Origin of the sequence: Amphibacillus sp. MSJ-3, from assembly GCF_018919165.1 — a bacterium.
In the GTDB taxonomy this organism is placed as follows: Bacteria; Bacillota; Bacilli; order Bacillales; family Amphibacillaceae; genus Amphibacillus.
Genome location: NZ_JAHLQM010000012.1, coordinates 1 through 57,671, shown reverse-complemented (window position 1 = coordinate 57,671; position 57,671 = coordinate 1). Strand labels below are relative to the sequence as shown.

Sequence of the window (57,671 nt, the reverse complement as noted above, 5' to 3'; positions counted from 1 at the left end):
AGAAACTTATTACTAACATTAAATAAGTCTGTTGCAGAAATTGTACGTTTAGTAGGGTTTAACAATAGTGCCACATTTACACGCCAATTCAAAGCAATGTATGATTACACACCTAAGCAATTTGTGAAGGTTTATAGGCAAAGACAGTCGTAATCATATAGATTACGACTTTGCTATTTTGCAGAAGAATATTATTAATAAATTCATTCTATTTATTAAATATAGATAAAAACTCAGGATCCTCATGAACATCTTCTAATTCGGGTTGTTCTAAAACATATGAATATATCTTGGACATAATCCACCATTACCCATAATTTCGTTTTCTACTATCTTCAAGTGATGGATCGTTTTACTCTATTCTTTTGTATAGCCCAAACACAAGTAACATAGAAAAAGTGATTTACTCCTACTCCTTGATATTCAAGCACAAATTCAAATAAAGCCACTGCCTGATCATATTTTCCCTCATTGTCTGTACCATCATGCACTTCCAACAAATAAGGAAATATCTAGAATTGCAACATGATTTTAATAACACACGTCCAAGCGAGCGGGAGAAAAGAAGTTAAATGCTAGGTAAATATTTACTAAGGTGGCGGGAAATTTTCCACATACAGTAACCCCTCTATGCAAATTGGGGAGGAAAAAATGTACACCTTGGCAATGATGTATACACTAATTTTAATTTAACGATCGTTGATGATTATGATAACTTTATCGGTAACAAAGTTATGTTCCGACCACATGTTACTCTTTCTTCTGGAACCTATCCAATACATCCAGAGTTAAGGGAGCAAAAATGCTTAAAACAACCTTCCAATTTGGATCGGAAACAATATCTGGATCGGGGTAGACTCAGTCGTTCTTCTAGGTATAACTATTGGGGATAATACAGTTATCGGTGCTGGGGATGTGGTCACGAAGGATATACTCGCCAATGTTGTCACAGTTGGTAACCTACGTAGAGTTATGAGAGAAATTAATGATAAGGATATCGAATATTACTATAAAGACTTGGAATTAGATATAGAATAAAAATGAATTGGCAAGATGGGCTTGAACAGATTCATGCTGTATTTTTTGGCTATTGTTATATTAGAAAGAAATCACACAGTTTAAATACATGCTTATCTGCCCTATTTATGCTAGACTTGAGATAAGAAATTATTGGGAGATGATATTATGAATCAAGTACTCGTTGAGATTTGCCTGCGTGTCAGAGATATTGATGCTACTTTAGATTTCTATACTAATCTATTTGATTTCGAGGTAGCCAGCCGTAGAGAATTTCCTGAAAAAAAGTTTGATTTAATTTATCTGAATTCTCCTGGTTCTTCTGTACAGATTGAACTCACCTACAATTACGATAACGAGCCTTATAATGTCGGGAATGGCTTCAGTCATTTAGGTGTGAGCGTCAATGACCTTGAGAAAATGCATGAAGTATGTAAAGCTTCTGTCTACGAGACAGGTGAGTTAAAAGGACTTACAGGTGATACACCAAGCTATTTCTTTGTGACCGACCCTGACGGTTATCGCATTGAAGTCAAGCGTGCAAAATAATACTTTGAATCATTAAAATGTAAGCATGTCGGATGTTTCCAATATGCTTACATTTTTTTATTTTTCGCTTATCATTATACAAAATACCTTGTAAATTCATTTCTTTCTAAAACCTCATCATTTATGATACGGTTCCCCCCTATTTATCCTAAAAGCTCGGTACACCTGTTCCAACAGTACGAGTCGCATCAGTTGGTGTGGTAGGGTCATTTTTGAAAAGGATAGGGCGAGGTTGCTCCGCTTCATCACCGCTTCACTGAGTCCTAGTGATCCACCGATTACAAAGGCGATTTTACTTTTCCCATGTGTTGCGAGTTGGTCAAGTTGCTTGGCTAGTTGTTCTGATGAAAGTTGCTTTCCTTTGATCTCGAGTGTGATAACAAATGTATCGGCTGGGATTTTTGCTAAAATTCGTTCGCCTTCTTTTCTTTTGATTAAATCCATTTCTGCCTGGGATAGGTTTTCTGGTGCTTTTTCATCTTGGACTTCGATTAGATTTAAGTTGGTGTATGTGCTTAGTCTTTTTTTGTATTCATCGATGCCCATTTTTAAATATTTTTCTTTTAGTTTTCCGACGCTGATGATTGTGATATTCATTCTTAACCTCATTATTTTATTTATTTGTTGACTTTTTTCCTAATGATATGTCTCTTTTCATTCGGATAATCGTGTCATCATATCGCTAGCCTAGCTGCTAGATCTAGTGTCAAATTATTTCAAGTGGTTTTAGTCTAAAGTATTCTTCTCCATTGCATCCTTTTTTATAGCTAGTGACGATATACTTTTTTTAACTTCTTAAAATCAAGTATCTACTTCAGATGGAAACACTATATTTTGTATTATTGTAACATTTCTAGTCAATTTGGTGTGATATCCTTTTATTAATTAGGCATGTTATAATAACTTGAGCACTTCCTATCAAAACGATCCGGGGGATTGAGATGAACATTGAGAAGATTAAATATTTTATCGATTTAGTTGAGTGTAGAAATTTCACAGAAACGGCTAAGAAGAATTTTGTCTCACAAACGACAATTAGTCAACAAATTGCTTCACTAGAAAAGGAGTTCAATACAGTATTGTTTGATCGCAAGCAGATTCCGATTGAGCTAACACAAGCGGGCTGGCTCTTTTATGGTGAGGCAACGATTCTTTGGAAACAATACAATCATATGAAAGCAAAGTTAGCGAACTATCAACAAAAAAGTAAACAAACATTGTCAATTGAATATTCGGCTATTACTGATTTACAGCGTTTAATCACACTCACCCCTAACTTTAAAGAACAGTATCCGAACATTGAATTGGAGATCGGTAAAGTTTTGTTGAAAAATATCCCTGAGTATTTGGAGAAGGGGATTTATGATCTTGCGATTGCCTTCGATTCAGCATTTGTTGGTAAAGAAAATATTCGAACAATTCCTATCTATCAAGGTCAGTACTGTGCCGTAGTCAGTCATCTTCACCCGCTTTTTGATCATCAATCGATTGCTAAACAGGATTTATATCAATATCCGCTTGTGATGTTAAATCCAAATGTGATTGGCAATTCTTATGATTTAATGATTGAGCATGCGATAAAGGATGGCTTTCAACCAAATATTTTACGAACGGTTGATGATGTTGAAACAGAGTTGTTTCATATCTTGACAGAAAATTTAATTGGTTTTTTCCCAGATAATTATCAACTCCTTTATCCTGAAGATAAGGTCCGACTCATTCCATTAGAAGATTCGCATCATTTATTTAAAATCGAAATAGGGTATTTAAAAGATAATCCGAACCCTGCCTTGCAATCTTTTCTCCACCACATCCATCATTGGATTTCCCAATAGGGAATTCGTTTTTTATATTGGATAATGTTCATCAATTCACATATAATAAAGTTGTAAGATAGATTGACTAAAGGAGTGTTGAAGATGGGAAAATTATTATTAACTGGTGTTGATGGACATTTAGGTAAACAGGCTGCTGAGCATTTGTTAACTTTAGTTGATAAAAGTCAAGTGATCTTTTGCGGTTATGATCCATCATCCTTAAAAGAATATCAAGAACAAGGGATAGAAACACATATCACGAATTTTAATCAGATCGATGGCCTCAGTGAAGCATTTGCTGGAGCGGATAAATTAGCATTGATCTCAATGCCTTTTGTTGGCGAAAAGCGTCAAAAGGCACATAAAAATGTAGTTGACGCAGCTAAAGAGGCTGGTGTTAAGCAAATTATTTATACATCATTAGTTAATGCGGCTGACGAAAGCAATCCTAGTATCGAGAAAATTGATCATGCCTATACAGAAGATTATATTAAAAGCGTTGGCCTAGATTATATCTTCTTGCGTAATTCCCAATATGCAGAAGCGATGATTACCAATTACTTCACTTTTGTTAAAGCTGATGGTATCTTAAAAAATAGTCAAGGCGATGGAAAAATGGCCTATATCTCACGGAAGGACTGTGCTAAGGCTGTTGCCCATGCCCTTGTCAGCAACGATTATCATGAAGCGATCTTAAATATTAATGGCCCTGAGCTTTTAACAATATCTGATTTTATTAAAATTGGTAACGAAGCCACTGGTAACCATGTGATTTATCAAGAAATTACTGACGAAGAAAATTACGCGATATTTGATGCGATGGGCGTACCAAGAACAACAGACGGTCAGTTTAAAAAAGGATCTGAAGCACCCTATTCTTCTGAAGGCATGGTAACCTTTGCCCAAGCGATTCGGTTAGGGAAAATGGACAGCTTTACAGATGATTTTAAAAAACTAACTGGACAAGCTCCCCTAACTGTCAAATATATGTTTGAGCATGCAGATGATTTCCAAGTTGGCGATCGTCATTCCAAAGATGACTAAAAAATAGATAATACAATCAATGATTATAAAAGATAAACCTCTACACTGTAGGGGTTTTTTCATCTCTTTTGAATGAGTCAGGCCTTTACCGACTCTTGAACACCCGCTGATTATCCGATCCTTTCCCTTCTGTGATTGAGTTGGGGGCCTACATTTAGTTAATCTTCGGTGAAAAAATAGCCTTGATGAGTTTTTTTCTCACCAAGGCTATTTATGGTCATATTTAAAAATGCCTGCGAACAATCTATCGTCTTGTCATCCTATGTTTACGCTTTTTGTTCAATTCTTTTGTTTAATTGAACGTAGATATAAGTCAAGGCAATACCGATAGCGGCTATGATAATCGCTACATAAAAGGCTCCAGAGAAGTCACCATTTCATGTTGCAGCCATACTCGCTGCTACCCGTGGAGCGAAAAAGGCAGCAATTGAATAACTAACAAAGACAATCCCATAGTTGATGCCTTGGTTGATTGGGCCGAAGTTCTCCATGACAATCGGTGGAAAGACACCCATTACTCCACCAAAGCAGATTCCTAAGGCAATAATACCTAATGCAAATCCAGCTTGTGAAGACATAACTAACATGACAACAAATGCTAAAATAACAACAGTCAAAATAATATATAAGGTCTGAATCCGGCCAATCTTATCTGATACTGCTCCCCATATCACTCGTCCAATACAGTTGCTGAGTGAATACAAACTAACGTAAAAAGCAGCTGTGGTTGCGGATAGGGCAAACATTTGTTGACCAATCACTGATGCATTTGATGCGATCATTAATCCTGAAAACGCACCGGTAAACATCATAAAGAAAATTAAATAAAAATGTGGTGTTTGTAACATCTCCAACCAATTTTTATTTGCTGGGGCTTCCTTACGATTTGTAAGTGAAGGTGTCCAGCCAGCTGGTTGATAATTTTTCGGTGCTGCCTTAATAAAGAAGCTGGCAAGTAAAACAACGATGGTATAGATAATCCCTAAAATCCGGAAGGCATAAAAAACATCTTGGTTTTGAATCAAGGCATTGGCAATAGGGGCCGCAATGATTGCAGCTCCCCCCATGCCGGCGGTAATAATCCCAGATGCTAAGCCTTTTTTGTCAGGGAAGAGCTTGATCGTGTTGCTTAAACATCCCGAATAAGCCAATCCTTGTCCCAAGCCACTTAGAAGTCCATAAGTGACGTAAAGCATTGCCGTACTTGTTACATAACCGGTTAAAAGAAACCCTAGTCCAAACATAATCCCACCAATGGTTATTGTCCATTTCGCTAATCCGCGATCAGCTAAAAAACCACCTAAAATCAGTGGAATCGGGGCAACTGCTGAATTAATAGTAAATGCTAACATTACAGCTGGCATTCCCCAATTCTTAGCTAAAGACAAGGGTTCTGCGAAAACACTAAAAGCATATATTGCTCCTGTACACAGTAAGATCAGTGTGGAAGCGATCAGAACTTGCCAACGATTAATTTTTGTATCCATTTTTACACTCCCCTTAAAGTAGGCTATTCGATGAATTATTTCAAATCTTTCAATGCGGTTTGACCAGCAATTCGACCAAAGGTAAATATATCAGTCAAGGAATTACCACCCAATCGATTTCCGGCATGAATCCCACCGGCAACTTCACCTGCGGCATAGAGGCCTGATATAATCTTGCCGTCTTGATCTAACACATGTGTTTCTGTGTCAATTTTCAGACCACCCATTGTGTGATGCACTGCTGGTTTTCTTGGTGTTGCATAAAATGGTGCGACTTCCACTTTCAAATCAAAAACATCTTTACCAAACTCAGGATCCTCACCTAAGTCAACATAGGAATTATATTTATTAATCGAATCAACTAGGACGGCTGGATCCATCTTTAATTGCTCTGCTAATTCCTCTAGTGTGTCTGCTCTATATAGAGTGCCTGCAGCTACTTGTTGATCAATTTTCTCCTGGCTTGTGTTATAGGCTGTCTTTTTAATTTCATCATCTGCAATCAGATAAAATAGACCGCCGTTATCAATGGCAGCTTGTGTTAAGGTATCCCGACTGCCGTATTCATTGACAAAGCGTTTTCCTTCTTGATTGACCATCACAAAGTTTTGCGGTGGTACTTGTAGTCCACTAAATAAAGCACCTGTTTCCGGATCAGAAACTGGCATCATTTGTGAGAAGCCCATGCCAACTAAATCAGCCCCAACACTTTGCCCAAGCACAATTCCATCTCCTGTAATGGCTGGTGAGTTGGACGTTTTAATATCGTCCTCAATTTCTGTCCAATAGGTGTTATATTCTTTTAACATTTTTGTATTGGCACCAAAACCACCAGATGCTAGAACCACTGCACCTGCATGAACAGTAATCTTTTGTCCATTCAATCCCTTTCCGATCACACCAACTACTTTGCCATCTTCAAAAATCAGTTCTTCAACTGCAGTATCAGTAATAATTTGTCCGCCATTTTCTACTACAAATGATTGAAGAGCAGAAACATATGCATATCCTTCGTTCTTCAAAGGTTTATGCCCCCGTCTCCATAGGGCACCGACTGGCATGGTTACATCTTCTTTATCAAATTCAACACCAATATCCTCTAGCCATTCGACCGATTCTAATGCTTTATCTGTTAAGATTTTTACCAAATCATATTGTCCGTAGATCACATTTCCTTGTAAGTCTTTTCGTTTTCCGCCTAGATATGTTTGCATGCGGTGGAAAATAGCTGAATCAAATAGATAGGCTTTTTGATTCTTAGTTGCTTCGATATAGTCTTTCACTTCCTGTTTGAAAGTTCGAAAGTCCTCTAGATATTCCGGATCAATTTCACTTTCATCAATCGCTGCCATTTCTTCTAGTGTGTGACTTTCACCTGCAATGGCTTCAAAGTTCTTTTGCCAATTCGGATCAGCGGCATTCATCGGGCCACCTGTTCGAACCGTATTCCCACCAACTGCCGGGAATTTCTCTAAGACGATAACATCCTTATCTTGCTGTAATACACTGGCAGCAGCTGATAATCCTGCACCACCCGCACCAACAACAACAACGTCTGTTCTATATTCCTCATCTTCCTTCTTGCTTGCACTAGCTGCCTTTGGTCTCTTCTTCAGTACATCTGGGTTCGCCCCTGCTTGTTTAACAGCCTTAGCAACCCCATCAATCACACCATTACTTGTTACAGATGCACCTGAAAGTAGGTCTACATTTAAGGTCTGGCCTTCTACGATTTGTGAAGGAATTCGAGTAAATACCACATCTGCAATCCCTTGTGATTCACCGCTTGTATCTATATCTATCTTTTCAATTCGATCTTCAGTCAAACGAACGGTCATTGGTAGGTCTCCATTGTGGCCAACCGCTGTAACGTGATATTCTCCTGGTTGAAACTTCACTTCTTCAGGAATATTCATAATGTTAGCAACTTCAGTGAATCGTAAAAAGCGTAAGAAGCAACTTTCTAAGAAATCAATCGTTTTTTCTTCTTTTAGATTTCCTTCTTGATCAAATGCCTGATGAGCACGGCCAAGTAAAAATTCATAACCTGGCATGACTGCAGCATTTACTCCAGGTGCATCCAAGATTTGACGTAAATGAAGCTGTGCCCGTGAAGATCCTTGAACATCGTAAGAAGCACCTACGATCATTGTTGGTTTCCCATCAAAAGGATGCAAATTGTAGGAAAGCCATTCAATAATACTTTTTAGTGCAGAAGGAATTGAATGATTATGTTCAGGTGTTGCAATAATCACACCATCTGCCGCTTCAATTTCCTTATTAAAATGCTGGATAACTGCACTATCTGACTGATCATTGCTTTCATTAAACATTGGCACATCTTTTAGTTCCAAAATTTCAATTTCTGCTTTTTCACTAAAATGCTTTTGCATAAACCGTAATAACATTCGATTATATGAATGCTCTGCATTGGTTCCGACGATTCCAACGTATTTCATGACAATGTACCTCCTTCAGATTGCTCCCATGAAAATTTCTTTTGTTCTTCCGTATTGTAGTGACCTTCTTCAACTAATTTTTGATTAATTGTCACAAACAACCTGAATTCTGAAAATAATTCTTCTAATTCTGAGACCTTATCAGGGTAGAGTAAGTTGTTGTCTTCATCAAAGGCTTGCAAAGATTGACCTAATAAGAACTCTACGCCTGGCATCATCAATGCCTTTAGTTCAGGTGCATTCAGTATTTGACGTAAATGTGTTTGAGCCCGTGAAGTCCCTAGCGAACCATGGGATGCACCAACAATTAACACAGGTTTATTAATCAAAGGTCTAGTCGTATATGACAGCCATTCGATTAAACTTTTCAAGACAGCTGGAATAGAGTGGTCATATTCTGGTGTTGCAATAATCACTCCATCTGCCGCTTCAATCTTCTCTGACAATTCTTGAATCCCCGCTGGTGCTTTTTGATCTGATGGTTCATTAAAAGCGGGGAAATCTGCAATCTCAGCAACTTCAATTTCTGCTTGCTCAGCAAAGTGTTTTTTCATAAATAATAGTAATTTGCGATTTGTTGAAGCCGTTGAATTCGTTCCAACAATACCAATAAATTTCATCTTAAACTTCCTCCTCTTTGTTTGTGAAATGTTGAACAATAATCAGCAAATAGATACCCTTGTCTTTTGACAAGAGCCTTTATTGAGGTTCTTTTCAATAAAGTTAACCTTTACTCAGCGGGGATTTACCATAAGCAAGTATGCTAGGGTAAATGAATTGCTTTTCCCCAAGTTGATGTTTTACAATAATGACAAGCCTTTTACACTTTCATTTTAAAGAAAAAACATAACTTTGTGAAATATTTATTTAATTATGGATTGATAACAAATTTGTTATGTGTCAAAAAAAATCAGAAGCGAGGTGGCTTATGGCTCAAATTAATTCCCCCGACATGTTAAACTATCTAAACGCTTTACTAAAGCATGGGAACTTTACAAAAGCAGCTAAAGATCTCTATATATCACAACCCTACTTGACACAGACGATTCAGAAAATAGAACAGGAATTAGATGTCGAAATCATCAATCGCCGCATAACCCCCTTACAATTGACAGAAGCTGGAGAATTATACTACCAATATTTAAATTCTTTAGAAGTAAAACAAGACCAATTTCGTCGACAAATGACTCGCTTCAATACGGTTAATCAAAAAATCATTCGAATCGGGGTTTTACCCAGTTTAGGGACATACCTATTACCATTATTTCTGCCCGATTTTATAGCTAAACACCCTGAAATCACGATTGAAATACACGAAGCGTTACCGAAAGTGAGTCAAGAGAGAGTTATTGCAGGGGAGATTGACTTTTATCTTGGCCAAAACCCCGAAACTGCCCCCCCAATCTGACGATCCACCAGTGGGGGAAACATGGTTATTACGCGATTATTCCAAAATGCTCTAAGTTTTATATCAAAGATAAACCAATCTTGAAAGAAGGTACGATCAAAATTCAACACCTACTAAGTGAACCTTTAGTTTTAACCAGTCGTGGTTCAGCTATTCGTCGCCAAGTAGATTATTTACTGTTAAAGTATAAAATACAACCAACAATTGCTTTAGAAAGTAGTGATATCTTTACTGTAGTTGAACTCGCAAAGAAAATGGCCATAACCTTTGTTCCTAAAAGCGTACGCGTCCTACCTAGTTCTAGTGATTACAATCTCTGTTTATTGCCTGAAGAGTTGATCTCACTGGATTACTTTATTTCACATGCAACAAATCGAACACTTAGTTCAGTTGAAGAAGAGCTAATTGATCTATTTTTAAAATCCTTATCCCAATCTGACCAAAAAATAACCAATTACTTTACTGGCTCTGACCATAAAAGATGAGGCTGAGGCAATACCCAGCTAAAATAAAAAAAAGGAGTTCAGTAAATGCTGGACTCCCTTTTCTTATAGTTAAGCTATAAATCGTTTCATCATTTTTTAATTCATTTAGAAGTATCACCCCATGATCTCCACTTTGGGTGGACACTTTCAAGAGATTGTTCTTTATCTTGACACACTGCTCAACAAGCGATTGATAAAGCAACACAATCTGTAATTTTAAAAATAATCTTCTTACGGATTAATCAAGAGATGTGTTATTTAATTTTTCAGGGTCATATTGATTAAAACCGTAAAGATCAATAAATTGAGCAATAATATCCCTTTCACGATCTGCTATTAATAAATTAAAATTAGAGATATTATCTTCAATCTTTTCTAGTTCGTCTTCTGTCAACTCTATTTCTTCAATAAATATAACCCGATACTTCGTATTGTAGTCTGACGGTTTTTCGGCAATAAGCACATCACTATGTGATTGATCCAATATATCTATTATACTTTCGGGATATTCAAGAATAAAATGCATTTCTTGATTACCATCTGTTAATATATCATATATCTCCGAGTCAAATTCATAGTTCATATTAAATAAAAGTAAACGCTCATCTTTTAAATATTTCATTTCAAAATGTGTAATAGAGAAATTAGGTGGAACTAATTTACCCTCTAAGGATACGCTTTGCTCCTTTGACTCGCTCATCGGTTCTTCTGCTTCCACTGATATATCGTTAGGATTTGAACTTTCGTCTAACGTCTGATTTTCAGTGTCTGGTTGGCATGCAGTTAAAACAAATAGAAATAAAATACTTATCCAAATATACCTAATCATTGCAAGCTCCTTTTTAAGACTATATAGTCTAAGATTAATAAGAGGAACTAACCTCCAGATTGTACCAAAGACAGGTGTTATCTATGAAAAATCTTATTCTATATTAAGTGATGTCTATTTTGGTATGATTGTTTTACCTTATCTGACCATGTAGCCCTAGTCTAACTAGCCATAACACTTGTAGGGTTGTATGATTGCAAGGTGGTACAACTTTATATCTTGTACCTTCAGCCTTCACCCAACTACTTCCTGCCCTTAACTTCCATTTTCCTTTTGGTATTGACCAAGCCATGGAGATACTTTTTGTTTTATCATATCCATATCCTACATTCGCAGAAATCTTAGCGTCTGACCCTAATGCATTAAAGGATGCTTCTCCACCTATATTTACTGTGGCTGAATGTGTAATCGCAACCGTCCTAGTTACGCTGTCAGGAGAATTACTGTTATTAGTAGCGATATGAGTAGGTTCTGTCTTTTTAGAAGTAGTGTGTGATTTGTAAGCAGTGACATACGAACAAACTTCAGGGCAATATTTCAGTGTAACGCTTTCATTCATATTTGAAGCATAAGATACCTGTGGTGATCGTCCAATAAAAATTAAACAAGTTAACATGGCCATAAATACCGATTTAAGTTTCAGCATAAATACACTGCCATTATTCGGTAATTAAATTATATAGGACTGGTAATATAAAGTCAATTGTATTCATGGACTGTGTCAAGTAATTATGAGAGCTTTTTCATAATAGAAGAAAGAAAAAATCCAACAAAAAATGGTTTCAAGCAAATTTTAATCCTTGAAACCATTTTTTTGGTTAGTTATGTCCCAGCCCCATTTTCCATTCTATTTGCTGTCTTCTTCTAAGTATGAGGCCAGCTCATTTGTATAAGCGAGTTGGCTATCTGTCGTAATCACTATCCCCTCTATATTCGGGATGTCATTTAATTCACGAATGGATTCGATTGCACTTTTGCCAAACAAGCGGGTTGTCCAAATTTCCCCCTCAAGCGATGTGTTGGAAATAATCGTCAGACTTGCTAAATCCGTCTGACTGGGATAACCTGTACGACTATCAATAATATGATGGTAGATTTGATCACCTAGCACTAATTTTCGCTCGTAAATCCCTGAAGTGACAATGGATCGATTTTTAATTTTAAGTACAGATACAAATTGCCCTCTTGGTAAAAAAGGATTTTGAATTCCTACGCGCCAAAAACCATCTTTATGATGTGGGGCATCGCCAAATGTGAAGACATTACCACCTAAATCTATGTAGGCAGATTCTGCACCCTCGGCTTTTAAAAAGGCTAAGATTTTATCTGCAAAGTATCCCTTAGCTATCGCACCTAAATCAAGCGCCATTCCCTTCTCCGCCAAAAAAACTGTCTGTTGATCTTCATCTAGATGAATTTTCCTTGGATCAACTTTTGTTAACAGGGCTTGGATTTCCCTTGCTGACGGCTGTCTCGCATCTTCAAATCCAATCCGCCACGCCTTGATTAATGGGCCAATTGCAATGTTTAGAAAACTACCAGCTACTAGACTTTGCTCTTTTCCAATTCTGATTAATTCAAATAAGTCTGCCTCTACCGGAATAGCCTTTTGACCAGAAGCATGATTGATTTTTGCGAGTTGAGAACCTTCACTGTTTGCACTAAATCTTTTTTCATAATCAAGTAGCTGTGCTTCTACGGTTTCTAGTAATTCCTTAGGATATCGCGCTTTGATCCATATTTTAATTGTAGTTCCCATTAAATACAGTGTAGATTTAGCTTCTGGCATCCCATTTTCCTCCTTGGTTAACTAAATTCAAATCAAGTATTATGATTAGCTTTTATCTATTTAGACGTTCAAAGCCGATAAAGTAAAACTTCAATCAGTGGGGGCTGGGCCAATCGAGCCCTTACTATCAGTTGATCTCCCACTTACCATGCTTACTTTCCTTCGAATACTTCAGGTAGGAGTTTTACTGACACTTGTACTGCGATAAAGCACTTCTTATAATCATGATACGGTATAAAAGTTTATTTAGTCTAGCCATTCAATCTTTCGACTGCTCAAAAATCTAAAGAATCAAGGCATAACCATATGTTCAGTTTTTTCATCATATTCTTCTGAGGGCATGGTGACCTTTGCTTAAGTAGCTCAGTTCGGAAAAACAAATCACTTTACAGATGATTTTTTTAACTTCTCTGGATCAGATCTCCCAAAATTCACTTCTCCCAGCTTAGATTTGGCGATCTCCATTGACAATATCTATAAAAAAAACATTACTAAAGTTACATTCATGCCACTTTTACCAAATCATTCATGATTTTAAAATATAATGAATGGCCTATTTTATTTATGTCATATATGGTCTACAATTCATATTAGTGCTTTAAATTTAACTTTAATGGTGTTATATGGCTAATTTATTCAAATTTAATCTACTTAACAAGCAATTATTAGACCTATATTTTATTTTCTTAAAAGGACATATAAATCTTTTCTTTATATAGTCAAAACAAGCATTAATATTTGAATCAAAACTAGCTTATTCACCATTAATCAATAAATATTATAAATGGGGGCTATAAGTTGATTAGAAAAATAGGATTTTTTATTCTAGGAGTAATATTAGTACTTGGACTTGCAGCTTGTAATAATGGATCAGAAGTTAATAACTCTTCAGAACTAGAAGGAAGTATCGAGACAGAAGACATCGAAAAAGCACTAGAAAAGACCATTGTAAATTTGTCAAATTACAATGAAATTGAAAAAGTCGAAATTAGTGAAGGAGACCTATTCGTCGGCGATACTGTTGACTTTGATGGTTTAGAAATCACCTTAAATGAAGTAAGAATTGAGCAAGGTGGCGAATATGATACAAAAATTAATGATCAGTTCGTCGTTGCAAATCTAACAATCACAAATACAACAGATGAAGATAAAGAAATCTCCTCAAAATTAAGTATTGAACTAAAGGATGAGGACGGTTACCTATATTCCCCAACTTATTTATCAGAAGGGATTAGAGGTAATCTTCAGGGATCTTTAATTCCTGGGGAAACATTACGTGGTGAAGTCCCATTTGATGTGCCTAATTCAGAAAAGTATGAGCTACAGTTTTCTCATTTTTCAAAATTAGGGAAAGCAATCTGGACAATCCCTTCAAGTGAACTAAACTTAAAAACACTTGACTAAGTTTAATGATTTTACACTTGCTCACTGCGAGTAGATAATAGCAAAAAGATATGATCCTGAGGATATTTTTCAGAGTCATATCTTTTTTTAATTACCACTAAAGAGGAATTTACCTCCAACTTAGGGATGATCACCCTATCCATCAAATGGATGAAAGAAAATCCATCACCAGCCTGTTTTTTCTTTCCAGTGATTTCGTTATGATTTATTTATCAACGAAACAAAGGGTGAGAAGAGTGGAATTAATGCTAAGGAAGCTTAAACAATTCAACCAAATTATGAGGTTTCGCGCGAGTCGACGAGTGAATAATACTTTTATCATCGAACAAAGATTAGCCCATTACTATCATAACCGTCAGACGCAAAGAATTAGGCAACTCTTTTAAAAACCACATGTGCTAATGATCACGATCAGGTAACACCTAGGGAAAGGTAAGATTGTTAAAATCAAAGCGTTGCTGAAAATAGTGCGGAGAAATTTAGCACTATAAATTTCTCCCTATCTGTATTCATAATCATTTCTTAACCAATCTGTGCGTCCTAAAATCCGTTTGTATCTCAATAGCCATGAGTTGATTCAGGACTTGTTTTTCAATTGCTACTAGTCATGAGGTAATGATACAAGCCATGTTCAACTGGTTGATCTAATAACATATTCATATGAACAACGGGGATCTTCTTCCCATTTTTATCGATCATCTGGTCTTCACTAATTGTTTTTTCATCCGGCAGCATTTCCCCTAAATAATAGAAGTCGTTCCCTTCATCATCATCTTTTTTTATAAAAAAGTGAATAGCCATACCGTTCTCTTCAGCCCGGATTATTTTTTTGACCTCTTCAGAAGCTAGTGTCCGTTTACTTCTTGTATACCATTTAAAGACTTCCTGATTAATAAATTCATCTCCATAGTCTACACTTGATTCTACTTCGTCACCTTTATGGTAAGTCACAAATATGGGACAGGTTTGATGTTTTGCTTTGTAACCATACATTGTTGAACTCTCGTCATTATCCCAATTTAATAGTTTACAAGCATCTTTTCGTGTATATTTTTCATACCTTGTAAATGGCGTGTTCGGTTGATACTTTTTATTCCTAGCAAGGCCCGTGATCATCACATCTCTGAACAGCTTTTCGAAATAGGGATTAATCATTAATCTCTCCTGAACCTGAGTTGAAAAACGATAGCTCCCGTTCTGTGATTGTTCAACAATTGCATTGCCGCCATATTTCTCTTGATCTTTTTTTGTGAAGAAAGATAGATCTAGAATACGTTGAACGGATTGAAGGATCCGTTTATCTACCTGACAGCGCTCTGATTTCAACAGATATATATACTCCTCTTGTGAGACCTGATCTCTATCTAATAATTGTTTTAACAAAAGTAACTCATGTTTTCTTTTACCGTTCAATAATTCAATCGACAACATAGTTAGCACTGATTCTTCAAAAGCGTTTAGAACAGGAATCTCTTCTTTCATTTTTAATAACCATTTATAATAGTTACCGTGTTTTCCAGCAATTACGATAGGATCAATAGAGTGGTTTTTTATAAAATCAATCAAGTAGGGAATACGGCCAAGTCGATTCTTCAATTGGAGATAGGCATCTCTTAATATTTTTTGGGACGTAAGATTATTCGTATTAATGGATTGATAGATTTGTTTTCTAGCAATTTCCTCAAAGTTTATACTAGAGACACCTTTTATATAACTCGTTTCCTTAGTATATCTACGGATCTTATCTTTATTCTGCGATTTATCACCAGATAAGGCCATCGGGATCATATAATTATTCTTATAATTACCTATAAAATCAATAATTGTAACAAATTCTTTCGATTCATGCTTACGTAATCCTCGCCCTAATTGTTGAATGAATATAATACTGGATTGTGTTTGTCTAAGCATAACGACCTGATTCACACTAGGAATGTGTATGCGTAAAATAGTTCTCGGGGGTAATTATACAAAATCCTAGCCAAAAAAGAAGAGGCGCTCTATCATAAATGTATGCTTCACGGGCAAATACACATAGAAAGAGGCCTCTTCATGAATACTATTATATCAAAATTATACACATTAATACACCAAACTGACAATTTAATTGACTTTGAGGAAAGTGTGCGCATCTTTATGTATGAGGTGTTTGCGTCGATGTTAGGGGATGTCTTCACTAATATGAACACTGTCATTGTGAAGGAAAAACAAGCGGAGGGTTGGACCGTGGAAAGAAATGATGAAAGAGAAGTCCAATTTACTTTTGGTGTGGTTAGATATACACACACGTTGATGTATGATTTAGAAGGAAATGCCCACTATCCATTTGATGAATGGGCAGGTTTTAAGAAATATCAACGTAGAAGCCCATTTGTAGAAGTAAAAGTTGCGGAAATGGCTGCGGAAAGTACGTATCGAGAAACAGCTCATATACTGAAAGAATGGACAGCTGTAGACATTAGTCATACAACGGTTGGGTCGATTGTGAAGAAAGTCGGAGAAGCACAAGCCAAGGCGGATGAAGGGATGGTCATTGAGCTAGAGGAGTCCGCTGAATTGCCAGAGGGGAAGGAAGTAGGTTTTCTCTATGCCGAAGCTGATGGCGTATTTGTACGGGGAACAGAAAAAAAGAAGAGTCATGAGGTAAGTCATGCGATCCTATATGAAGGCTGGGATAAGAATGGAAAACGTGTTTCTTTGCGTAACCCGACAGCGATTATGACAATCCAACCGACTGCGAATTTTTGGAAAGAAGTTCAAGCACTAACAGCCCATCATTATTCTTTGGAAAAGACTCAAGTGGTTACCAACAGTGACGCTGGTGCCGGATACACAGCTGAAAAGTTCCAGGAAGCCTTCTCACAATCGGAACATCCAGTAATCAATCAACTCGACTCTTATCATGTGTTTCAGGAACTAAATCGAGCACTCGGAGCTGCGAAAAGTGAATATAAGGACGAAATACGAAAAGCATTAAAAGAACATGATCTAGACCACTTTAACTTATGGCTCGATACCTATGAAAGCACGCTTGAAGATGCCAAGAAGCTGAAGAAAGTCAGAGAGTTCCGTTCGTATATCCTAAACAATTGGGATCGTATCATAGACTGGAGAGAGTACGTCGATAACCCGCCAAAGGATGCGAGAAGCTTGGGAGCAATGGAATCGAATCAGCGTCATATTACTTACCGAATGAAGAAACGAGGAATGCATTGGAGTGCAGATGGTGCCGAAGCAATGGTCAAAGTGAAGCAAGGCAAGCTAAACGGGACCTTGAGAAAGGCTTACCTAAAAGATCTGCATAGAAGCACAAGAAAGCAACGAGAGCTCAAAAAAGTAGTTCGAATGTCCACTTACCTTCGTCAACCGTCACGCCCGTCTATTGGGACAAAACAAGGCGACATTGCGGTGTATGCACCTCATTCATCCGCCATAGGAAATCTAGCTAAGAACTTTAAATAATCACCCTGTCATTTTAGGTTAGGTTCTTGGTTTTCAGAACGTAACCTAAAATGACAGGCCACCAAGCGATGGTCATCGCGCGGTAGCCAGAAAAGTGTACAAAAGTAGAGTGCCAGAAATAGTGGTGTGAGTAGGGTACCGAGAAAAGCTTGACACAAACATTTAAAAGACTGCAAATTTCATATCGTTGCGGTGCCAACACCGATTAACCAGGATAAAACACCGGATCTCGCCCCTGTTACGTCCGCGAGCAGAACGGTCGGTGAGCAATTAACAAAAGGAGCAATCGTCATTTATGAATCTACTGTTTATCCTGGCACGACCGAGGAAATCTGCATTCCGATTTTAGAAGAAGCGTCCGGCTTTAAACTCAACGACGATTTCAAAGTCGGCTACTCCCCAGAGCGTATCAACCCAGGCGATAAAGTAAACACTTTGACGAAAATTACGAAAGTCGTCTCTGGTTCTGATGAGGAGGCATTACAGGAGATCGCCGCTGTATATGGTTCCATTATTGAAGCAGGTATTCATGAAGCAGAATCGATTAAGGTTGCGGAAGCGGCGAAAGTAATCGAAAACTCACAACGCGATATTAATATTGCTTTCATGAACGAATTATCGATGGTGTTTAACCGAATGGATATTGATACAAAAGCAGTACTCGAAGCTGCTGGTACGAAATGGAACTTTTTAAACTTCACTCCAGGGCTCGTCGGTGGCCACTGTATCGGTGTCGATCCATATTATTTCACGTACAAAGCGGAACAGCTCGGCTATCATTCGCAAATCATTCTTGCGGGCAGAAAGATCAACGATGATATGGGGGGTTATGTCGCCGGAGAAATCGTCAAAAAGATGATCAAAGCAAGACAAAATGTTGACGGCGCAAAAGTGGCTATTTTAGGCCTTACATTTAAAGAAAATGTCGGTGATGTCCGCAATACGAAAATTATCGATATTATTGATGAACTAAAAGAATATGGTGTCGACGTGCTCGTCCACGACCCAATTGCTGAAGCGGAAAATGTGTACCGTGAATTTGGAATCGAACTTGTCAGAGAAGAAGATTTACGCGATCTCGACTGCATCGTCATCGCTGTTCCGCATAACGTATTCCTGGAAAAATACGACCTTGATACATTTAATGAATGGTATAAAGATGAAAACAAAAAAGTACTCATCGACATTAAAAGCAAATACGACCGCAAAGCAAGCGAAGAAAAAGGATACCATTATTGGAGTTTATAATTAAAACAATCTCTGCCTCGCTGGCAGAGATTGTTTTTACCTAACTTGGTACACCCTCGAACTGCTTCAAATGTCTTTTGCTCAATATGGAAAATACGGCGGTAAGGGCGACACAAAAAAATATATAGACGATTAAATGAGCATTACTTGATGATGCATAGGTCATCCCAATAACCGGCAGTGCCCATGGGTAAAAATAAGGTAACATCGAATTTGTTGCGTTAGAGAATATGAAAAACACTGGAATACTACATAGTAGGTTGATAGTAAAAACCGTTCGATTGGATGGAATCCGTAAGAACAAATAAAATAAAAAGCTCCCTAAACTAATTGCCCCTAAGCTACCTAATATAAACACCCCGATAAAGAGAAGGATAGGTAGGTCATGCTGAAATTGGAACACATTACCGGAAGCGATGATGGCTCCAATCATGAACACTTGCGTAGCTACAACTAATAAACACATCCACACCCATTTTCCAACATAAAGATCTCCTCTTTTAATCGGAGCTAAGAAAAGATGCCCCCAGTCATTCGCCTGTTTTTCGAAATTCACTAATGTTCCAGTAATCAATGACACGATATTTGGTAAAAAAATCGTCCCATAAAAAAGCAAAACCATCATTAATAACATTAACCACGTATTTTCTTCCTCATATTGATAGATCCCCATCACAACCTGTGTTTGTATATATACTCCGTATCCAACGGGTAGTCCGACAAGGGATATTAAAAACAGCCATAATTTTGATTTCCTAATTTTCAACCATTCTGAAAATACAATCTTTTTATATTGCATTAATTCAAGCCCCCCAAAGAAAAAGTTTGGCGATGATATACAAAGACACTTCCAATCCCATATCCAATCGTTAGGATGACGACGTGCACCAGGAGAAAGAAATCGTTTTCCGTTAATACGAACAAAGTCGGATTCATACTGCTCCATGGTAAAAAGTAAAATGGCAACGCCTGATGAATTAAAAGCACGCCTAAACCAATACAGATGGATACATAAGCATTGTCAAAAATCATTGCAAAGAGTGTTTGTACGATGATGTACGGTAAAGAAAACAAAAATGGCAAGTATAAAGATGGTAAAAAGAAGTCCCATAAATAGCCATCCCCATATAGGAGTCCTAAGCTACTAACAGCTAACCAAGTAAGCAACCCGAAAAGTTGAACGAGAATAAAAACATAGATGACTTTTGCTAGAAAAAACTTCCACTTTTGAAATGGTGTGATCAACAATCTGCCCCACATAAGCGATTGATGTTCGATATCGACTATGAAAGAGGAAAACATGACGATCACGATTAAGACTAGATAACTATTGGTCAGCAGTAAAAATTCCTGAAGAATATGCAAGGATTGCGTAAAGGGGCGCCCATTTTGGAGATTATACTCGTTCATAACAAACATAAATAGAAAGATAAGAATAGGCCCTAGGAGAAGAGGAAACAGAATCAGCCATTTTTTCTGTTTGACCCACTCTACTTTTAAAATCGTGATCATACCGGTACCTTCTTAGATTGTATGATATTTAAATAAGCTGCTTCCAACGTCTCCTGCTCCCCTAAAAGCAAGTTTTCTTTTCGTCCTTGGAAAAGTAATTCTCCATTCCAAATGATTCCTATGTGGCTCGCAATTTGCTCAATTTCATGAATGAGATGGCTAGAGAGAAAAATCGTGACCCCCTCTTTTTGGCACATGTCTTTGAGCAAATACAGTATTTCCAGTTTGCCTTCCGGATCCAAACCGTTCGTCGGTTCATCTAATAACAACAGCTTTGGTCGATGCAAGATGGCGCTTGCAATGCCTAAGCGTTGTTTCATTCCGAGGGAGTAGAATTTCACTTTCTTCCGCTCTTCTCTTTCCAACCCAACATGTTCGAGCGCCCATTTTATTTGATCGGGATCCGTTATCCCATGCAATGCTCCGATCACTTTCAAATTTTCATATCCGGTCAGATGCTCATAATAAGCCGGTTTTCCTATCATTGCTCCAACTTGCTCTAAGATAGATACTCTTTCCTTTGGCATGCTTTGCTTAAAAATTTGTATTTCGCCACTGCTTGGCTTGATTAACCCTAATATTAAACGCATGAATGTCGTTTTTCCTGCCCCATTCGGACCTAACAAACCATAAATAACTCCTTCGGGAACATGTAAATCGACATCGTTGATGACTTTGGATAGTTTAAAGTGTTTCGTTAATCCTTTTGTACGGATCGCCATGAAATCACCCTTTCTTCCTATTCCTCTTTTTTATATTGAAATACTTCCGTTATTTCGCAATTTAAAGCTTGTGCTATTTCAAATGCCAGGGTTAAAGAAGGCGTATATCGCACTTTTTCAATCGATATAATCGTTTGCCTGGAAACTCCGACACGCTTCGCCAAATCTTGTTGTGTCAACTTTTCCCTCGCTCTTAACTCTGGCATTCTATTTATCAACGTGCCATTACTCTTTTTTTTCATTTCTACGATTTCTCCACTTCATCATTTTTAATTCCATTGTTTTCGCTGAAAATATACCATACCGATGACTGTAAAGATGATAAAGCTACAAATTAACGTAACATAAAATAGGGAACTGCTTTCCAAGAACCCAGCTTCACCGCCTAACGATGCGGAAAATGCTTGTGTCATTGCTAACACAGGATGGGCCCACGGATATAATGGACCGAAAACTTGGGAATTGGCTATAATCATCGCTGGAAAAGTCAGTAATACATTGACGACACTAGGACCCGCGAAACTAGTGAACATCGTTGCCAGCCAATATTGCAATGCCGCTAAAGGAAGGCAGGCTAACCAGCCCATAAAAGCACTGTACAATAGACTTTCCAATGGGAAGGGGGAATAAAACCCTTTCAGTGTCCCAACGACTAATACCGACAAAATAAACAAACATTGCGTAAAGGCTAAAAGGATCATGATGATGATAAACTTTACGCCGTACAATTGCAGCTTTTTCACAGGTAATGCAAGCAATTGCTTCCAACCACCGTGTCCATGTTCAAAACTGCATAAAAGTGCTGCAAACAAACCGGTTAATAACGGCAAAAATAGCGCACTGTGAGCGATGATCATCTGTGTACTTAATATGAGCCATTCATCGGCTTCTGTTAAAGGAAAAATAGGTAAAAACCCGATAATCGCCGATAAGATGGGACTTGCGAAAATAAGCAACCAAACTTTCGAGCCATTCAATTTCATCCATTCCGCTTGAAACAGCCGAAGAAACACGTTAATCCATCTCCCTTCTAGTCAGTAAGGCAGTGGAAATGATCCATCCAAGCACACCGAAGGCTAATCCATACAAAGCATAATCGATTCCATTCACAAATCCTTCTACTAATAACGGCCATTTCCACGGCAACCAATTTGGTAGATCATGTGCATACATCATAAAGACCGCACTAGCTATTCCAACTGTAAGCGCTACTCCCTGGTTGACATATTTTACAGAAAACCAAAATTGGATAAAAATAAAGGGGAGCGCTGCTAATAATGTGTAAAAAACCATCGACCATATGTCACCATGCGGAATATCGGAACCAAATCCGAGATACCACCCAAGACCATACGTACCCCCAACTAAAATCATACTGGATAGAAGAGTGAGTAAACAAATAACGATAAGTTTAGAATAATATAAATAGTTGGTTCTTACTGGCAAGGAAATTAATTTACGCCACATCATCGTCTGATGTTCTAAACTTGCGATCAGCGAAACGAGCAGGGTTATTTCCAAAATGAGCAATGGAGGCCAGAAAGAGTGCACATTCACCACTAAAAAATGCCATTGATCCGGTTCTCGAGAAATTAAATAGTCATATCGAACGGTGTAATTAACTACTTGAAGCATAACCGCTACCACAGGTACCAGAATAACAAGGAACCATATTCTTTTCTTCATCTTTTGAAATTCGGTTTTTAATAAGGTTAGCATCATAACGTCTGACCGCTCCTGGTTAAATCTAAAAATATTTTTTCCAACGATACTTTTTCTTCCACGATGCGGTACACCCGGATATTTTGTTCAATCAACTTCTCTACTAGACTCCAAATTTTATCATCGTTACAGTAATCAATAAAAATCCCTTTTGTATTCCGGGATACATTCTCTTTTTCCTCTCGTAATACTTGCTCTGTTTTATCTAGGTCGCTCGTATATAGAAAAATTTTATGATTTGCTTTCTTCTTCAATTGATCCAGCGAATCTTGGAAAATCATCTTCCCTCTCGTAATAATACCAACATGCGTCGCCAGCTCCTCTATCTCAGAAAGCAAATGAGAAGAGATCATCACCGTAATACCATGACTTTCTGGCAGTTGCTTTATCAATTTTCTGATTTCAATAATTCCAGCTGGATCGAGTCCATTCGTTGGTTCATCCAAAATAAGCAGACGCGGATTCCCAAGTAAGGCGGCTGCAATTCCTAAACGTTGTTTCATCCCAAGAGAATACTCTTTCACCTTTTTATCTGCTACTTTTGTTAAGCGAACCATGCTCAACACTTGCTCAATCCTCGATTTCGGAACGTTTAATATTTTCCTCAATATTTCCAGATTTTGCTCCCCGGTCAAATGCGGATAATAGGATGGAGATTCGACTAATGATCCCACCTCTCGCAAAATAGATAGTCGATCTTCTTTTAACGATTTACCAAGGATTTGGATTTCTCCCTTTGTTGATTCAATCAGTCCGAGCAACATTCGAATCGTTGTTGTCTTTCCAGCTCCATTCGGACCTAAAAATCCATATATTTCTCCTTCTTTTATTTTTAAATCCAAACTTTCTACAACATTATTTCTTCTGTATGCTTTCGTCAAATCTTTCGTCTCTACTATGAACTTCTCCTTAGACATATCGCAGCCTGCCTTTCATTAATATTTTTTCGATAAAATAAGGAGATAAATATTACCGATTAAGAAACTAATCGCAAACATGATGACGATCAAGTTTTGATATGTTTTTCCTGATACACTACTTCCTATTCCGAAGAAGATGCTTCCAAGAATAAGAATCGCTAGGATGGTAAACATCAGCTTATATGTTCTGGAAAAAATGGCATCCGCCCGTTCATCTGTTCCGAGTATTTTAGATGAAATTAAGAAAGCAACTAAACAGATCACGACAACCAATCCACCAATTGCATTCCCATACTCAGCAAATACTTCCATTTCACTCCACCTACTTTCTAATTTGTTATCTTTATTGTACAGTTAACTTTACTAAAAGTAAAGTTTTTTTTACTTTTTTGGGTGAAGTTTCTTTATATTCAAAAAAAGGAACTGCTAATAAAAGCAGTTATGAAATCATTTCACTATAATAATTGTTATAGAACTTGGACTTTTTCATTAATTCGTGATGCGTACCCGTCTCCACAATTTTTCCATTCTCAATGACAACGATCAGATCACTATTCATAATAGTCGTTAGTCGATGCGCAATTACGATCCGCGTACAATTAATACTGGATAAATACTCATCAATTTTCCCTTCATTTAAATGATCTAACGAGCTTGTTGCTTCATCAAGAAGCAAAACAGCAGGATTTCCTAACAATGCTTTCGCAAGGGCAATTCTTTGCCTTTGCCCGCCGGATAAGTTCATTCCCATTTCGGAAACCATTGTGTTGTACTGCATCGGCATATCCATAATTTCGTCGTGAATTTGTGCAACTTTCGCTACTTGGACAACTTGTTCCGGGGAAGCATTTTGGTTGTGCAAAGTAATATTTTCATAGATACTTCGATTAAATAACGTTACGTCTTGCGGAACGGTACCAATTTGCTGTCGTAAATGTTGCAAATCCAAGTCGTGAACCGATTTCCCATCGTAATACACATTCCCGGTTTTAGGCTTAAAGAGACCAATGATAATGTTTCCTAAAGTAGATTTACCTGATCCGGATTTTCCAACGATGGCCACTTTCTGTCCTTTTTTCACATCGAGAGAAACACCATCAATTACGTTTGGACTATATTTTGTATAGGAAAATGCTACATTCTCCAAGCGTATATTGCCTTCGAGCTTCATCTTTGGCTTTGTCTCGTTCTCTTCTTCCGGTGCATCCAGCACATCTTCAATGCGCTTCAAATAACCAGAAGTTAAAATAAAGGAGTTAATCGTATCCACAACACTTCTGCTTAATATAAAGAACTGATTGGATATAGCGTGAAAACCAACTAAAACCCCGAGCGTAATATTACCTGCAGATACTTGATAGGCCCCGACCCATAAAATGATTAGCGGTGCACTAATTTGCAACGTGCTACTAGCCGTATTAATATAATTTAAAATCGTTTCTTTGTTTCGATAGGCAGAAAGTAAGGATTTGAATTGATCTAACCATTGGTGGTAGGTTGTTTTTTCCACACCAGACGTTTTGACGCCAAAGATCCCATATAACATTTCTGTTTGCGCTCCTTGCACTTCTGCATGCGCTAAAATTTCTTTTTGATTTATTTCGGATAAATACTTTCTACTCATACCTATGATGAAGATATTCGTTAAGGAAATGACAGAAACAATGAGTCCCATAAGCGGCGACTGGATCACCATATATAATAAAATGACTGCTAAAATGGCTATATCCAATATTCCTCGAACCAATTGATTCGCCAATTGATCCCTGACTACTTTCATGCTCCCGGCTCGAAACAATAAATCACCAAATGAGCGTAAAAGGAAGAACTGGTACGGTAATTTTAAAATATGTTTAAAGAAATTCGTTTGCATATCATAATCCAGTTCATTATAAAGGGTAATCAATATTCGCCCGCGTAAATAGGTAAAAAGCGTATGAAATACAACGAGTCCGACAATTCCTAATAGGAAAATATCCAACATACTGCTGTTTTCCGGTACAATAACCACATCGATGACATATTGAATTAAGATAGGCATTAAAACCGTAAACAATTGCAGTAGAAACGTGAGAAACAAAATGGTAAAAAAAATCTTAGACCTGGAAGTGACTAAATGTGAAAAAGATCTCCAAACACTTTTTCCTTTACGTATTTTAAAGTTTTCATTCGGAGTAAGCGTAAGTAAATACCCGGAGAAACTTTTACTAAATTCCTCTTTCGTCATTTTTTGGCGGCCTGAACCCGGGTCAACAATTATAAAATGTTTCGGAGTCACTTTCTCTAAAATGACAAAATGGTTTTCATTCCAATATAAAATGGCAGGTAACTTCATCTGGTGTAAAGATTCCGCATTCGCTCTGTATGATTTCGTGTCGAACCCTAATTGTTCGGCCATTTGTTTAAGATGGAGCAAAGTCGTTCCATCTCTACCATTTCCCATCCGCTCGCGCAGTTCATATAGAGATATGTGACTCTTGTAATAGGCAACGATCATCGCCATGCAGCAAAGCCCGCACTCGGTTTGCTGCATTTGTTCGATAAAGGGCACCCGTCTTCTCGTCGCGAAATGCTTATCTATGTTTTTCATATCCTTTCCTCTCCTGGCAATTCCAAGGCTAATACGGATGGAATATTGGTATTCCACAACCTCAATAAAGCATAACCAATTCCTGCTCTGCCTAACATAAATCCGTCCATTTCAATTCCAGGACCTAGTCCAAACTCCCATCCAGCTTGCTTTTGTTGTTGAAGCACTTCCTCTCCCATTTCCAGTGCCGTTTCATATAGTTGGTCATTTTGCAGTACCTTGGCCGCATGCAATAAAATATCTATATTTCCTAAAGATCCATGGCATAAGCTATGACTGTCCGTCATGCCATGCTCGGTTGTCGTTTGTAATGCTACCCGTAAATTTTTCTCAATCGTACCCTCCTCTAGTCCCACTGCATGTAATCTTGAAAGCACGATTCCAGGCGCACCGTGACACCAGAAGTAATTTCCATTTTCCGCTTTGTTTGTGCGCAAATCCTTCCAATTATTCGTGTTCGGTTGGAAATGACTGTTCTCGTAATGGATCAATTTTTCCGCCTGCTCGAGATACGGATCTTTATTTAAGGCCGTTCCTAAACGAGCAAACGCCCAAGCGATTCCAGCAGCACCATGAGAAAGCCCAGTTAATAATGTGGCTCCATGTAAAGGTATATGTTGCATGTTACGGTAGAGTGCCTCACCAGCATATTCGGCAATCTGTAAAAATTCCCCCCGTTTCGTGCTTTCAAATATGTGCAGACAAGCAACAATAAACCCAGCTAATCCACCTACAAAATCGAGCGTTTCTTCTTGATCCACCAAGTCATACAAACCATCAACACGCTGACTTGCTCGGTCGATGAGAGAAGAATCCTTCCAAAGCAATCCTAGATGCACGAGACCATATAGGTATGACCCTTCTCCGCTAAACGCTGAAATTGATTGATTAGATGGTTTTTCACCAGCTTTTTGCATCACCGTTGCCATCGTCATCCGGCTTCGTTCTTCATATTTTTCTATATTGGTTTCTTTTGCCAAATGAGCGAAAAACAAAGCATAACCTAATAAACCGTCATACAAGTCAATGCTTTTCACTCCTACGCTTACCCCGTTGTCTTCATTTAAATGTAATCCGATCCAATTGACTTCGTTGCCATCTGTTTCTACAATCGCTCTGTCAGAAAGTATTTCTCCGAGACGAATCGCTTCGTCCATCCATGAGAGGGATAATTTCTCTGATGGCTCCTGCTTCACTCCGTCCGCACGCCATACATCTTTTCTCATAGAAGCAAGTGACCAGCGTAAATATTGGGATTGTTTTTTGTAATCATGGATATTTAAGCTTTGAATACGACGTCTGACTGTTTCTAATCCTGTTTCATCAAAGAAATGCTCGATACAATTGCCATCACTATCATAAATTGAAGTGCTGTCAAATATAAAATAAAAGTACGGAACATCATGGCGAAGCAAGTCCTTCGTTTCCAACCTGACTAGCTGTTCAAATTGATCGGTCATACTAGTAATTTGCCATAAGTAATCAAAAAGCTGGACACGGCTTAACCCATTGAATAAATAATCAGGATGTAAACTATTTTGTAGGAATTCTGCATAGACATGGGTCGGGCGAAAAACTTGCCGAATCGGTGCGTGTTTAAAAGTAGATAATGGTCCATCTTCTTGAAGGAATGCTTGCTTATGGTAAAGAAATAACATGTACATATCGCGGAATCCTGCTTGGATGTCACCTTCATATTTTTCCGTGTCATACACTTTTCCGTTGTACGATGGTCTATTTTGATAAGTACCTAATGTGGCATATTCCTTTGATAGACGCATTTCATCGGTTCCTTCATTTACTACTTTTCTTGACTTCACTTTTTTCGACTGCTGATTCCCTCCGGCTCCAATCGCACTTAAATCAAAATCAATAAAAGAGTTCTCAAAGACTGGTGTAGGAAGCATGAGAGAGGCATAAACCGAATTATTCAATTCTGCCGTTAATTGGTTTTGTTCTTTTACATGATTACTCATTTCTAAATTTTTGCTAAACAATGTTTCTAAGTCTACCGGTATAGGGTACTCTCCACTTGCTATAATATTTTCCGCATGAAAGTCCGAAGACCCTAATACATAAAAAAGGGCCGTATACGCACCTTGCCGATAATAGAAATGGCTTACTTCCTCTTCTTTGTTACATTCTTTATAAGGGATAAATTCTTGCCAGCCATATGTACCTTGATTGATCACTTTTGCTACGGCTAACGGGTGACGAACTTTTCCTGTTTGATTGATCCAGGATATGACTGACTGAAAGCATTCATCTACAGCCAGGGACCGTGGTTTATAGACTACCGAATTCCCATCCTCAAATAATAAAATGGATACCGCTCTTCCATTTTGATGGGTATCTCCGATTCCGATTTTTAATTGTTTCAACGGATGAACACGGCCATTTATCAATGTTTTGATACTCTCTCTATCATCTGTAAACCGTGAGATAATCTCTGTTGTCATTTGGATACTATTTAACGTACCCTCTACCAAAAGCCGGGCAAGAACAGGATAATTAGAGAAAAACTCCATTCGTAGAGATTCTTTTTCCATGAATTGGCGCATAAAATACTGAAAACGTTCCGAACTTGTTTCCCCCTCTAGCATCCCGATCTTTCTAGCAATATTTACTTCCAATATAACGGATTTTAAAATAAATTTATGTAATTTGAGATACAATGCTTCCGCAATGGAGGCAATAACTGACTGCTTTCTGATGATGTCTTCAGGTATAGGATCCATATGTTTTTGGAGTGTCTTTTTCGCATAATAAATAAAAGGATCAATAATCGCCTGAAAAGATGTAACATCTATTTCACCTGGTTCATAGATGCTTAACATATGTTCCAGTTTGACTAACCACGGTAATTCTTTTTTAAGAGAAGGAGCATCCTTCTCACTTACTAAAGATTCTAGTTTTTCTTTCGTCATATGATCTTGTTTAAGACGATCAGCAAAAAATGCAGATGAAACAATGTCTTCCCATTTTTCAATTTCTTCTTTTACTGCTGATTGATCGACTGAAGTCCTGTCAACGGATCTTTCATGTAAGTACGCGGCACGGTTGAACATTTCGCGCAATGCAGAATCCATACTTTATATTTCCTCCATTATCATGTATAATTAGCAAACATATAGGGTATACTATAAATAGGTATCTTGTTGAATGTGAAAAGAGCATGACAGGAACGAGCTTCCACACTTCTCCCTGTCATGACTTTTTCCATTCAGCATTAGCAATCACTTGTGCAAGCAGTTGTCGGGCATAATGCAGCTGTAACAAAACCACATACCCATGATGAAGGTGTGATTGGAATTCTTGCCCCAGCAAGAGCTTTCAATTCTTCTTCATCTACAGTGCCTACCGGATTTTCAAAATCAAGATTTTCTCTTTCATTTGGATTACGGTACTTTGCAGCTAATTCACGGTTACTCATTGATTTCACCCCCTTTCAAGGAATATATGTTAATTTTCTAGATTTAAAATATTTGGTACGCGTTCCCGATCAAACTGTTTTAATAGACCGAAACCAAATCCAGCTAAACCGGTTAATAATCCTTTTGATTCTGTTCCTCTTGAAACCCCATAATTCCACATCTTTTCTTTCATTAATTCTAAAATTTGTTTCTGTACGCTTGTAATAGAAGGATTCAAATCCACATTTTGTAACAGCTTGTCTGCATAAAGCAATATTTCCAGCTGTCCAAAATCCCCATGGCAATAAGACCGATTATTCCCAAAGCCAAGACGTAGCGTTGTATCTAAAGCTACTTCGATTTCTTGGTCAATCTGATCGTCTTGGTAACCATTTTCTTTCAATCTTAATCTGGATAGGAGTATTCCTGGTGCGCCATGACACCAAGCAATCGACGCCTCTTCTCTCTGAGGAGTCATCCAATTCCGCTCCGCTTCCCTATAAAATGTTCTTTCATATTCCAGTGCTTGCGCTATGTACGTTAAGATCGAGTCTTCGCCAGTTATGTTATAAAGTGCTGACAACGCGGCCGATATCCCAGCATTCCCATGTGAATACCCTGTTAAAGGAGTCTGTTGCTGAATCGACTTCCAGCCGATCCCACCAGCGTTCAACTTTACAGTGTTGGCCATCAAATGCTTTCCTGAGAGAAGCGCACCTTCTAATGCTAGTGGATGTGCTGTCTGTTTATAAATATGAAGAAAAATATCTAAAGCACCTGCTGCCCCACCGATATAGTCAAATATGTTATCTTCCTTGATCATCGCTTGGTATCCGGGCAGTGCCTCCATCACTACTTCCAAAAGTTCTTCATCCTGCCACAATGTAGCAAGTTGAAAAGTCGTGAATATATTGCCCCCGACCCCACTATAAGCACCTAAACTCCAATCCGAATGGTCCTTAAAATTCTTCATGTCATGCAAGATCGGGACCAGACCCTGTTGTGCAACCAATTTAAACTTCTCTTCTCCTGACAATTCAGCCAGATAGGCGAGGAATAATACGATCCCGCTATTACCGTTATAAAAATCCAAACCAACAGGTGATATTTGCCATGCAACTTCATTGGTACCTTCTAACACTGTACTAATCCAAGTTGCATCTTTTTTACCTTTATTCTCACCCTCGATTTTTGTTTTAATTAAGTAATTCCCGATATCTATAGCCTGTTGTAAAAATTGCATTTTTTCCACTTTATTGTCTGTAGGTAGAAACGGATCCATTGCTTCTACATCAGCATAATGATTGGCATTGGATGCAAGCATGACCATATGCAGAACTTGTAACTGTTCATATAAATCTTGGTCGCCTAATCGTTCTACTTTCTTTATGACAGTCTCTAACGCCGTATTTTGAAAGAAATCGCTTATTTTTTCCCCACCAGAACTCCACAGATCTTTCTCACCAGGTTTGGATGTAAATAGCGGTACATCACCTAAATGTAAATCATTCTTTTCATACGCGATTAATCTTTCAATCTTCGGTAGAGCCAAACTTCTTATCCATAGTCTATGTAAGAAAACATCGCGATCCAAAGCATCTCTTAATAGATCTGGATGGTACATACTGCGAAGAAATTCTCCGTAAATATTCGTCGGTCTCACAATCGTCCGAACCTTCACATCCTTAAACTTTTGCAACTGCTGGATAAGCTCTTTTTTATGCGACGCTAAAAATTGATACACTTGGATAAACCCGCTCTCAATCTCTTTGAAGTATTCGTGCAGATTGACAAATTCTCCCTTATAGGTCGGTAAATTAAGCCCGCTTTCCAAATAGGCTGCCCCCATTTTTATCGTCACTTGATCGGTTCCAACATGGTCCATTTGCGCAATTTCAAAAGGCAGCTGCTGATTTCCTTGACCACCTAATCCGCTTAAATCTATACCAGCATTTTCTTCGCGCTGATAAAGCTTATTCGGCAACATTCCGGATGCCATGATGGATTCAGACAACAACTTTTCAGCTTGACCGAGCGCTTCCTCCCCATATGTACCATCAAATATATCTTGGTGGAATAATGACTCCAAATCAATGAGAATCGGGTATTCTCCCATAGCAATAATATTCCCATAATGAAAATCAGTAGCATTTAAAACATATAATAATGCTAAGTGCGCACCCATTCGTTGATAGAACCGCCCAATCTCTGCCATCGTTTGGCACGTTTTATAAGGGACATACTCCATCCATCCGTGATCGCCAACTGGGATAACTTTTAGCGGATATAAATATGGGGCAGATTCATTCGTTGTATTGACCCATTGTAAAAGTTCTTGATATTGGTGATCCACTTCTACGGAACGTGGCTTGTAAACAATAGAGGAACCATTTTCGAATTCTACAATTGTCACACTTTTTCCCCGTTGATGGGTATCTCCCATCCCCAAATGAAACTTCTTTACTTTCCCCGCATGTTTCATTTCCGGAAAATGTTCTAATATGAATTCCCAGTCGTTGTTAAAGTGATCGAAAATCTCTTGAACAAACAGACACCATTGGTTTATTCTCTCGATCATCGCACGAATTAAAACCGGATATTCTTCCCCTAATTCAGCTAAAAATGACTGTTTTTTCAATATGACTTCTTCAAAGTAGGCATATCTTTCTTCTGGCGACTCTCCCTTTAATTGACCTGTTTCTCTTAATATATTTAGTTCTAAAACCAATGTTTTCTCACACATTGTAAACAGCTCTAAGGAAAGTTCTTTCACCAACTCGGTAACGATTGCTTCTTTGTCGATGAGATGAGAAGGAACGTCCGTCAGTAAAACGTGCAACTTGTATTTGGCTAATTTAATAAAATGCTGAATAAAATGTTTAAAATGAATTTGTTCGAACGGATCATATGGCATTTCTTCCCATTGACCTTGTAACAGGATATTCCAATCTTCCAACCATTCAAAGCCCTTCGTATGATGTAAAACTTCATCTTCCTGCAAATAAGGTAAGTCTTTCACATCTACCTGCGAAACAGTGCGAATACTCTTTTCTAAATAGGCTTGGTTATTATGAAAAAATTGACTCCAGTATAAAACTCTTTGGGGGTACAGTTTTGTATCTTTGATGAAATATTTATTTTGGTGGGACTGTCTTTCAGAAATGATTAATGCTTGATGGATACTTATTGTTCTTCACCTCCAATATTTTTTTGGGGGTGGGATCGATATGTATCATCATCGACCCCACAGTGAGTATTAGTTACAGCTTCTTTGGCATTCGACTGTTAATGTGCACCAGCCACCTTTATTTCCTAAACGGCAGCTAATGTTGTACCATTTGCAAGCTCCAGCGATCATTTCCATCTCACTGTCCGATAATTCGTCAATTACATTACCTACTGGGCTCTCAACTTGATGCTCCATACGGCTAAGCGGGTTTTTCCAAGTTTCGACCATGTTCATTTTTTATCACCTTTCACTGAAAATTTAGTGGAAGCTCGTGTTAATTCCACCATAAACACTTTTTTAGTGAATTTCAATAATTCTAAGAAATAAAATCATTCTGTGCTTATTTTACTGTTTTTATCAGATTTTCTTGTCGAATGATTTATTCTTGCTCATTTATAGGTACTTTTTCGTGAAAGCTGTAAAATCTATTGATAATAGGTAAAATTTCAGTATTATTTATGTAAACAACTTGACCTGTAATAATTTTCTAACCTAATATGTATGTAAAACCTGAAATATTTCTCATTTTTATAATAAAGAAATATTTCACTCAATAGGATCAAGAGGAGGGTTGTAGCGATTCATGTATATTCTCTTGCAGAGACATTTTTCGATCCAGGTGAATAGCAGAGTTCCTTCCATTCGCACGATCTATGAATCCGAGGATGGTTAAGAAGCTACGTTAATCGCCTGTATAACAAGAATAAGTTAAATTATCGAAGGGAGAATTGGGACGATGAAAGTATATACTACAAATCGTGATCGTCATGTCCGAAGTTCTAACCAATATATACATATTGGTAAAAGAATACGGAAGCTGAGAGAACAAAAAAATATGACTCGCAAACAATTAGCAAAGGGAATTCTGTCTGATTCCTACTTACGAAATATAGAAAATGGTCTGGCCACGGGCAGCTCGCAAATACTTAGCTGTATTGCCGACAAATTAGAAGTCCCTTCCTTTTATTTAACTGAAAATACGAAAAATATTTTTTTAGATGATCAACTAGATCAGATAAAGAAATTATTGATGGACGGCAATCTCCAACAAGCAGAACAATATCTCATGTCCATTGAAAAAAAGTATTTATGTATTCCAAATATGGAACAGGAACTTCACTATTTCATTCTAAAAGCAATCATGCTAAGTCGAAACATGAAGGAGCATCAGGCTGTCGACTTATTTACGACAGAAATTGTACCCATTTGTACAAAGGAATATGTACTTACTCTCGACCAGGACATGTATTATTTATACAACTTGCTAAATATCAAATTTCTAATAAAACAAGGATTTCTAAAATCCGCAATTTTATTGACACAACAAATGATTGAATCGGAATATGAAAAAATTCAAAAGGCTGAGTTATCCTTTTATTTGGCTCAATGTTATAGAAAAAGTCAACAATATGCCAACGCGCTTGATGAGGCAAAAAAGTCCTTGCGCTTATTTCAACAATTAGCTAGCTATAAACAGCAATATCATTGCTTCAATTTAATAGGTGCACTCTACTTGGAAAGTGGGAAATTCGACAGTAGTAAAAATTACCTCTTAACAGCAAGAGATATGGCTGTAACAGATAAAAATGCACTTTTTCTTAGTTATAACGCAGTCAATATGGCATTGGTTTTATCCATCCATAAGGGCTTGGATACATCCGTTCAAATGTTAAAGGAAGCCATTAACACGAGGGAAGCCTTGGAAACAAATGACTGTTCTAATATTTATATTTTGATGATTGATCTGTTAATAAAAGAAGGAAAAGAGCATGATACGATAGATTATTACTTCCATAAGCTGAAATCCTCTCCATGTGATGAAAAAGCTTATTTTTTTACTCAACTTTTACAAGCAAAGTTTGATTTCATCAAGGGGCATGACAAGGAGTTCGAACAGCAAGTAGAATTTTTACTAGCGGATCATTCCATTAAAAAATACTATCCCGATATTCGTTTCTTTTTGTATGAGTTTGGTCAATTTTTGAAGCAGAAAAAGAGATATAAAGATGCATGTTTTTACTTAGAGCAATCATTTAAACTTTTATCAAATCATAAATACAGTTTTGGCCAGCCTGAAGCACCCTTTTCACCGATGGGATAGAGCTGGTGTTATTATTTTATTGCTATCATTCCAATTCTATTATATCCATTAATAATCCATGAATGGGATCCCATTCATGGATTATTTATATGGGGAAATCCCTTTAGTATGCGTAAAATAGTTCTCGGGGGTAATTATACAAAATCCTAGCCAAAAAAGAAGAGGCGCTCTATCATAAATGTATGCTTCACGGGCAAATACACATAGAAAGAGGCCTCTTCATGAATACTATTATATCAAAATTATACACATTAATACACCAAACTGACAATTTAATTGACTTTGAGGAAAGTGTGCGCATCTTTATGTATGAGGTGTTTGCGTCGATGTTAGGGGATGTCTTCACTAATATGAACACTGTCATTGTGAAGGAAAAACAAGCGGAGGATTGGACCGTGGAAAGAAATGATGAAAGAGAAGTCCAATTTACTTTTGGTGTGGTTAGATATACACACACGTTGATGTATGATTTAGAAGGAAATGCCCACTATCCATTTGATGAATGGGCAGGTTTTAAGAAATATCAACGTAGAAGCCCATTTGTAGAAGTAAAGGTTGCGGAAATGGCTGCGGAAAGTACGTATCGAGAAACAGCTCATATACTGAAAGAATGGACAGCTGTAGACATTAGTCATACAACGGTTGGGTCGATTGTGAAGAAAGTCGGAGAAGCACAAGCCAAGGCGGATGAAGGGATGGTCATTGAGCTAGAGGAGTCCGCTGAATTGCCAGAGGGGAAGGAAGTAGGTTTTCTCTATGCCGAAGCTGATGGCGTATTTGTACGGGGAACAGAAAAAAAGAAGAGTCATGAGGTAAGTCATGCGATCCTATATGAAGGCTGGGATAAGAATGGAAAACGTGTTTCTTTGCGTAACCCGACAGCGATTATGACAATCCAACCGACTGCGAATTTTTGGAAAGAAGTTCAAGCACTAACAGCCCATCATTATTCTTTGGAAAAGACTCAAGTGGTTACCAACAGTGACGCTGGTGCCGGATACACAGCTGAAAAGTTCCAGGAAGCCTTCTCACAATCGGAACATCCAGTAATCAATCAACTCGACTCTTATCATGTGTTTCAGGAACTAAATCGAGCACTCGGAGCTGCGAAAAGTGAATATAAGGACGAAATACGAAAAGCATTAAAAGAACATGATCTAGACCACTTTAACTTATGGCTCGATACCTATGAAAGCACGCTTGAAGATGCCAAGAAGCTGAAGAAAGTCAGAGAGTTCCGTTCGTATATCCTAAACAATTGGGATCGTATCATAGACTGGAGAGAGTACGTCGATAACCCGCCCAAGGATGGGAGAAGCTTGGGAGCAATGGAATCGAATCAGCGTCATATTACTTACCGAATGAAGAAACGAGGAATGCATTGGAGTGCAGATGGTGCCGAAGCAATGGTCAAAGTGAAGCAAGGCAAGCTAAACGGGACCTTGAGAAAGGCTTACCTAAAAGATCTGCATAGAAGCACAAGAAAGCAACGAGAGCTCAAAAAAGTAGTTCGAATGTCCACTTACCTTCGTCAACCGTCACGCCCGTCTATTGGGACAAAACAAGGCGACATTGCGGTGTATGCACCTCATTCATCCGCCATAGGAAATCTAGCTAAGAACTTTAAATAATCACCCTGTCATTTTAGGTTAGGTTCTTGGTTTTCAGAACGTAACCTAAAATGACAGGCCACCAAGCGATGGTCATCGCGCGGTAGCCAGAAAAGTGTACAAAAGTAGAGTGCCAGAAATAGTGGTGTGAGTAGGGTACCGAGAAAAGCTTGACACAAACTAGGAATGTCGATCCCTTCATTGAAAATATCTACTGTGATAATATAGTCTAGTTCCCCACGTTCAAGCAATTCGACTTGTGCTAATCGAACATCCTGTGAATCCTTTCCCGTTAATGCTACCGTCCGATATCCTCTTTGATTTAACGCTTTTGACAGCTCAATCGCTTCCTCATTCCTACTACAAAACATTAGCCCTCGTAGCATTTCTCCTGAGAAACCATAATAATTAACCTTTTCTATGATATGGTCGACTCGTTCGTCAGTCACTAAACGGGATAGTAAGGTCATGTCATCGATCAACTCACCATTGTATTCCAAGTCCGTAACACCGAAATAATGAAAGGGACAGAGCATATCTTCCTGCAGAGCTTCTTGCAACCTGATTTCATAAGCAATATGATAATCAAACAGCTGATATATATTAAAATCGTCTGTTCGCTCTGGTGTTGCCGTCATACCTAGTAAAAAATGCGGTTTAAAATAATCGATCACTCTTAGATAAGAGCTTGCTCCTGCTTTATGGACCTCATCAATTAAGATATAATCAAATTCTTCTGGATCAAAGATTTCCATTGTTTCTTTTTTTGAAATGGTTTGTATCGTAGTGAATAAATATCTAGCATCTGTATTCTTAGTAGTTCCTGACAAAATACCAAACTCCGCTTCGAAACCCCCTAATACTTTTTGGAAGTCCGACTTTGCTTTACGTAATATTTGTTCTCGATGCACAATAAATAACATCCGTTTAGGAGCTACATTTCTAACATCAAAGGCTGCTAGATAGGTCTTCCCTGTACCCGTCGCTGAAATAACTAATCCTTTTTGATAGCCATCTTGTCTTAATGATTCAATTTGTTTTAGGGCAACTTCCTGCATCTTATTTGGTTCAATTGCTAAAGCATCTTCTAACGCGTTTAGATGATAGTTACCAGGGAACTCTGCTACTTTAGCCATTTGTTGACTATTATTGGTTTGATATACTTTCTCGTATTCAGCAATCCATTCATCTGTTAAAACCCTGGACCGATCCCACACTTCTTCAAACTGTTGCTTAAAATGACGGATAATATCTCCATTTTCATAAGAAGTTAAGTGAACATTCCACTCATAGTTTTCCTTTAAAGCATAGGCGGTTAAGTTGGAACTACCAACAATTAACGAATGATAATGATGATGATCAAATATATAACCTTTGGAGTGGAACCCTTTTAAATCAGTCAATCTTACTTCTACATTGGTAATTTTTAATAACTCTTTAAATACTTTAGGTTGATTAAATTGAAGAAAAGTAGACGTGATAATCCGACCTGTTATCCCTTTTCTTTTTAAATCTAGTAAGTGCGATTTAAGGGTAGCAAGGCCACTTTCTGTAATAAAGGCTACAGAAAATATAAAAGACTGGCAACTTGTCAACTCCTCCAACAAAGAAGTCAACACAGTTTTATTTTGTCCCGGATGATTGATCAATAGTTTAGGTTTATAAAGATCCGATTCACCTTGATGCCGATTGATAAACCCTTTATGTAATGAACTCTCCAAGTCCGCTAAAAACCCCTCCAAATTAAGACCCCCCAATCAATTTATTACAAGGTTTGCTCTAGTTTTTTTACTGCTGGAATATCCGCGGGCGCCCAATCAAGACTTGAAAGCTCATGACTATACAGCCATTTAATATCGTTATGTTCAGTCAATATAGGGCTACCTTTGACTAATGTACAACAGTAGGTTGTCAGATGAACAATACCAAAATCATATTCATAGATCGTGTGATCAAATTCCTCTCCCACTTCAATATCACACTTCATTTCCTCATCAATCTCACGCATCAACGCTTGAACAGGCGTCTCGTTCATTTCTATCTTCCCACCCGGAAACTCCCATTTATATGACAGTGATTTAGATTCCCCACGTTGAGCACAAAGAATCTTTCCATCTTTTATTATAATTGCACCAACTACCTTAATGATTTTCTTAGTCAAATATATTCCTCCTACATGATTTACTTGATTATATTATATCAAATTTCAAACTTCGACATAGCGATATTGTTTTGCCTTTACTTCCCGTGACACCATAGAAAAAAAGCGAAACCTCAATTATGTAGGAACTAGGCCTACACAAGGTGAATCCCATGCAGACATAGCTGCTTAGTTCGCTACCTTTTTCCAACTGCTTATTATACTAAACCAACTGGAAAAAGACATTATCATCTGCCATTTTGCGACTAGGCCAATTGATTCCACTTCTTTATTTCGAAAGGGGGATTTTAAGAATACTTATCCGTGATAAATGCGCGAATGTCGAGATTAGGGTCTTGGGATAGAGCATAGATTCATCGTTACGAGCATAGAGCATAGAGCCAGCTTCCAAGCATAGAATGGGATTTTCGAGCATAGAGCCAGCTTTCGAGCATAAAACGAGATTTTCGAGCATAGATCACCAACTTCCGAGCATAAAACGAGATTTCCGAGCATAGAGCATCGGCTTACGAGCATAAAACGAGATTTTCGAGCATAGAGCCAGCTTACGAGCATAAAACGAGATTTTCGAGCATAGAGCCAGCTTTCGAGCATAAAGTGAGATTTCCGAGCATAAAACCTACGCGAACGAGCATAGATATCCTGCAATCCGTCATATTCTAAAAAAATACTCAACAAAAATAGCCAAGCTCTATACTTCCGCTTGACTGTGTAAATAAACTTCTATTTAGCAGACTTCGACTCTCGAATTCCAAGCCAAATCTGTATTAAACTAATGATAAAAAACAAGAAGTGGAGAAAGATAATCTCCCATAATACATAGCATTGGATGATAATCCACATACATAGGATAAGGCCCATTAGTATATTAACATAGTTATAAGAAGGCCATTGTTTAATTGTCATTATTCCTGCTAAAAGATTCATGCAACCCAGTATTAGAAACAGAAATAGGCCTGGTATGAGGAAGCTATTGAAAGGACCGTTAACTAATGCATCGTTCGACAAGCCTAGTGGATTGGTGGGATTTAGGATGGCGACAGCTCCTCCAAATATTGCACCAAAGGCAACCGAAAAGTCTAATGTGCTGATAATCCGTCTCACTTTCATTTTGGCCCTTCTTTCCTTATATTGATTAAATATATAAAATGATGGTTGATTGGTAAAGTGAATCTTCATTTAATGAAGGGTGGGTCTACATAATCCACCCCATGCAGACCTTGGACAAAGATTTTCGGTGGAATGAGTATCCGCAAATTTTTTCGGTAAAACGTGTTATCGCAAATCACTTCCGTAAAACGTGTAATCACAAATCACCTCGATAAGACGCGTCATCGCAAATCACTTCGTTGGGACGAGTAATCCCAGTCCCAACCGCAGTCCCAGTCCCTGGGCATCGCGGATTTTTGTCTACTTTCGCCTTTTCACTATGTCTTGGGTGTGCGAAGTGGGTTTTTACTCATTCTTGATCCCTCATTTACAATTCAATGATTGGACTGGGGATCTTACGGTTAGCTAATCTGCTGGATACTGCATTCCCCTTTGATTTGGTGCTGTTCTTAGCGTGATCCGCCTCCACCTCCACCGAAGGAGCCGCCTCCACCACCAATACTTGTCGAGCCGCCAGCTCCGCTGGAAGCACTAGAACCGCTCTTATAGCCGCTTGACATATTTTTTGAATAGATGTGCATTAGATAAATATCAGAGTAGGAGATACCCGCTTCTTCAAAATAATTGGGATAAATCTTCTCTAGTTGCTTAGCGACTTTTTCAGCTATGCCGTAAAGGCTGGCCCAAACGAATAAGTCATCCCATAATGCAACTTCTTTGATTTCCCGTTCATCTAGTAATGAGAAATCAGTTAAATAGTTTCTAAATTGAACAATTTGATTAAATAGGGCTTCACCACGGTCGGTCCCTTTAATGACTTTTGCGGTGAATGTGAATAAAAATCTAGCTTCTCCTTCTTCTAAATAACCTTCTTTAAGTAGTAATTTCTTTGAGTGAACAGGTAAATCTCCTTCAATATTTTGAATATCGTCATAGTTTGTTTTAGCATGTTTTTTTAGTTGGTCCTCATCAAGTACACCCTCGTTATCTGCTGCTGAGGTGATCAAGTCCCAAATCCGGGTCTCGACGTCTGTATCAAAGGATTTAGATTTACTTTTATCAAGTTTTATAAGGGTTGTTTCTTTTTTTATTAAGCGTCCCCGTATTTCTGTTGTAACTGAAATTCGGCCTTCTTTCAGCCATTTAAGCATAAAAGCGTTAAAGTAATCTTCCATATTCCCACTTCCAACCTCTTGCAAGAAATAGGCGACATCAGTGATCGGACCCTCTTGATAGGGAATATCACGATAATATTGATCTTCATTAATTTTTTCACGTTGCTTCCCTGTAACAAGTGGATGTTCGCGTTTAATTGCTCGTGCCCGCATCATTGTAAAGATTGTCGTAAAAATGGATGCGAAGATAAATAGCGCGATGATACCAAGAAAACTAGTAAATTCATCATCTGATGATTTGTCGTTATAACTACTCCCTTCCTTGGCTTTTTCTTCTTGTTCACTTAATGTTTGGTCGAGTGACAGGCTAGGCTTAAAAGGTTGATCTGGAAATTGCATTAAAATAGTAATATAGTTCGAATCAGATAGAGCTGTATTTGACCAACCTGTTAACTCACCATCTTCTAAGTAAACTTCACCATCAAAACCAAATCCCCAAATCAGTGTATTATCCTGATCAAAAGATTGTGGTCCAGCAATTCGAATGGTCACTTCCTCTGGGGGAATATTACCTTTACCATTAAAGAACTGCCAATTCATCCCTTGGCCATCTTCAAGCTGGCGAACCATATTCGTCATGGTATAGGTAACGGTATACTCGTGTTCACCATAGTCACCGATTCCCCAGCATAGTTCAACCCCATCACTTGTCTCAACAATCCCGTATTTCCCAGCTTTTTCTTCACGGCTTGCACTGACATCCCAATCGGACTCTTCCTCCAATGGCTCGCCAAAATCACTGACATGAAAGTCTGTCACCTCTGAACCAGACAAACGATCAAAGGTAATATAGATTTCAGTATCTTCAGTCAAATACATTTTCCGGGTTTCAGTGATGATTCCTGAGCCATCCGCTTGGAGCTCAACATCATATGCAATTGATGACATCTCATTTGCATATACACGGGGAATGAATGTTAGGCTAAATATTAACAATACAGCTAGGGCTGCAAAAAATTTTCTCATACGATTTTTCATTAAATCAACTCCAAGTCGGCATTTCTGTCTTCGTTTCTGTATTTTCAAAATAGCTTTCTTGACTAAATTTAAACATTGATGCGATGATGTTTGAAGGAACCGATTGAATGACTCGATTATATTTAGTAACCGTATCGTTATAGATCATTCTTGACTGACGCACTTGTTGCTCATAGCGATCGACATTTTTTAATGTTTCCTGATAAACTTGGCTTGCTTTTAAATCCGGATAACTTTCGGCAATAGCGAATAGGCGCCCCATCGCTTGATTAAACAATTGATCATCCTTATTTACATCGGTAACTGCTGCATTTTTCCCTAATGAAGCACGTTGTTCCGTGAGTGATTCAAGGGTCTTTGCCTCATGTTCAGCATATTGCTTTGTCCCTTCAATCATATTCTGTAAGGCATCCCAACGTGATTCAATTTGAGCTGAAATTTGCCCCATCGCATTTCTGACAAACTCCCGTAGACTAACTAGCTGATTATATGTAGATATCATCCAAAACAAGATGAACACAATCAACAAGATCAGTAAAATGACACCTATATTATTCATAAAAAAATTCATTTTTTATAACCTCCTATTTTTAAAAAACCTTTTTGAATTTTAAAGATACAAGCCCTATATACCCATATACCCTTTTTCTATGTTCCATTAACTCATTTTATTTAATTTTTCGAATTTTTTCAAAAAAAGACTTGCATTCATTTTTAAAGTCACCTATAATTACAATTAATTAATTTCACAAAATATTCACTTTTAAAAGCTGTGATAAGGGAAAGTAAGTATTGAGCGTTTTTCTAAAGAGAGCTTCGGTAGCTGAAAAGAAGCAAAAATGTAGATACTGAAAATGGCCTTTGAGCTACGTGCTGAAAACACTATCTGTTAGTAGGTGACGTCGAGATTTGGTACTCGTTATCCATACCAAAGTATAAAAGCCTTCGGGCGGAGTACTTATAAGGCTATTTGTGTAAACAAATAGTAAATTAAGGTGGTACCGTGTTGACAATGCATTCAACGCCCTTATTGTTCTTTCGAGCAGTAAGGGTGTTTTTTATTTTTCTAAAATTGAAGGGAGTTTTTTAAATGAGTAATCTATTAGTTTTTCAATCTGATTTTGGTTTAGTTGACGGAGCTGTTAGTGCAATGTATGGTGTTGCCAAGTCAGTAAGTTCTGATTTAGATTTACATGATGTCACACATGATATTCCGGCTTATAATATCTTTGAGGCTTCTTATCGTCTGTATCAAACAACGACTTATTGGCCTGAAGAAACTGTATTTGTATCAGTTGTTGATCCTGGAGTTGGGTCTGAACGTTTAAGTGTCGTAGCGAAAACAAATGATAACCACTATATTGTTACACCCGATAACGGAACGCTCACTCATTTAGCTCAATCTGTTGGACTTGTTGAGGTGCGTGAGATTGATGAAGAGGTGAATCGCCTCGCTAAATCTTATGAATCCTATACCTTCCATGGTCGTGATGTCTATGCCTACACTGGAGCACGGTTAGCTTCAAAAACCATTACCTTTGAAGAGGTGGGGCCAAAGCTCGATCTTGATCAGATAATTCAGCTTGATACACCTAACGTTGAATTAGAGGATCATATTATTAAGGGAAATATTGATATTTTGGATGTCCGCTTTGGTAACCTATGGACAAATATTGATAAGAATTTCTTCTTCAATGAGGGAATAAAATACGGTGATACATTAGAAGTTGCAATTTTTAATGAAAATCGACAAATTTATAAGAATGTGATGTCATTTGGGAAATCATTTGCCGATACTCAGGTTGGTGAGCCATTACTTTATATTAATTCACTTGAAAAAATCGGCGTTGCCTTGAACCAAGGCTCATTTGCAGATGCTTATCATATTAAAACAGGCGTTCAATCAAAGATTACCATTCGTAAAGCAGCAAAAATTGTTTATAGTTAATTTAAATCTATGTTTAAGATGAACAAGTATAAAATCAATGTTGCAGAAGAGCTTTTGTCAGAGTTCACTTATAGGATCTTCCAACAAAAGCTCACTTTTGAAAGAAACATTTAAGTTTCAACCATTCCATTAATAGATTAATGATAAAATAAAAGGAAATCATTTTTTTACTAATTCTTTTAACCAATCAATGATCATAAAAAAGGGAGAGATTAAAGATGAAAAAAAGTTTATCAATTAAAACAATTGTTGCAATTGGAATTGGGTCAGCAGTTTATGTTATTTTAGGACGATTTCTAACCATACCAACAGGGATACCAAATACAAACATCGAAACAGCCATCGCATTTTTAGCTTTTATCGCTGTCCTATTTGGTCCTATTGCAGGAGGATTAATTGGACTAATTGGACACGCATTAAAGGATATCTTAATGTGGGGGTCTATTTGGTGGAGCTGGGTCTTTGTTTCTTTATTTATCGGATTTGCCATCGGTTTTTATGCCTACAAGGTTAAGCTTGAAGATGGGGTGTTTGGAAAGAAGGAAATCATATCATTTAATCTTGTCCAAATCATTGTTCAAATCATAGGATGGGGTGTGCTTGCACCTACACTTGATATATCAATTTATGCGGAGCCAGCAAATAAAGTATTCACTCAAGGACTTGTTGCAGCATTGACAAACATTATTTCCGTTGGGGTTATTAGTACAATATTACTGATTTCTTATGCGAAAACACAAAGTAAGGGAAGTAGTTTAACAAAAGAGGATTAATCGAATAGCCATTTTTCTAATGGTCTCTCGATTTAGAACAAAGTTTATTTATTAAGAGGTGTATGATGGGAAAGCCAATTATTTCTTTTCAGCAATTTTCATTTAAATATCATAGTCAAGTGGAACCAACCCTGAAAAATATCACCTTAACAATCAATCAAGGAGAAAAAGTCCTGATTCTAGGACCATCGGGTTCTGGGAAAAGTACACTCGCCCATTGTCTGAATGGGCTTGTTCCTTTTTCCTTTAAAGGAGAGATGACAGGGAAGCTAACGATCAAAGGGAAGGAAACAAAGGATTTGGATATTTTCTCCTTGTCCAAAATCGTAGGCACTGTTTTGCAAGATACAGATGGGCAATTTATTGGCCTCTCTGTCGGTGAAGATATTGCCTTTACCTTGGAAAATGAACAGGTCGCCCTAGAACCTATGCATAAGATTGTTCAAGAAACAACCCAATTAGTCGGTGTTGATTCACACATCGATTATTCTATTCATGAGCTATCTGGGGGATTAAAACAGCGCGTTTCCCTCGGGGGTGTATTAGTAGAACAAGATCTTGATCTCTTATTGTTTGATGAGCCATTAGCCAATTTAGACCCAGCAACTGGTCAATATGCGATGAAATTAATTGACCAAATCCATCAGAAGCAAGAAAAAACAGTGATCGTCATTGAACATCGCTTAGAAGATGCTTTACAACTTGAATTTGACCGTATCATTGTCATTGATGAGGGTGAGATCGTTAGTGATACAAGTCCCAATCAATTACTCGCATCCAACGTGCTTGATAAGGTACATATTCGAGAACCTCTTTATACAAAGGCATTAAAATATAGTGGTTCGGTAATCCATCCCGATCAAAACCCACAGCACATTGATCAATTTCTTTTAACTGAAACTAATAAGGAACGATTAAATACTTGGCAGGAGCATTATCAAAAAGAAGAGAAGCCAATCGACTCTAAGCCCTTGTTGAATTTAGATCAGGTTAATTTTAGTTATGAAGATAAAAAAGTCCTAACTGATCTTTCATTTACTATTCAGCGAGGGGAAATGATCAGTTTAGTTGGCAAAAATGGGGCGGGTAAGTCTACATTAGCAAAAGTTATCTGTGGTTTTGAAAAACACTCAAGTGGAACAATCGAACTTGATGGTCAAAGAATTGATCAGGAATCCATCTTTAAGCGTGCAAATCGAATTGGATTTGTTTTACAAAATCCAAATCAAATGATTTCCAAGCATCTGATTTTTGATGAGGTAGCTTTAGGATTAAGATTGAGAAATGTATCAGAAAAAGAAGTCGAAAGAAGGGTTCATAAAGTTTTACAGGTTTGTGGACTTTATCCATTTCGGAATTGGCCGATTTCTGCACTGAGTTTTGGCCAAAAGAAACGTTTAACTGTAGCGTCTATTCTAGTCTTAGAGCCAGAAATCATTATTTTAGATGAACCAACTGCAGGCCAGGATTTAAAGCATTTTACTGAAATCATGGACTTTTTAGAGCAATTAAATCACTTGGGTGTGACGATTATTTTCATCACACATGATATGCACTTAATGCTTGAATATACGTCACGTGCATTAGTGCTCGTCGATGGGCAATTGATTGCCGATCAGAGTCCAGTTGACGTTTTGACAAATGATTTATGGATTGAACAAGCGCATTTAAAACGAACCTCACTATTCGACCTAGCGATAAAGGCGGAGGTTGAGGATCCAAAACAATTCATCAATCATTTTATTTCTTATGATAGGAAGGTTCGAAAAACATGGCAGTAAAAATGTTGGGCTACTTTGAGCGGTCTTCAGTTATTCATCAACTATCTGGCTTTACAAAACTTGTTATCTTTTTGCTTTGGTCTTCAGCTGCAATGTTAACTTATGATACACGAATTTTAATCATTCTATTTATTTTAAGTATGATTATTTTTAAATTATCAAAGGTACAATTAAAAGAAATTCGTTATGTTCTTATGTTGATTTTATTTTTCTTACTGTTAAATAATATCGCGATATATCTCTTTTCACCACAAGAAGGGGTCAAAATCTATGGGAGTTCACATGAGTTGTTTTCTATTTATGGGCGTTACAACCTTACACTTGAGCAACTCTTTTATCAATTTAATGTCACGCTAAAATATTTTGTCGTTACCCCAGTTGCTTTATTATTTATTATTACAACACATCCAAGTGAGTTTGCAGCATCGTTAAATAAAATTGGCATTAGCTATAAAATTAGTATTGCTGTCTCACTAGCTCTGCGCTATCTACCAGATATTCAGCGTGATTTTAGAACGATCAGTCAAGTACAACAAGCCAGAGGTGTTGACTTTTCTAAAAACGAAAAAATTACAAAGCGATTGAAAAATGTTGTTTCCATTATGATGCCCTTGATCTTTTCAAGTCTTGACCGGATTGATACAATCAGCCAGGCTATGGAATTAAGAAGTTTCGGTAAGCATAAAAAAAGGACCTGGTACAGTGAGCGTCCCTTATCTAAATTGGACTGGTATTCATTACTGATCAGCATCTTCCTCTTTATTGTCATCATTATAGTCACTTTCCATGATGGCTCTCGCTTTTACAATCCTTTTAACTGATTATAGGACCCGCCTTATTCATACAAGCCTAGTCGTTGGATAAGATGAAGGCTTTAAGGGTGCTATAGGCATTTAACAGTTAGTCTGGAATGAAAATCGGTTGATTGAGTGAAAATTTACTTTTTGATTTTCACTTTTCATTCGTAATAATTGAGTATATGATAAATAGGATTGGAAATAAAAACAGGATTTCATTTCCCGGGAAATATCGACAAGAACTTAGCTCTGAAGTGATTTTTGTTTTTCACCTGGATTTAGAGCAGACCACTTGTTCACCCGTTGCCCTTTGTCTTTCAAGCGAAGCCTATTCGAGCAATTGGGACGAGAGCAATCATTTATTTTAGGAGGAGATAAGTATGGAAAGAATTATTTTTATTCAGACTGGTGTTGGTATTGATACACACGGACAAGATATTACAAAAGCAGCAAAACGTGCAGTACAAAATGCGATTCATTCAAATTCAATGCCTGGTTTAAATGCCTATTTACCTGGTCAGTCCTTAGACAACATGAAGGTAAACATTATTTTGGCCTTACCCGCTGATCATGGATCACTTGATCATGAACAAGTCAAAGCGGAAATTCCTTACGGTGAAGTAACGATTGAAGTGGTCGAGGGTGGGTTAGCAACGACAAGTGGAATTATTCTTCCAGAGCAAGATGACAAGAGTGATTTAATGTATATCGTCAATGCTGCAGTTCAGGTTGGTTATTAATCATTTAAAAGGGCTTTGTTCATCATCGGGATGAACAAGCCCTTTATTTGACTTGAAAAATATAGTGAAACTTCAATCAGGGTGGGTTTAGTCTAACTGCTTTTTTTCTAGAGCCTGAGAATAGCGAATCAAACTTTTAGCCACTGTTGATCTATCTTAAAAAGGATTACAACACTATAAATCCCAGTAATTACCTGAGCTGTACACAAATTTTTTTGTGACTGTGCTTCTTTCTTAAACAGATCATTGACAATTTCTAAAGCTAAATTTCCTCATAAGCAGTGTAAAACTGCCTTTTTTATATAAAAAATGATCTAGGATTTGCTTTGCTAAACCTTGGGTACTAATATGATAGGTAACTAGGATATTTTAAGGAGGAGTTCAATTGGAATATCAACCTGAAAAAGATCGTTACAAGAACATGTTTTACAATCGTCTTGGAAAATCTGGATTGAAGCTACCTGCCATCTCATTAGGACTTTGGAATAACTTTGGTGAGTCTGATTTATTTGCTAATCAGCGAGCCATGATCACTCGGGCATTTGATTTGGGGATTACCCACTTTGATTTAGCGAATAATTACGGACCACCAGCCGGAGCTGCTGAAGAAAACTTTGGCAGAATTTTAAAGAAAGATCTTGCATCATATCGTGACCAATTAATCATTTCTACAAAAGCTGGCTTTTATATGTGGGAGGGACCATATGGGGAGTGGGGTTCTAAGAAACATATAATCTCAAGCTTGGACCAAAGTTTAAAACGAATGGGGCTTGATTATGTTGATATCTTTTATCATCATCGACCAGATCCCGAAACCCCACTTGAGGAAACAATGGCCACTCTCGATTTAATAGTCCGCCAAGGAAAGGCTTTGTACGTTGGGCTTTCTAATTACAGTGCTGACCAAACAAGGGAAGCAGCAAAAATATTAACAAGCCAAAAAACACCCTTTATCATTCATCAGGCTTCCTATTCTATGTTTGATCGGTGGATTGAGGATGAATTAACAGATCTACTTGATGAGATTGGTGTCAGTGCCATTGCCTATGTTCCACTTGCCCAAGGCTTATTAACAAATAAATATTTACAGGGGATTCCGGAAGATTCACGGGCAGCCAAGGCACATATCCCATTTTTAAAAACAACAGATATTTCTGAAGAAAAATTAGCAAAAGTGGTTGAACTAAATAAACTCGCAAAAGAACGTGGCCAATCATTAGCCCAAATGGCACTTGCCTGGGTTCTACGTCAAGATACCGTTGCTTCAGCCTTGATTGGCGCTAGTCGGGTAGCTCAAATTGAAGATAATGTCGCTGCATTATCACAGTTAAGCTTTACTCAAGCTGAACTTGATCATATTGATCGTATTTTAGCAAAATAATGATTAACCTCAGGTGATTTAAATAACTGATCACCTGAGGTTTTTTTATCAACTGAATAAGCTAGGAATTATCCACATATTCATCCACAACATTATTTTTTCATGATTATCCACTGGATCTCAACAAGTTAAGCACAGTTTTTCCACAAAATTCGTTTATTTTATCTTTTTATTTTTGCTATTTAGTGTGAGAATATTCGTTCTATACTATATATTGAAAGTTACACACAAGTTTATGCACAGGCTGTGAATAACTATTTGAATGATACACAAATCACCCACAAATTAAAAAAAGCTTGGGGAGAAGTCTTCTTTCTCTCCAAGCTTTATCGCAGATCAAGTGTCTGGAAGTCACCTAGATCAATCATCTAGGAAACCATCGGCTGTTAGTCAGGTTGAAAAAGCCCCTACTAAGTGAAGGTTGGCTTTATCACATATTATTAGTATTTTCTTATTCTTGTGTGGATAACTCAACAGTTACTTCTTGTTCTTTCCCTTCTCGATAGAAGCTAACTTCCATCTCTTCACCTGGATTCTTTCGTTGATAAAGATGTTTCCTTAAATCAACAATCGTTTGAACAGGCTCACCATCTAACTCAATAATGACATCATATGGTTCTAGGCCAGCATAGTCAGCTGGTGAAAAAGGTTCCACAGATTGAATATAAATACCTCCCTCTACTTCGGTTGGTAATTCTAAACTGCGTCTCCACTCTACTTGTGGTACATCGACTAAAGAATAAGCTTCAACACCTAAAAAAGCTCTTGTCATCTGCCCTGTTGACTCCAATTCTTGAATAACAGGAATGGCTTCATTAATTGGGATTGCAAAGCCAATCCCCTCTACTGCTGATTCAGCAATTTTCATTGAATTGATCCCAATTAATTGGCCGGACATATTGATTAATGCACCGCCACTATTTCCAGGGTTAATCGCAGCATCTGTTTGAATAACATCAGCCTGCCAATCCGCTATACCATCACCACTAAAGTCTTGGGGGATCGAACGTTGTGTTCCACTAATGATTCCTTGAGTAACTGAACCCGATAAATCTAAACCAAGCGGGTTACCAATCGCAATTACGGGTTCACCTACCTTGGTAAGTTCGGAATCACCAAGTTCAATGGTCACATCGATATTTGTTCCATCAATTTCTAAAACAGCTAGATCTGTAAAGAGATCTGTTCCTTTTAATTCTGCCATCTCTCTTGAGCCATCTGCCAAAATGACTTCAATTTGATCAGCACCATCAATCACATGGTGATTAGTAACCACGTAGGCATGATCCTTATCTTTGCGATAAATCACGCCGGAACCAGTGCCACCATCGTAAACCGCTTGTTCCCAAAAATCAAAACCCTGTGTTTGAATATTTTCAACCCCTACAACAGCTGGCATGACATCTTCTACGATCATGGTTACTTGCGTGGCAATATCAACACTAATTGGTGTAATTGAATCTAGGATTAGATTATTCTCCTCTTGATTGGATACTGAATCATTATTCATCAACAATTGATCTTCACTTACAAGATAAAAATTGTAAGGAAGCCAATCCTTTTCAATCAGCTTAGGGAGGGCTACTGCAAATAAAAAGGCACCAAGTACCAAGCCAATGATTAAATATAAAAAACCACTCGATAGACTTCGCCGGTAGCCTCTTCGCTTTCTCTTTTGTTTGCCATCATCAAAGTATACGATTTTAGATCATCCCCTTCTTTACTGTTGTCAACAGTTTACCACATTTTGATCCAATTTAAACAACTTGGAAAAGTGGTGTAGGTGTATCGGGATCGGTATCATGGATCGTTATCTGATGGTTGATTGGAAAACCTGCTGCTTCCAGATGGTTTTCCACTGACATACGTGCAAGTTCCTTCATGTTGTTATCCTTACTTAAATGGGCTAAATAAATGCGCTTCGTTTGATCGCCAATAATATCTTCCAAGGCTAGGGCACAGTCATCATTTGAGACATGGCCATAATCACCGAGAATACGCCGCTTCACATTCCAAGGATAACGCCCCATTTGTAGCATTGAGACATCATGATTTGCCTCAAAAACTAAGGCGTTTGCATCCTGAACGGTTTTCTTGATTCGTTCAGAAACATAACCGAGGTCAGTAACTAATGCTACCTTTTTGCCATCATGATGAAATGTAAAGAACATCGGCTCTGCCGCATCATGTGAAACACCAAATGATTCAACATCGATATCCCCAAAAGTTTTTACTTGTTCCAGTTCAAAGTTGAATTTTTGATCAAGTGATAGCTTGCCAATAGAATTTTCCATTGCCCGCCAGGTTTTTTCATTCGCATAGATTGGTAAATTATATTTTCGAGCAATAATGCCTAGCCCTTTTATATGGTCGCTATGTTCATGAGTAACTAAAATTCTTGACAACTCTCTTGGATTCAAACCCGCTTCATTAAAAAGTCGATCGAGTTGTTTGCCACTTAATCCAGCATCAACTAATATTTTCTCTTTTTCCGATTCAATATAAAATGCATTACCAGTACTGCCCGAAGCTAGCACTGAAAACTGAAAAGTCATTCTAAATCCACCTCAACTATATTGTGATAAACACCGACTAAAGCCTGCCGTATCGTTGAAAGCAATTCCTCCGGCTTGTCCTCTAGATGATAGAATTCCCTCTGATCACTCTCAGATTGTTCTAGTAACTTAACTAACTCTGAAATCGTTTCTTGAAAGAAATAATTTTTTTGTGGATAGTTATGTCCCTCTATTGCATTGATAAAATGGTGTGCATTGTCATTCACTTGAATATCCCAAGTTGGATTTAATAATTGTTCACCATTCGGCAATGAAACAAAGTTATGATAACCTAGAGAAACATTGGTAATCGTATCACCTGTTTCTAAGGCATTTGAGTGATGATAAAGACGATAAACCGCATCGTATTGCTTAATTAACGAACGTTCTTCAGCCGGTTCACCAGCTGTCGTTAGACTTGTCTGAATATATTGTGTCATATTACCATCAGCATTCAATTGAATCAATAAGATGGCATTCTGATTATAAAAGATCGGATACTCAATCTGTTGAAAGAAAACTAACATTCGAGCAGATTCAAGTTCACCCCAATAACTATATCTGTCACCATTCAAAACATACTCCCCTAAATCACTCTCTTGATCTTCAAAATCGAAAGCTACCGGTTCATCAAATCGGGAAAACAAATAATAATCATCAATAACAACAATTTGTTGCTTGGATAATTCGTCTAAACCTGCTTCAGCCTCTTTGTTATAATTTAAGTTTTGAGTGTAAATAAGTGGTGCGGTAAAATTTTCTTCAGATAAGTTACTTAAACCTTTAATATTAAATTCTAGCTCTTCTTCCCGAGACGTTTCTGGTATAAAAATGATTTCCTCTTGTTGGCGATCTAACAGCTGTTTAACGAGGAAAACATTTAAAACTAAGAAACAAACAATAAAGAGCGTCTTAATCTGTCCCCAGTGCACTGTTATCGCCCCCTGTTGTTTCCGATGGAATAATCAATGGATTCCAGCCGTTAATCCCTTTCACATACCATGTTGGAATTAACTCATAAACTTGTCCTTGACCACCGACCTGTTCTCGAACCCGATAACCAAGAATCACATCGTAAATGGCACTTTTATGATAACTTTCACTATTTAATATCTCAATTACAGTTTCTGCATCTGGTAGACTTGCCGCTTCCCTTGCAATTCCCCGTTGCTCTACTAGTGTAATTAAAGGATGATTGTACTGATAGACTTCTTGATTATGCCAAGCAACGGAAATTTGACTAATTGCTTGATCAGAAAAAATAGCCACTCCATTATAAGATAAGGTAAACTCAACCTTGTTTGTCTGAGGTGTTATCTCTAAATGCGACAAAAAGTAACTAAACGGTTGCTCAAAAGTAAAACCATTATGTGTATTAATAAAATTTTGAACTTGATCAAAAAGCTCATAATAAGTCAATTCATAATCGGACACCTTTTGTTCATTCGTTTGATTTGTAAATGATATCCGATCTGATTCAAGCGTTAATTCCCTTGTTCCATCAATAAAAATTGTATTTCCATCTGTTGTACGTGCACTCCGAACAATAGAAGGTGTACTAAACAGAAAGTTTTGAAAAGGGTCAATAGGAATATCAGTATATGAAAATAATAACACATTTGGATTAATCTCATTCGGTAAATAAATGTCCGTACCTCGACTACTTTCGTAAACTTCGTAAGTAATTGTTTTACCTTGCTCAAAGTAACCATCTAATTGTTCGGCCACTCGCCCATAATTTTGCACACTCGCTCCAATTACTTTACTTTCAGGATCATTTTGGAACAGAAGTTGGTATTCACCCTCGTGATCAAGGATAATAACAATTCGATTGTACATGCCACTTGGGATAGATACCCCTTGATCAATCGAAAATAAATCATAAATGGTTTCAGAAGGAAGCTCGGTAGAAAAGACAATTTCTACCCAATCATCAATCCCATTCCACCACTCCTCATCTAAATTAAAAGTGGAAAAATTGTATAATGAATAATCAACAATACTATTGAATAATTCCTGTTCTGATGATTTATCACTTAAACCAATGGGCTTTTCAACACTATTGTCATGTTGAATGATATAGAGAGGCTTTAACACATCTAATCGTGCTAATTTCTGTCCCGCTTCAATTTGTGGGTCTACTAGATCTTCCTCATCTCTCGTCATTTCAAAGTTAGGTTGATGATTCCAAATAGCCATAGTTAATAGTAAACTAGAAAAAACTAATAAAACGAGCAAAATTGTTTTTAAATTTTCTCCCTTCATAAACATCCCCCTACTTTCGGCCCACTAAAGGTAAGGAAAAGTATACCTTTGTTCCTTGCCCCTCTATGCTTTCTGCCCAAATTTGTCCTTGGTGATTAGTAATAATCTCCTTCGCAATTGCCAGTCCTAGACCCGTACCCCCACGTTTTCTCGAACGCGCAGCATCTGCTCGATAAAAACGGTCGAAAATTTTATCAAGTTTTTCACGTGGAATACCCGGTCCGTTATCTGCAATCATCACCTTGATGCGATTGCGTTCCTTCGTTAATTTAAAACGGATGGTATCATTTTTAGGCGAATATTTTAAAGCATTCGACATAATGTTATCAACAACTTGAATAATCTTATCTTTATCCATCCATAAGAATATACTTTCTCTCGGAATACTTCGTTCGATTTTAATTAATTCATCCTTATTCATTTCAAATCGATCAAGAACATGGTGGAAAAAAGGAACGACATTTACTCGTTCTTTTATGATTTCTTGATCCTTATGATCCATTTTAGATAATTGCAGTAAATCATTAACGAGACGAATCATTCGCTCTGTTTCATTTTGGGTAACCTCTAGAAACTGTGGCGCAATTTCTTTATCTTCCCAAGCACCATCAGTGAGAGCTTCTAGATAACTGCGCATCGTTGTTAGTGGTGTTCTTAACTCATGGGAAACGTTGGATACGAATTCTCGTCGCTCTCGTTCGACTTTCTCTAATTCAGTTACATCACTTAGTACCGTAATTAGACCAGAAAAACGATCGCTTTCATCATAGACTGCAGTAAAATTAGCTTTTAATAAAAAGAAGCGTTCATCATCACTAAAATCAATCGTTATTGAGCTAGAGTCTTGCATTTCTACAAGATCGATCGTTTGCTGATCTAAATTTAGTACATCAAAGATTGACTTCTGGCGGACTTGTTCAAATGATTGCCCAATCAAAATGGTCGCAGGGTCGTTCATTAATGTAATTTGACCGACCTCATTCGTTGAAATAACACCATCCGACATATTTGATAACACTGAACTTAATCGACGTCGCTCTTCCTCTGTAGTTTGATTAGCGATTTTTATATTTTCCTTCATTTCATTAAATGTATCTGCCAATTGGCCAATCTCGTCGGTTCCATAAACATTTACCCTCTGAGAGAAATCTCCCTCTGCTAAAATATGCGCTTGCTCCTGCATTTCACTAATTGGCTTTGTAATCGAACGAGCGACTAAAATACCTACAATAGCTGATACAATGATAGCAATCAGCGTACCATTAAGGAAGATCCTATTGATACTAGAAAGTTGCTCATAAATCCCTTCCATTGAAGCTTCCAAGTAAATTGCCCCAATTGGCTCATCATCATAATTCGATAAAGGATAGACTCTGACTAAATGTCGCTCTCCTGTCGTGCCATCCCGTTGAACCGAACGAAGAGGTGTTCCAGAAATTATTGCTGGACGAACACTACTATCACCAGTTACGATCTTTCCCATATCCTCTTGGTTATTTGTTCCAACAATTCGAAACTGACGATCAACAACTTGAAGTTTAGTATAAGTGTCACTTTGGCCATACAAGGCTAGTATATTAGCAATATCCCGTTCTAGAGAGCGATCTGGATCATCCTCTGAATAATCTGTTAAAAAGGCATCTCTAATGTTATAGCTCAATACTTCTAAGCGTTCGTTAATCCCTTTTTCAAAGCTTTCTTTTAATTCTGTTTCCAAACCTTGGGCAAAATAGGCACCAATCACTTGAACGGTTAATAATAGAAGCAAGATCATGATTGCTGTTATTTTCCATTGGATGGATTGAAATAGACGGACCTTTTTCATTTTTTACTCCTGTTCAGGATTACGTAAATAGTAACCGACACCTCGCCGAGTAATAATCCACATTGGATTGCTCGGGTTATCTTCAATTTTTTCTCGAAGTCTTCTTACTGTTACATCGACTGTTCTTACATCGCCATAATAATCATAGCCCCAAACGGTCTCTAATAAATGTTCGCGAGTCATTACCTGTCCCAAATGACGAGATAAATAATGAAGCAGTTCAAATTCACGATGGGTTAAATCCACCTGGTTGCCTGCCTTTGTTACCGCATAAGCATCAGGATGAATAATTAGTGTTCCAATTTGAATATCTTTATTTGTATTATATTGATCAATTGGTTGTTGTTGACGTCTCAAGTTTGCCTTCACACGTGCAATGACTTCTCGATTGCTAAATGGCTTTGTGACATAATCATCCGCGCCTAACTCTAAGCCTAAAACTTTATCTATTTCTGAGTCTTTTGCTGTTAACATGATGATTGGCATATTATGTGTTTTTCTAATTTCACGACATACCTCATTCCCATCACGTTTAGGTAACATAATATCTAATAATAATAAGTCTGGATTTTCCTGAAGTGTTAATTCAATCGCTTCATCGCCATCATAAGCGCAGATCACCTCATATCCTTCTTTCTCCAAATTAAATTTCAATATATCTGCAATTGGCTTTTCATCATCTACAACTAATATTTTTTGATTCATGCTATTGTAGCCTCCCAATAAAATATTGTTCTCTTGCTTTATTTTAACCTACTTTAGGGTAAATGTCTTTTAATGCACAAATTTATTTGCTTTCCACCAGAAGACATACACTTCAAATTTTATCACTCTACAGCCGACAGTAAAGCGATTGGTTCAAGGGCCTTTAGCTTATACCCTTGTGGTAATGTCTACATGACCTAGTTCCTCTAGGCCTAAACTTCACTGTTTGAAGTTTCACTTTATCACAGTGTAACTGTCAGTAAGACTCCCATTTCAAGAATTCGAAAGAAATTAAGAATTACGAGTGGGAGGTCAACTGACAGTAACGGCCCGATTGGTTCAACTAACAAATGTTTCCGGTGGGACGAGTAATCGAAGTCCCAAACAGTGGGAATGAAGAGAGCCCCACTGTTTGAAGTTTCACTTTATCAGGAATCAGGTGGTGGGTAATTTAATCTTTAGGTTTTTTCGTCTTTAATTAGTTTTACCCTTAATCATTTTAAAATGCTGAGACAAAACTGGTCTCTAATAAGGAAAAATAGGCTCTATGTCAAATGGTGTTGGTCAGAGATTCTAATGAGTCGAAATTAATTAAGTGACATTTCTTACGAAATAGAAATGAATACCCGCAGGTGAAATACGCTCCCTTTCCACGGGCAC

The 57,671-nt window shown here is 37.6% G+C and carries 46 protein-coding genes, 3 pseudogenes and 1 other annotated feature (1 of these 50 running past the window's edge); of the genes and pseudogenes, 18 read left to right on the top strand and 31 right to left on the bottom strand.

What is annotated here, in order from left to right; translation table 11 throughout:
- The 3 genes from KQI76_RS05290 to gloA form a co-directional block, all read left to right on the top strand.
- A protein-coding gene (locus tag KQI76_RS05290) for an AraC family transcriptional regulator (RefSeq protein WP_216399273.1) crosses the window boundary here: on the top strand, window positions 1–153 show its 3' portion. It extends 1,047 nt beyond the left edge of the window; 153 of the gene's 1,200 nt are visible here — the last part of the coding sequence; its start codon lies beyond the left edge, outside the window; its stop codon occupies window positions 151–153.
- 669 nt (window positions 154–822) lie between these two features.
- A complete protein-coding gene (locus tag KQI76_RS12035; protein WP_216399284.1) occupies window positions 823–1,038 on the top strand; it encodes a DapH/DapD/GlmU-related protein in 216 nt (71 codons plus the stop codon).
- Window positions 1,039–1,185: 147 nt separating this feature from the next.
- Window positions 1,186–1,566 (top strand): lactoylglutathione lyase, encoded by a 381-nt coding sequence (gene gloA, locus KQI76_RS05280; RefSeq protein ID WP_216399272.1) that lies wholly within the window; start codon window positions 1,186–1,188, stop codon window positions 1,564–1,566.
- A gap of 117 nt (window positions 1,567–1,683) precedes the next feature.
- Here gloA and rlmH read toward each other — a convergent pair whose 3' ends face one another.
- Window positions 1,684–2,163: a 23S rRNA (pseudouridine(1915)-N(3))-methyltransferase RlmH gene (rlmH, locus tag KQI76_RS05275; protein WP_216399271.1), complete on the bottom strand. Its 480-nt coding sequence runs from the start codon at window positions 2,161–2,163 to the stop codon at window positions 1,684–1,686.
- A 344-nt stretch (window positions 2,164–2,507) separates the two neighbouring features.
- Here rlmH and KQI76_RS05270 point away from each other — a divergent pair, with 344 nt between their 5' ends.
- Window positions 2,508–3,401, top strand: coding sequence for a LysR family transcriptional regulator (locus KQI76_RS05270; RefSeq protein ID WP_216399270.1), 894 nt, complete (start codon window positions 2,508–2,510; stop codon window positions 3,399–3,401).
- An 84-nt stretch (window positions 3,402–3,485) separates the two neighbouring features.
- Window positions 3,486–4,427 carry an NAD(P)H-binding protein gene (locus KQI76_RS05265; RefSeq protein WP_216399269.1) on the top strand — a complete coding sequence of 314 codons (942 nt, stop codon included), beginning with the start codon at window positions 3,486–3,488 and terminating at the stop codon, window positions 4,425–4,427.
- Between the two features lie 266 nt (window positions 4,428–4,693).
- On the opposite strand, the pseudogene KQI76_RS05260 reads toward KQI76_RS05265, so the two are convergent.
- From KQI76_RS05260 to KQI76_RS05250, 3 genes and pseudogenes are all read right to left on the bottom strand, one after another.
- Window positions 4,694–5,914 (bottom strand): annotated as a pseudogene (locus tag KQI76_RS05260) (L-lactate MFS transporter).
- A gap of 35 nt (window positions 5,915–5,949) precedes the next feature.
- Entirely contained in the window at window positions 5,950–8,373 is a 2,424-nt protein-coding gene (locus KQI76_RS05255) for a flavocytochrome c (RefSeq protein ID WP_216399268.1), read from the bottom strand.
- On the bottom strand, window positions 8,370–8,993 hold the full coding sequence (locus tag KQI76_RS05250) for an NADPH-dependent FMN reductase (protein WP_216399267.1): 624 nt from the start codon (window positions 8,991–8,993) through the stop codon (window positions 8,370–8,372). The genes KQI76_RS05255 and KQI76_RS05250 overlap by 4 nt, the downstream gene beginning before the upstream one ends.
- Before the next feature lie 308 nt (window positions 8,994–9,301).
- Here KQI76_RS05250 and KQI76_RS05245 point away from each other — a divergent pair, with 308 nt between their 5' ends.
- Together KQI76_RS05245 and KQI76_RS05240 are read left to right on the top strand one after the other, a co-directional pair.
- The gene (locus KQI76_RS05245) at window positions 9,302–9,781 is read left to right on the top strand and encodes a LysR family transcriptional regulator (RefSeq protein ID WP_216399266.1); all 480 of its coding nucleotides are present in this window, start codon (window positions 9,302–9,304) and stop codon (window positions 9,779–9,781) included.
- An 80-nt stretch (window positions 9,782–9,861) separates the two neighbouring features.
- On the top strand, window positions 9,862–10,266 hold the full coding sequence (locus KQI76_RS05240) for a LysR family transcriptional regulator substrate-binding protein (RefSeq protein WP_216399265.1): 405 nt from the start codon (window positions 9,862–9,864) through the stop codon (window positions 10,264–10,266).
- Between the two features lie 238 nt (window positions 10,267–10,504).
- Here the strand turns inward: KQI76_RS05240 and KQI76_RS05235 are convergent, their stop codons facing one another.
- From KQI76_RS05235 to KQI76_RS05225, 3 genes are all read right to left on the bottom strand, one after another.
- On the bottom strand, window positions 10,505–11,095 hold the full coding sequence (locus tag KQI76_RS05235; protein ID WP_216399264.1) for a hypothetical protein: 591 nt from the start codon (window positions 11,093–11,095) through the stop codon (window positions 10,505–10,507).
- A gap of 133 nt (window positions 11,096–11,228) precedes the next feature.
- On the bottom strand, window positions 11,229–11,711 hold the full coding sequence (locus KQI76_RS05230; RefSeq protein ID WP_216399263.1) for a hypothetical protein: 483 nt from the start codon (window positions 11,709–11,711) through the stop codon (window positions 11,229–11,231).
- A 231-nt stretch (window positions 11,712–11,942) separates the two neighbouring features.
- Window positions 11,943–12,884 (bottom strand): FAD:protein FMN transferase, encoded by a 942-nt coding sequence (locus KQI76_RS05225; protein ID WP_216399262.1) that lies wholly within the window; start codon window positions 12,882–12,884, stop codon window positions 11,943–11,945.
- Window positions 12,885–13,682: 798 nt separating this feature from the next.
- Here KQI76_RS05225 and KQI76_RS05220 point away from each other — a divergent pair.
- Entirely contained in the window at window positions 13,683–14,288 is a 606-nt protein-coding gene (locus tag KQI76_RS05220) for a DUF4352 domain-containing protein (protein WP_216399261.1), read from the top strand.
- 591 nt (window positions 14,289–14,879) lie between these two features.
- Here the strand turns inward: KQI76_RS05220 and KQI76_RS05215 are convergent.
- Complete coding sequence (locus tag KQI76_RS05215) at window positions 14,880–16,199, bottom strand: DUF3427 domain-containing protein (RefSeq protein ID WP_216399260.1); 1,320 nt, start codon at window positions 16,197–16,199, stop codon at window positions 14,880–14,882.
- A gap of 141 nt (window positions 16,200–16,340) precedes the next feature.
- Between KQI76_RS05215 and KQI76_RS05210 the strand changes: the two genes are divergently transcribed.
- Both KQI76_RS05210 and KQI76_RS05205 read left to right on the top strand, forming a co-directional pair.
- A complete protein-coding gene (locus KQI76_RS05210) occupies window positions 16,341–17,750 on the top strand; it encodes an ISLre2 family transposase (RefSeq protein WP_216399259.1) in 1,410 nt (469 codons plus the stop codon).
- Between the two features lie 162 nt (window positions 17,751–17,912).
- A pseudogene (locus KQI76_RS05205) lies at window positions 17,913–18,998 on the top strand (nucleotide sugar dehydrogenase); the annotation flags it as partial.
- 40 nt (window positions 18,999–19,038) lie between these two features.
- Here the strand turns inward: KQI76_RS05205 and KQI76_RS05200 are convergent.
- The 13 genes from KQI76_RS05200 to KQI76_RS12030 all read right to left on the bottom strand — a co-directional run bounded on the left by KQI76_RS05200 (window position 19,039) and on the right by KQI76_RS12030 (window position 33,334).
- Complete coding sequence (locus tag KQI76_RS05200) at window positions 19,039–19,797, bottom strand: ABC transporter permease (protein ID WP_216399258.1); 759 nt, start codon at window positions 19,795–19,797, stop codon at window positions 19,039–19,041.
- Window positions 19,797–20,510 carry an ABC transporter permease gene (locus KQI76_RS05195; protein ID WP_216399257.1) on the bottom strand — a complete coding sequence of 238 codons (714 nt, stop codon included), beginning with the start codon at window positions 20,508–20,510 and terminating at the stop codon, window positions 19,797–19,799. The genes KQI76_RS05200 and KQI76_RS05195 overlap by 1 nt, the downstream gene beginning before the upstream one ends.
- Window positions 20,507–21,232, bottom strand: coding sequence for an ABC transporter ATP-binding protein (locus tag KQI76_RS05190; protein WP_216399256.1), 726 nt, complete (start codon window positions 21,230–21,232; stop codon window positions 20,507–20,509). The genes KQI76_RS05195 and KQI76_RS05190 overlap by 4 nt, the downstream gene beginning before the upstream one ends.
- 17 nt (window positions 21,233–21,249) lie before the next feature.
- Window positions 21,250–21,474, bottom strand: coding sequence for a helix-turn-helix transcriptional regulator (locus KQI76_RS05185; RefSeq protein WP_216399255.1), 225 nt, complete (start codon window positions 21,472–21,474; stop codon window positions 21,250–21,252).
- A gap of 27 nt (window positions 21,475–21,501) precedes the next feature.
- Window positions 21,502–22,245: an ABC transporter permease gene (locus KQI76_RS05180; RefSeq protein WP_216399254.1), complete on the bottom strand. Its 744-nt coding sequence runs from the start codon at window positions 22,243–22,245 to the stop codon at window positions 21,502–21,504.
- A 1-nt stretch (window position 22,246) separates the two neighbouring features.
- On the bottom strand, window positions 22,247–22,951 hold the full coding sequence (locus KQI76_RS05175) for an ABC transporter permease (RefSeq protein WP_256442917.1): 705 nt from the start codon (window positions 22,949–22,951) through the stop codon (window positions 22,247–22,249).
- The gene (locus tag KQI76_RS05170) at window positions 22,951–23,871 is read right to left on the bottom strand and encodes an ABC transporter ATP-binding protein (protein ID WP_216399252.1); all 921 of its coding nucleotides are present in this window, start codon (window positions 23,869–23,871) and stop codon (window positions 22,951–22,953) included. Before KQI76_RS05170 ends, KQI76_RS05175 begins: the two co-directional genes overlap by 1 nt.
- An 18-nt stretch (window positions 23,872–23,889) precedes the next feature.
- Window positions 23,890–24,186: a hypothetical protein gene (locus tag KQI76_RS05165; protein ID WP_216399251.1), complete on the bottom strand. Its 297-nt coding sequence runs from the start codon at window positions 24,184–24,186 to the stop codon at window positions 23,890–23,892.
- A 127-nt stretch (window positions 24,187–24,313) separates the two neighbouring features.
- Window positions 24,314–26,464, bottom strand: a complete 2,151-nt coding sequence (locus KQI76_RS05160) for a peptidase domain-containing ABC transporter (protein ID WP_216399250.1) — start codon at window positions 26,462–26,464, stop codon at window positions 24,314–24,316.
- On the bottom strand, window positions 26,461–29,553 hold the full coding sequence (locus KQI76_RS05155; RefSeq protein WP_216399249.1) for a type 2 lanthipeptide synthetase LanM family protein: 3,093 nt from the start codon (window positions 29,551–29,553) through the stop codon (window positions 26,461–26,463). Before KQI76_RS05155 ends, KQI76_RS05160 begins: the two co-directional genes overlap by 4 nt.
- 140 nt (window positions 29,554–29,693) lie before the next feature.
- Window positions 29,694–29,897, bottom strand: coding sequence for a class II lanthipeptide, LchA2/BrtA2 family (locus KQI76_RS05150; RefSeq protein ID WP_216399248.1), 204 nt, complete (start codon window positions 29,895–29,897; stop codon window positions 29,694–29,696).
- Between the two features lie 29 nt (window positions 29,898–29,926).
- On the bottom strand, window positions 29,927–32,896 hold the full coding sequence (locus KQI76_RS05145) for a type 2 lanthipeptide synthetase LanM family protein (protein WP_216399247.1): 2,970 nt from the start codon (window positions 32,894–32,896) through the stop codon (window positions 29,927–29,929).
- 237 nt (window positions 32,897–33,133) lie between these two features.
- Window positions 33,134–33,334 carry a plantaricin C family lantibiotic gene (locus KQI76_RS12030; protein WP_371817655.1) on the bottom strand — a complete coding sequence of 67 codons (201 nt, stop codon included), beginning with the start codon at window positions 33,332–33,334 and terminating at the stop codon, window positions 33,134–33,136.
- 508 nt (window positions 33,335–33,842) lie between these two features.
- Between KQI76_RS12030 and KQI76_RS05135 the strand changes: the two genes are divergently transcribed.
- The gene (locus KQI76_RS05135) at window positions 33,843–35,207 is read left to right on the top strand and encodes a helix-turn-helix transcriptional regulator (protein WP_216399245.1); all 1,365 of its coding nucleotides are present in this window, start codon (window positions 33,843–33,845) and stop codon (window positions 35,205–35,207) included.
- A 221-nt stretch (window positions 35,208–35,428) separates the two neighbouring features.
- Window positions 35,429–36,838 carry an ISLre2 family transposase gene (locus KQI76_RS05130; RefSeq protein WP_216399244.1) on the top strand — a complete coding sequence of 470 codons (1,410 nt, stop codon included), beginning with the start codon at window positions 35,429–35,431 and terminating at the stop codon, window positions 36,836–36,838.
- Between the two features lie 140 nt (window positions 36,839–36,978).
- Here KQI76_RS05130 and KQI76_RS05125 read toward each other — a convergent pair.
- From KQI76_RS05125 to KQI76_RS05110, 4 genes and pseudogenes are all read right to left on the bottom strand, one after another.
- Window positions 36,979–38,559 (bottom strand): annotated as a pseudogene (locus tag KQI76_RS05125) (DEAD/DEAH box helicase); the annotation flags it as partial.
- Window positions 38,560–38,582: 23 nt separating this feature from the next.
- A complete protein-coding gene (locus tag KQI76_RS05120; protein WP_216399242.1) occupies window positions 38,583–38,978 on the bottom strand; it encodes a (deoxy)nucleoside triphosphate pyrophosphohydrolase in 396 nt (131 codons plus the stop codon).
- A gap of 1,559 nt (window positions 38,979–40,537) precedes the next feature.
- Entirely contained in the window at window positions 40,538–42,241 is a 1,704-nt protein-coding gene (locus KQI76_RS05115; RefSeq protein ID WP_216399241.1) for a DUF2207 family protein, read from the bottom strand.
- A gap of 4 nt (window positions 42,242–42,245) precedes the next feature.
- Entirely contained in the window at window positions 42,246–42,812 is a 567-nt protein-coding gene (locus tag KQI76_RS05110; protein ID WP_216399240.1) for a LemA family protein, read from the bottom strand.
- A 192-nt stretch (window positions 42,813–43,004) separates the two neighbouring features.
- Window positions 43,005–43,273 (top strand) — a binding site (T-box leader).
- A 58-nt stretch (window positions 43,274–43,331) separates the two neighbouring features.
- Here KQI76_RS05110 and KQI76_RS05105 point away from each other — a divergent pair.
- The 6 genes from KQI76_RS05105 (at window position 43,332) to KQI76_RS05080 (ending at window position 49,661) form a co-directional block, all read left to right on the top strand.
- Entirely contained in the window at window positions 43,332–44,189 is an 858-nt protein-coding gene (locus KQI76_RS05105) for an SAM hydrolase/SAM-dependent halogenase family protein (protein ID WP_216399239.1), read from the top strand.
- A gap of 218 nt (window positions 44,190–44,407) precedes the next feature.
- Window positions 44,408–44,962: an ECF-type riboflavin transporter substrate-binding protein gene (locus tag KQI76_RS05100; RefSeq protein WP_216399238.1), complete on the top strand. Its 555-nt coding sequence runs from the start codon at window positions 44,408–44,410 to the stop codon at window positions 44,960–44,962.
- A gap of 65 nt (window positions 44,963–45,027) precedes the next feature.
- Window positions 45,028–46,743, top strand: coding sequence for an ABC transporter ATP-binding protein (locus KQI76_RS05095; RefSeq protein ID WP_216399237.1), 1,716 nt, complete (start codon window positions 45,028–45,030; stop codon window positions 46,741–46,743).
- On the top strand, window positions 46,734–47,564 hold the full coding sequence (locus KQI76_RS05090) for an energy-coupling factor transporter transmembrane component T family protein (RefSeq protein WP_216399236.1): 831 nt from the start codon (window positions 46,734–46,736) through the stop codon (window positions 47,562–47,564). Before KQI76_RS05095 ends, KQI76_RS05090 begins: the two co-directional genes overlap by 10 nt.
- A 356-nt stretch (window positions 47,565–47,920) precedes the next feature.
- The gene (locus tag KQI76_RS05085) at window positions 47,921–48,280 is read left to right on the top strand and encodes a Lin0512 family protein (RefSeq protein WP_216399235.1); all 360 of its coding nucleotides are present in this window, start codon (window positions 47,921–47,923) and stop codon (window positions 48,278–48,280) included.
- A gap of 385 nt (window positions 48,281–48,665) precedes the next feature.
- Entirely contained in the window at window positions 48,666–49,661 is a 996-nt protein-coding gene (locus tag KQI76_RS05080; protein ID WP_371817654.1) for an aldo/keto reductase, read from the top strand.
- Window positions 49,662–50,112: 451 nt separating this feature from the next.
- On the opposite strand, the gene KQI76_RS05075 is transcribed toward KQI76_RS05080, so the two are convergent.
- The 6 genes from KQI76_RS05075 to yycF are packed head-to-tail and all read right to left on the bottom strand — an operon-like array spanning window position 50,113 to window position 57,011.
- The gene (locus tag KQI76_RS05075) at window positions 50,113–51,363 is read right to left on the bottom strand and encodes a S1C family serine protease (protein WP_216399282.1); all 1,251 of its coding nucleotides are present in this window, start codon (window positions 51,361–51,363) and stop codon (window positions 50,113–50,115) included.
- A gap of 55 nt (window positions 51,364–51,418) precedes the next feature.
- The gene (locus tag KQI76_RS05070; protein ID WP_216399234.1) at window positions 51,419–52,216 is read right to left on the bottom strand and encodes an MBL fold metallo-hydrolase; all 798 of its coding nucleotides are present in this window, start codon (window positions 52,214–52,216) and stop codon (window positions 51,419–51,421) included.
- Window positions 52,213–53,148: a two-component system regulatory protein YycI gene (locus KQI76_RS05065; protein ID WP_216399233.1), complete on the bottom strand. Its 936-nt coding sequence runs from the start codon at window positions 53,146–53,148 to the stop codon at window positions 52,213–52,215. The genes KQI76_RS05070 and KQI76_RS05065 overlap by 4 nt, the downstream gene beginning before the upstream one ends.
- Window positions 53,129–54,481, bottom strand: coding sequence for a YycH family regulatory protein (locus KQI76_RS05060; RefSeq protein WP_216399232.1), 1,353 nt, complete (start codon window positions 54,479–54,481; stop codon window positions 53,129–53,131). The genes KQI76_RS05065 and KQI76_RS05060 overlap by 20 nt, the downstream gene beginning before the upstream one ends.
- 10 nt (window positions 54,482–54,491) lie before the next feature.
- Window positions 54,492–56,306: a cell wall metabolism sensor histidine kinase WalK gene (walK, locus tag KQI76_RS05055; protein ID WP_216399231.1), complete on the bottom strand. Its 1,815-nt coding sequence runs from the start codon at window positions 56,304–56,306 to the stop codon at window positions 54,492–54,494.
- A 3-nt stretch (window positions 56,307–56,309) separates the two neighbouring features.
- Complete coding sequence (gene yycF / locus KQI76_RS05050) at window positions 56,310–57,011, bottom strand: response regulator YycF (protein ID WP_216399230.1); 702 nt, start codon at window positions 57,009–57,011, stop codon at window positions 56,310–56,312.
- Window positions 57,012–57,671 lie beyond the last annotated feature (660 nt).

Bases quoted from the DNA above. Each gene is read 5' to 3' on its own strand.
- gloA (WP_216399272.1), top strand. From the start codon at position 1,186: ATGAATCAAGTACTCGTTGAGATTTGCCTGCGTGTCAGAGATATTGAT.
- rlmH (WP_216399271.1), bottom strand. From the start codon at position 2,163: ATGAATATCACAATCATCAGCGTCGGAAAACTAAAAGAAAAATATTTA.
- KQI76_RS05270 (WP_216399270.1), top strand. From the start codon at position 2,508: ATGAACATTGAGAAGATTAAATATTTTATCGATTTAGTTGAGTGTAGA.
- KQI76_RS05265 (WP_216399269.1), top strand. From the start codon at position 3,486: ATGGGAAAATTATTATTAACTGGTGTTGATGGACATTTAGGTAAACAG.
- KQI76_RS05255 (WP_216399268.1), bottom strand. From the start codon at position 8,373: ATGAAATACGTTGGAATCGTCGGAACCAATGCAGAGCATTCATATAAT.
- KQI76_RS05250 (WP_216399267.1), bottom strand. From the start codon at position 8,993: ATGAAATTTATTGGTATTGTTGGAACGAATTCAACGGCTTCAACAAAT.
- KQI76_RS05245 (WP_216399266.1), top strand. From the start codon at position 9,302: ATGGCTCAAATTAATTCCCCCGACATGTTAAACTATCTAAACGCTTTA.
- KQI76_RS05235 (WP_216399264.1), bottom strand. From the start codon at position 11,095: ATGATTAGGTATATTTGGATAAGTATTTTATTTCTATTTGTTTTAACT.
- KQI76_RS05230 (WP_216399263.1), bottom strand. From the start codon at position 11,711: ATGTTAACTTGTTTAATTTTTATTGGACGATCACCACAGGTATCTTAT.
- KQI76_RS05225 (WP_216399262.1), bottom strand. From the start codon at position 12,884: ATGCCAGAAGCTAAATCTACACTGTATTTAATGGGAACTACAATTAAA.
- KQI76_RS05215 (WP_216399260.1), bottom strand. From the start codon at position 16,199: ATGCTTAGACAAACACAATCCAGTATTATATTCATTCAACAATTAGGG.
- KQI76_RS05210 (WP_216399259.1), top strand. From the start codon at position 16,341: ATGAATACTATTATATCAAAATTATACACATTAATACACCAAACTGAC.
- KQI76_RS05200 (WP_216399258.1), bottom strand. From the start codon at position 19,797: ATGCAATATAAAAAGATTGTATTTTCAGAATGGTTGAAAATTAGGAAA.
- KQI76_RS05195 (WP_216399257.1), bottom strand. From the start codon at position 20,510: ATGATCACGATTTTAAAAGTAGAGTGGGTCAAACAGAAAAAATGGCTG.
- KQI76_RS05190 (WP_216399256.1), bottom strand. From the start codon at position 21,232: ATGGCGATCCGTACAAAAGGATTAACGAAACACTTTAAACTATCCAAA.
- KQI76_RS05185 (WP_216399255.1), bottom strand. From the start codon at position 21,474: ATGAAAAAAAAGAGTAATGGCACGTTGATAAATAGAATGCCAGAGTTA.
- KQI76_RS05175 (WP_256442917.1), bottom strand. From the start codon at position 22,951: ATGCTAACCTTATTAAAAACCGAATTTCAAAAGATGAAGAAAAGAATA.
- KQI76_RS05170 (WP_216399252.1), bottom strand. From the start codon at position 23,871: ATGTCTAAGGAGAAGTTCATAGTAGAGACGAAAGATTTGACGAAAGCA.
- KQI76_RS05165 (WP_216399251.1), bottom strand. From the start codon at position 24,186: ATGGAAGTATTTGCTGAGTATGGGAATGCAATTGGTGGATTGGTTGTC.
- KQI76_RS05160 (WP_216399250.1), bottom strand. From the start codon at position 26,464: ATGAAAAACATAGATAAGCATTTCGCGACGAGAAGACGGGTGCCCTTT.
- KQI76_RS05155 (WP_216399249.1), bottom strand. From the start codon at position 29,553: ATGGATTCTGCATTGCGCGAAATGTTCAACCGTGCCGCGTACTTACAT.
- KQI76_RS05150 (WP_216399248.1), bottom strand. From the start codon at position 29,897: ATGAGTAACCGTGAATTAGCTGCAAAGTACCGTAATCCAAATGAAAGA.
- KQI76_RS12030 (WP_371817655.1), bottom strand. From the start codon at position 33,334: ATGGTCGAAACTTGGAAAAACCCGCTTAGCCGTATGGAGCATCAAGTT.
- KQI76_RS05135 (WP_216399245.1), top strand. From the start codon at position 33,843: ATGAAAGTATATACTACAAATCGTGATCGTCATGTCCGAAGTTCTAAC.
- KQI76_RS05130 (WP_216399244.1), top strand. From the start codon at position 35,429: ATGAATACTATTATATCAAAATTATACACATTAATACACCAAACTGAC.
- KQI76_RS05115 (WP_216399241.1), bottom strand. From the start codon at position 42,241: ATGAAAAATCGTATGAGAAAATTTTTTGCAGCCCTAGCTGTATTGTTA.
- KQI76_RS05110 (WP_216399240.1), bottom strand. From the start codon at position 42,812: ATGAATTTTTTTATGAATAATATAGGTGTCATTTTACTGATCTTGTTG.
- KQI76_RS05105 (WP_216399239.1), top strand. From the start codon at position 43,332: ATGAGTAATCTATTAGTTTTTCAATCTGATTTTGGTTTAGTTGACGGA.
- KQI76_RS05100 (WP_216399238.1), top strand. From the start codon at position 44,408: ATGAAAAAAAGTTTATCAATTAAAACAATTGTTGCAATTGGAATTGGG.
- KQI76_RS05095 (WP_216399237.1), top strand. From the start codon at position 45,028: ATGGGAAAGCCAATTATTTCTTTTCAGCAATTTTCATTTAAATATCAT.
- KQI76_RS05090 (WP_216399236.1), top strand. From the start codon at position 46,734: ATGGCAGTAAAAATGTTGGGCTACTTTGAGCGGTCTTCAGTTATTCAT.
- KQI76_RS05085 (WP_216399235.1), top strand. From the start codon at position 47,921: ATGGAAAGAATTATTTTTATTCAGACTGGTGTTGGTATTGATACACAC.
- KQI76_RS05070 (WP_216399234.1), bottom strand. From the start codon at position 52,216: ATGACTTTTCAGTTTTCAGTGCTAGCTTCGGGCAGTACTGGTAATGCA.
- KQI76_RS05060 (WP_216399232.1), bottom strand. From the start codon at position 54,481: ATGAAGGGAGAAAATTTAAAAACAATTTTGCTCGTTTTATTAGTTTTT.
- walK (WP_216399231.1), bottom strand. From the start codon at position 56,306: ATGAAAAAGGTCCGTCTATTTCAATCCATCCAATGGAAAATAACAGCA.
- yycF (WP_216399230.1), bottom strand. From the start codon at position 57,011: ATGAATCAAAAAATATTAGTTGTAGATGATGAAAAGCCAATTGCAGAT.